The 43,319-nt window shown below is 29.1% G+C and carries 39 protein-coding genes and 1 pseudogene; 30 read left to right on the top strand and 10 right to left on the bottom strand.

Going from position 1 to position 43,319, the window contains the following annotated elements:
• Window positions 1–70: 70 nt before the first annotated feature.
• Window positions 71–262 carry a DUF1450 domain-containing protein gene (locus CHL78_RS13040; RefSeq protein ID WP_094369189.1) on the top strand — a complete coding sequence of 64 codons (192 nt, stop codon included), beginning with the start codon at window positions 71–73 and terminating at the stop codon, window positions 260–262.
• A 77-nt stretch (window positions 263–339) separates the two neighbouring features.
• Here CHL78_RS13040 and CHL78_RS13045 read toward each other — a convergent pair whose 3' ends face one another.
• Window positions 340–1,242 carry a YARHG domain-containing protein gene (locus tag CHL78_RS13045; RefSeq protein WP_094369188.1) on the bottom strand — a complete coding sequence of 301 codons (903 nt, stop codon included), beginning with the start codon at window positions 1,240–1,242 and terminating at the stop codon, window positions 340–342.
• Between the two features lie 158 nt (window positions 1,243–1,400).
• On the opposite strand from CHL78_RS13045, the gene CHL78_RS13050 reads away from it, so the two are divergent.
• The gene (locus CHL78_RS13050; protein ID WP_094369187.1) at window positions 1,401–2,282 is read left to right on the top strand and encodes a DUF2628 domain-containing protein; all 882 of its coding nucleotides are present in this window, start codon (window positions 1,401–1,403) and stop codon (window positions 2,280–2,282) included.
• Between the two features lie 102 nt (window positions 2,283–2,384).
• Here the strand turns inward: CHL78_RS13050 and CHL78_RS13055 are convergent, their stop codons facing one another.
• Window positions 2,385–2,909: a 2'-5' RNA ligase family protein gene (locus CHL78_RS13055; RefSeq protein WP_094369186.1), complete on the bottom strand. Its 525-nt coding sequence runs from the start codon at window positions 2,907–2,909 to the stop codon at window positions 2,385–2,387.
• A 235-nt stretch (window positions 2,910–3,144) separates the two neighbouring features.
• On the opposite strand from CHL78_RS13055, the gene CHL78_RS13060 reads away from it, so the two are divergent.
• The 9 genes from CHL78_RS13060 (at window position 3,145) to CHL78_RS13095 (ending at window position 12,712) form a co-directional block, all read left to right on the top strand.
• Window positions 3,145–3,816, top strand: a complete 672-nt coding sequence (locus CHL78_RS13060; protein ID WP_094369185.1) for a PspA/IM30 family protein — start codon at window positions 3,145–3,147, stop codon at window positions 3,814–3,816.
• Window positions 3,817–3,915: 99 nt separating this feature from the next.
• Complete coding sequence (locus CHL78_RS13065; protein ID WP_094369163.1) at window positions 3,916–4,590, top strand: hypothetical protein; 675 nt, start codon at window positions 3,916–3,918, stop codon at window positions 4,588–4,590.
• Between the two features lies 1 nt (window position 4,591).
• On the top strand, window positions 4,592–5,167 hold the full coding sequence (locus CHL78_RS13070) for a hypothetical protein (RefSeq protein ID WP_094369164.1): 576 nt from the start codon (window positions 4,592–4,594) through the stop codon (window positions 5,165–5,167).
• Window positions 5,168–5,323: 156 nt separating this feature from the next.
• Entirely contained in the window at window positions 5,324–6,145 is an 822-nt protein-coding gene (locus CHL78_RS13075; RefSeq protein WP_116041500.1) for a nitroreductase family protein, read from the top strand.
• A gap of 461 nt (window positions 6,146–6,606) precedes the next feature.
• Complete coding sequence (locus CHL78_RS13080; RefSeq protein ID WP_116041502.1) at window positions 6,607–7,869, top strand: cation:proton antiporter; 1,263 nt, start codon at window positions 6,607–6,609, stop codon at window positions 7,867–7,869.
• Window positions 7,870–8,159: 290 nt separating this feature from the next.
• Window positions 8,160–10,661 carry a heavy metal translocating P-type ATPase gene (locus CHL78_RS13085; RefSeq protein ID WP_094367584.1) on the top strand — a complete coding sequence of 834 codons (2,502 nt, stop codon included), beginning with the start codon at window positions 8,160–8,162 and terminating at the stop codon, window positions 10,659–10,661.
• Between the two features lie 407 nt (window positions 10,662–11,068).
• Window positions 11,069–11,245 carry a CPBP family glutamic-type intramembrane protease gene (locus CHL78_RS21595; RefSeq protein WP_408638620.1) on the top strand — a complete coding sequence of 59 codons (177 nt, stop codon included), beginning with the start codon at window positions 11,069–11,071 and terminating at the stop codon, window positions 11,243–11,245.
• A complete protein-coding gene (locus CHL78_RS20800) occupies window positions 11,235–11,405 on the top strand; it encodes a hypothetical protein (protein WP_158540699.1) in 171 nt (56 codons plus the stop codon). Before CHL78_RS21595 ends, CHL78_RS20800 begins: the two co-directional genes overlap by 11 nt.
• Window positions 11,406–11,680: 275 nt before the next feature.
• Window positions 11,681–12,712 (top strand): BMP family lipoprotein, encoded by a 1,032-nt coding sequence (locus CHL78_RS13095; RefSeq protein ID WP_094367586.1) that lies wholly within the window; start codon window positions 11,681–11,683, stop codon window positions 12,710–12,712.
• Window positions 12,713–12,732: 20 nt separating this feature from the next.
• On the opposite strand, the gene CHL78_RS13100 is transcribed toward CHL78_RS13095, so the two are convergent.
• The gene (locus CHL78_RS13100; RefSeq protein ID WP_094367587.1) at window positions 12,733–15,522 is read right to left on the bottom strand and encodes a calcium-translocating P-type ATPase, PMCA-type; all 2,790 of its coding nucleotides are present in this window, start codon (window positions 15,520–15,522) and stop codon (window positions 12,733–12,735) included.
• Between the two features lie 398 nt (window positions 15,523–15,920).
• Between CHL78_RS13100 and nhaA the strand changes: the two are divergent.
• The 5 genes and pseudogenes from nhaA to CHL78_RS13125 form a co-directional block, all read left to right on the top strand.
• Window positions 15,921–17,045 (top strand): annotated as a pseudogene (gene nhaA, locus CHL78_RS13105) (Na+/H+ antiporter NhaA); the annotation flags it as partial.
• 201 nt (window positions 17,046–17,246) lie between these two features.
• Complete coding sequence (locus tag CHL78_RS13110; protein WP_094367589.1) at window positions 17,247–18,521, top strand: sensor histidine kinase; 1,275 nt, start codon at window positions 17,247–17,249, stop codon at window positions 18,519–18,521.
• On the top strand, window positions 18,502–18,858 hold the full coding sequence (locus CHL78_RS13115) for a response regulator (RefSeq protein ID WP_094367590.1): 357 nt from the start codon (window positions 18,502–18,504) through the stop codon (window positions 18,856–18,858). The genes CHL78_RS13110 and CHL78_RS13115 overlap by 20 nt, the downstream gene beginning before the upstream one ends.
• 378 nt (window positions 18,859–19,236) lie before the next feature.
• Window positions 19,237–19,911, top strand: coding sequence for a response regulator transcription factor (locus tag CHL78_RS13120; RefSeq protein ID WP_094367591.1), 675 nt, complete (start codon window positions 19,237–19,239; stop codon window positions 19,909–19,911).
• Entirely contained in the window at window positions 19,892–21,205 is a 1,314-nt protein-coding gene (locus CHL78_RS13125) for a sensor histidine kinase (protein ID WP_094367592.1), read from the top strand. The genes CHL78_RS13120 and CHL78_RS13125 overlap by 20 nt, the downstream gene beginning before the upstream one ends.
• A gap of 197 nt (window positions 21,206–21,402) precedes the next feature.
• Here the strand turns inward: CHL78_RS13125 and CHL78_RS13130 are convergent, their stop codons facing one another.
• Entirely contained in the window at window positions 21,403–21,936 is a 534-nt protein-coding gene (locus tag CHL78_RS13130; protein WP_094367593.1) for a permease, read from the bottom strand.
• Complete coding sequence (locus CHL78_RS13135; RefSeq protein WP_094367594.1) at window positions 21,936–22,415, bottom strand: permease; 480 nt, start codon at window positions 22,413–22,415, stop codon at window positions 21,936–21,938. The genes CHL78_RS13130 and CHL78_RS13135 overlap by 1 nt, the downstream gene beginning before the upstream one ends.
• Before the next feature lie 126 nt (window positions 22,416–22,541).
• On the opposite strand from CHL78_RS13135, the gene CHL78_RS13140 reads away from it, so the two are divergent.
• On the top strand, window positions 22,542–22,772 hold the full coding sequence (locus tag CHL78_RS13140) for a hypothetical protein (RefSeq protein WP_094367595.1): 231 nt from the start codon (window positions 22,542–22,544) through the stop codon (window positions 22,770–22,772).
• Between the two features lie 419 nt (window positions 22,773–23,191).
• Here the strand turns inward: CHL78_RS13140 and CHL78_RS13145 are convergent, their stop codons facing one another.
• Both CHL78_RS13145 and CHL78_RS21455 read right to left on the bottom strand, forming a co-directional pair.
• A complete protein-coding gene (locus CHL78_RS13145; protein WP_094367596.1) occupies window positions 23,192–23,416 on the bottom strand; it encodes a hypothetical protein in 225 nt (74 codons plus the stop codon).
• A 153-nt stretch (window positions 23,417–23,569) separates the two neighbouring features.
• Window positions 23,570–23,710 (bottom strand): hypothetical protein, encoded by a 141-nt coding sequence (locus CHL78_RS21455; RefSeq protein ID WP_330408633.1) that lies wholly within the window; start codon window positions 23,708–23,710, stop codon window positions 23,570–23,572.
• 335 nt (window positions 23,711–24,045) lie between these two features.
• Here CHL78_RS21455 and CHL78_RS13155 point away from each other — a divergent pair, with 335 nt between their 5' ends.
• Both CHL78_RS13155 and CHL78_RS13160 read left to right on the top strand, forming a co-directional pair.
• Window positions 24,046–24,693, top strand: coding sequence for a hypothetical protein (locus tag CHL78_RS13155; protein WP_094367597.1), 648 nt, complete (start codon window positions 24,046–24,048; stop codon window positions 24,691–24,693).
• Between the two features lie 101 nt (window positions 24,694–24,794).
• The gene (locus tag CHL78_RS13160) at window positions 24,795–25,454 is read left to right on the top strand and encodes an HAD family hydrolase (protein ID WP_094367598.1); all 660 of its coding nucleotides are present in this window, start codon (window positions 24,795–24,797) and stop codon (window positions 25,452–25,454) included.
• A 77-nt stretch (window positions 25,455–25,531) separates the two neighbouring features.
• On the opposite strand, the gene CHL78_RS13165 is transcribed toward CHL78_RS13160, so the two are convergent.
• Entirely contained in the window at window positions 25,532–26,896 is a 1,365-nt protein-coding gene (locus CHL78_RS13165) for an MATE family efflux transporter (RefSeq protein WP_094367599.1), read from the bottom strand.
• A gap of 138 nt (window positions 26,897–27,034) precedes the next feature.
• Here CHL78_RS13165 and CHL78_RS13170 point away from each other — a divergent pair, with 138 nt between their 5' ends.
• From CHL78_RS13170 to CHL78_RS13205, 8 genes are all read left to right on the top strand, one after another.
• On the top strand, window positions 27,035–27,565 hold the full coding sequence (locus CHL78_RS13170) for a GNAT family N-acetyltransferase (RefSeq protein WP_094367600.1): 531 nt from the start codon (window positions 27,035–27,037) through the stop codon (window positions 27,563–27,565).
• 203 nt (window positions 27,566–27,768) lie between these two features.
• Window positions 27,769–31,419 carry an efflux RND transporter permease subunit gene (locus tag CHL78_RS13175; protein WP_094367601.1) on the top strand — a complete coding sequence of 1,217 codons (3,651 nt, stop codon included), beginning with the start codon at window positions 27,769–27,771 and terminating at the stop codon, window positions 31,417–31,419.
• Between the two features lie 4 nt (window positions 31,420–31,423).
• On the top strand, window positions 31,424–32,035 hold the full coding sequence (locus CHL78_RS13180) for a TetR/AcrR family transcriptional regulator (protein ID WP_094367602.1): 612 nt from the start codon (window positions 31,424–31,426) through the stop codon (window positions 32,033–32,035).
• 149 nt (window positions 32,036–32,184) lie between these two features.
• The gene (locus CHL78_RS13185) at window positions 32,185–33,426 is read left to right on the top strand and encodes a peptidase U32 family protein (protein WP_094367603.1); all 1,242 of its coding nucleotides are present in this window, start codon (window positions 32,185–32,187) and stop codon (window positions 33,424–33,426) included.
• Between the two features lie 177 nt (window positions 33,427–33,603).
• Entirely contained in the window at window positions 33,604–34,890 is a 1,287-nt protein-coding gene (locus tag CHL78_RS13190; protein WP_094367604.1) for a Gfo/Idh/MocA family protein, read from the top strand.
• A 145-nt stretch (window positions 34,891–35,035) separates the two neighbouring features.
• Window positions 35,036–36,328, top strand: a complete 1,293-nt coding sequence (locus CHL78_RS13195) for an ABC transporter substrate-binding protein (protein WP_116041503.1) — start codon at window positions 35,036–35,038, stop codon at window positions 36,326–36,328.
• Window positions 36,329–36,399: 71 nt separating this feature from the next.
• Window positions 36,400–37,338 carry a carbohydrate ABC transporter permease gene (locus CHL78_RS13200; RefSeq protein ID WP_199534052.1) on the top strand — a complete coding sequence of 313 codons (939 nt, stop codon included), beginning with the start codon at window positions 36,400–36,402 and terminating at the stop codon, window positions 37,336–37,338.
• Between the two features lie 19 nt (window positions 37,339–37,357).
• On the top strand, window positions 37,358–38,182 hold the full coding sequence (locus CHL78_RS13205) for a carbohydrate ABC transporter permease (protein ID WP_243446442.1): 825 nt from the start codon (window positions 37,358–37,360) through the stop codon (window positions 38,180–38,182).
• 60 nt (window positions 38,183–38,242) lie between these two features.
• Here the strand turns inward: CHL78_RS13205 and CHL78_RS13210 are convergent, their stop codons facing one another.
• Entirely contained in the window at window positions 38,243–39,415 is a 1,173-nt protein-coding gene (locus CHL78_RS13210; RefSeq protein WP_094367689.1) for an AraC family transcriptional regulator, read from the bottom strand.
• A 210-nt stretch (window positions 39,416–39,625) separates the two neighbouring features.
• Entirely contained in the window at window positions 39,626–40,858 is a 1,233-nt protein-coding gene (locus CHL78_RS13215; protein ID WP_094367688.1) for an LL-diaminopimelate aminotransferase, read from the bottom strand.
• 162 nt (window positions 40,859–41,020) lie between these two features.
• Between CHL78_RS13215 and CHL78_RS13220 the strand changes: the two genes are divergently transcribed.
• The 3 genes from CHL78_RS13220 to CHL78_RS13230 form a co-directional block, all read left to right on the top strand.
• Window positions 41,021–41,953, top strand: a complete 933-nt coding sequence (locus CHL78_RS13220) for a hypothetical protein (protein ID WP_094367687.1) — start codon at window positions 41,021–41,023, stop codon at window positions 41,951–41,953.
• Between the two features lie 50 nt (window positions 41,954–42,003).
• Window positions 42,004–43,167, top strand: coding sequence for a galactokinase (locus CHL78_RS13225; RefSeq protein ID WP_094367686.1), 1,164 nt, complete (start codon window positions 42,004–42,006; stop codon window positions 43,165–43,167).
• Between the two features lie 70 nt (window positions 43,168–43,237).
• Window positions 43,238–43,319: NAD-dependent epimerase/dehydratase family protein (locus tag CHL78_RS13230; RefSeq protein WP_116041504.1), on the top strand; the 82-nt coding region annotated here is incomplete at its 3' end.

Raw genomic sequence — 43,319 nt, forward strand, 5'->3', positions numbered from 1 at the left:
AGATGTGTATAAGAGACAGGTACTGGGGTATTAATATGTTAAATAAAAGACTTAAGAGGAGGACAAGATAATGGTTAGAGTATGCCCATATTGTTCAAATGTAGATGTAGAAAAATTAAAAGAAGCAGTTGGAGAAGAAAATGTTAAGACTGGTTGTGTAGGAATGTGTAGAGCTTACAAAACTGAGTCTGTTGGGAAAATAGATGGAGAAGTAGTAATAAAGCAAACAGAAGCTGAATTTATAGAGGCTTGTAAAAAATAATTTAGTAATAAAAAGGCTGAAGATAATATGTAATTTACATATTATCTTCAGCTTTTTTGTATATATATACTTATTTACTATTCAAATTTGAGTATTAAATTAACATTGGCTTTTTCAATTGAGTTAAGAGAGCTTACACTTCCTGAAGCGTATAGATTTGGTATATACCATGGCATACTATTAAAATAACTTTTATAGGGTTCAGTTTTAAAAATATACCCATGACGAGCAAATATTTCATTTCTAATAAAACCAAGTGAATCTTTATCATAACATGATAGTTCTGAACTAGTAAGATGCCTTCTATCGCTATCTGGGATAAAATAGTAGTTAGATGATTCATCTGCATATACAGGAGATCCATTTTTGTAAACATAAATTCTTTCTGTAATATGTGTTTGAGTATTATAGTTATCAGAAGATTTTTTTACTAAATCATTATAGTACTCAAATTGTTCAACATCATATCCATATATAGTTGCGTTATCAAGATATAACCATGTAGTTTCATAGTTATTGTTATTAAAATTTTCTTCTGCTTTTTTTATATATATTATTATATATAATTTATCAAGGTCTTTCTTTAATAGAACTGAATCTAAAGAAGATAAGATAGACTCAGCTTCATCAGTATCAACATCAGCAATACTTTTGTTTATTTTATCTACTAAGTTAGTATCATAGTTTATTTGTAGAGCTTTAGAGTAGTATGAAATTTTAGTAGATATAGTATCTTCGCTATTACCCTTATGAATATAGTAAGATATCATAAGGTCATTTCTAAAAAGCACACCACAAGACAGAATAACTAATATAACAAATACTAAGCAAATAAGTACTGATAATTTAGTCTTGGAATTAATCTTAGGTTTTGTATTTAATTTTGTAGAGGTGTTGTTTTCAACTGTACTTTTTCCGCAGTTATTACAAAATAAATCATTATTTTCAAGTTTATTACCGCAGTTTGAGCAATGCTTCATTAAAGTACCCCCAAGTAATATAGTATAAACGATTAATATATTTATATTAATTTTATAGCTATAAAATTCTACTAACTTGAAGAATCAAAATAACTCATATAGAAGTGAAATTATGAATAGTTTTTTATAGAATGAAAAATTAATTAGGGGGGAGTACTATGAATGAGATAAAAGATTATAAATGTAAAATTTGTAATAAAGATATTATTGGAGGAGAAACAATAATTATATGTGAATGTTGTAAGTCAGTATATCACCAGAAATGTCTTGAAGATAACAAAAAAACGTATGAAGCTGGTGAACTAGACTTTGTTGTAGATATTGACAAAGAAAATGCTGATAGTGTAGGAGATACAAAACCATGTCCAGTAAATAAAGAAAAGGACTATATAGAATCATCTGATTTAACTTATTTATATTGTGCAAGCTGTGGAAATAAAAACTCTATTGATAGTAAATTTTGTACAATGTGTGGAACGAAAACATGCAAAGAAGAGAGATCTATAAAAAATTCAAATAACTTAAGTCATGAACAACATGAATATAATAAAAGTAATCGGTCTAATTTTGATAATAAAGATATTGAGAATTTCATAAATAAAAATACTGAGTACTATATTACTAAATTTAAATCTATTAAAGAAACAGGTCAACAAAGTAGTTGGAATTGGCCTGCTTTTTTAATACCTGGCTACTGGGCCTTGTATAGAAAAATGTATCCCGTTGGAGCAATAATAATAGTAACAAACTTAATACTTTCATATAAATTAATGTTGGGAGCTATAGTAGGTTTAGGAATTTGTATATATTTTGGGATGTATGGCAACTCAGTTTATTTGAAGCATGTTGAAAGGCAATTCAATGACATAAAATTTCTAGATGATAATTCAAGAAAAATGGCAATAGGTCAAAAAGGTGGTGTTAACCTAGGTCTTGCAATAGCAGTACCAATTATAATATTCGTATTAATATTTTTAATCCTAATACCAATAATTATTGGCGGAATAGCAAGTATATTTATGGGATATGGATTTTACTAGGTAAATAAAAAGGATATAAGGCTCATTCATATCCTTTTTAATATTAGAATAAAAGCTCACTTAAACTATAGTAATACAAACTATTATAGTATAAAAATAACACTATAATAGTTTGTATTCTTTATGAAGTACCCATGTATTATTTTGCCATTTGTATATAGAGATGTTATCAAAATTACAGTTAAAATTACATGGTATTTCATTTACATAATCCCGAAGTTCAGAAAAAATTGGTTGAATTTTTTTAGAACTTACAGTAACATGAAAAATTTTATCTTTGCCTTCTTTAGGTTTAAAGTTGATATAATCTAAAGTATTTAATTTATCGATTAACTTATCATGTAAAATCTGTCCTTCTTTACTCATAAAGACCTTCATATAAATTACCCTATTATCAAAAGAATCGTATCCTTTAATATTGTATAAACAAGAGTTATTATTCAATGAAAAGTCCTTAAGTAATAACTCTAAATCGTCGATATTTTCGCTTTCAAATGGAGACTTGATTGTGAAATGTGCGGGAAGCTTTGAAGATTTAGCACCTAATTTTTCATATACTTCTTTTCTTAGATTGTTATTAAAATTACCAGCCTTTCCTTTAACTACACTTACAATTACATATCTCAATTTTATTTCCTCCAATTCTTAACTATATGTACATTATTACATCTCATATTAGCAGAGTAGAAAAATGTCGTTTTTTTAATGAAAATAAACGAGCTATAAAATTATGATTTATCTTTAATTTTAACTTGAGATGCATTATTATATTATTAATATGAACAATAATAACTATTATATTATAAGATATATAACATTGAAAAAATAAAACTTATGTAAAATAAGAAATGGAGAGATAACTATGAGTTTCTTTAAAAGGTTAAAAAATGTAGTAAGCGCAAAGGCTAATAAAGCTTTAGAAAAGCACGAAGATCCAATTGAATTATTAGATTTATCAATAACTAAAAAAGAAAAATTACTTCAAGATGCTAAAAAACAATGTGCGAATTTTATAGCGTCTGTAGATAGTATAAGAAATGAAAGAAAAGAACTACAAGAAAAGGTAAATAAATATGAAGAAGCTACTAAGGCTGCAATATTAAAAGAAGATACAGAAAAAGCTCAAGATTTTGTAAAGCAAAAACTAGAGCTAGAAGAAAAGTTAGGTCAAACTAATATAAGAATAAAAGATCAAGATGATAAAATACAGACAATAAAAAGTAAAATACAAGAACTAGAGATAGAGATCTCTAAGATGAAATCTAAAAAGCAAGAGCTTGCTACAAGACTTGATGTTGCAGAAATTAGTAATGAAATAAATGAAACTTTAGCAGGGCTTAATGATGATAATGGAATAAACCTAGACGAGTTAGAGAAAAAAGTTTCGCAAAAAGAGAATTATGGCAAAGCTTTAGAGGATCTAAAACCAAAAGATGAAGATGCTTTATTAGATGACTATATAAATAATTCTCCAGCTGTAGATTCAAAGGTAAATGATGAACTTGAGAGAATAAAAAAACAAATGGAAAAGTAAAAAGTTAGGGGGAGATAGTGAAGAGCTGTCTACCCCTATTAACATAAGAGGGAAATATTAGCTTAATATGTCCTATATTGTTGTGGAGGAACTGTGTACATGAATGAAAGAATAGAAAAAGAAAAAAGTAAATATAATAAAATTTATACTGATTTGGTATTTGCTTCTGATGATTTAAAACAGATGCTAGATGAGAAAGAGCTTAGTAAAAGAAGTTTTCTTAATAAAGTAGACACTCTAAAAGATTATATGAACTTTTTAGATAATATAGAGAAAGAAGAAAATGATAATAAAGGATTCTTCAAAAAAATATTAAAAAAGCAACAAGACCCAGAAAATAAAATTGATATATATTTAACTAAAAATAGGATACTAGACATAGACAAATTAAATAAATGTAGAAGTTGTAAGTGTAAAAATTGTGTTAGCCATTGTAGTATGAATCATTGCTATAATTGTAGGGATAAAGAATATGTGTCTGAGTGTAATAAAAAGAATACACTTCTTACGAATTCAAGTGATACTGTTACCCTTTATCAAAATGGAGAAGAATATATATTTAATGTAAGAGCATATTTAGTAGAAAGAGATGAAGAGGGGAATTTTTCAAGATATGTTTATTTAATAGATAGTAAAGATTATGATAATCAGCATATATTAAAGTATAGCAAATTTAAGGGTGAAGAAAATTACGAGTCTGTTATTGAAGATGATACTCAAGATGAACTTGTTAGAATTAATGATAAATTTATAGAAATGGGGTTAAGAGTGTAAGATGAAAAAATATAATAAAAAGCTGATATGCTTTTTAACTACATTTATTCTATTGTTTACTTATATAGCCATGTTATACTCAAGTGTAGAAATATACGCTCAAGAAAGCAAGAGCTATGTAGTAGTATCAAACAGTAGCGGTACTAAGCCAAAATCAGGAAGCTTTAAACCAAGTAAAAGTGGTAATTTTTCTACAAAGCCGAAATCAACCATACTAAAACCGGATTCGGGAAGCTTTTCAACGAAACCAAACAATAATTCAGACAGTAATGCAAAAAAGCCTAGTAGTAGCATAAAGCCAGACTCAGGAAAGTTCTCAACTACTAATCCAAATACAAATGATAACTCTAATAATACAAATAAAAATAGTAGTAGCGGAAGCTATAAAGACCACGGGGGAAATAGGTCATCAAGACCAATTTTTAGCTCTAGAGGATTTTATGGATACTCTAATCCGTTTTATGGTATGATGTATGGATTTAGAACTAGTTCATGGATAACTAAGCTAGTTGTTATTATTACGATAATTATAATAGTGTATATAGTTATTGATTTTATAAGAAACAGAAGAAGATAAATTATTATTATGGCTATCTTGAAATATATTTAAGATAGCTTTTTTATATACTAAGGGATTATAAAAGTATTCTCTAGCATGTAGCTCCAAACTATCTGGTTTGTGGAGAAGTTATACTTAAATTATAATAAGGAAGATTTATACAGGAGGAATATTATGGATGATAAAAATTTACTAATTGACAATATTGACATAATCAAAATAAGAAAATCTGTTAGAAATTATAAAGAGGAGCTTTTAACTAAAGATGTAATTGATAAATTAGATAGCTATATGAATATAGTTTCGAATCCATTTAATGAAAAAGTAAGGATTAAATTAATTGAAGGAGAACAAGATCAAAAATTAGGAACTTACGGGGTAATAAAGGGTGCTAAGATGTACTTAGGAGCAGTATGTGAAAATGGAGATTTTGACTTAGAAGCTTTAGGTTATGAATTTGAGAAAGTAGTTCTTTTTGCTACTAAGCTAGGTCTAGGAACTTGCTGGCTAGGTGGAACATTCAATAAAGGTAATTTTACTAAGGTAATGGAAGTTAAATCAAACGAAAAGTTTCCTATTGTTTCACCTATAGGTTATACTTCTGATAGTAAGCGATTAATAGATTCCCTAGTTAAATTTACAGCTAAGTCAGGTCAAAGAAAAAAGTTTAAAGAAGTATTTTTTAAGGATGATTTTAATAATCCATTGAGTGAAGATGACTCTAATAAGTATTTAAATTCACTTGAAATGGTAAGAATAGCACCATCTGCAGTAAACGGTCAACCTTGGAGAATAGTATATAAAGAAAATAGGATAGATTTTTATAAAACTAAGCCATCTAGAGACATGAATAGAATAGATATGGGAATAGCGCTTGCTCATTTTCATATAAGTTGCAATATTGAAGGAATAGAAGGTATGTATAAAAAAGTATCTAGAAATGAAATAATAGATAATGATAGTTATGAATATGTAATATCGTGGATAGAAAAGTAGAGTATCATATTTTATTAAAATTAATACAATATATTAATAAGCAAACTTAGGAGATGGTTTTATATGGGTGGTTTCAATATGATGATATCTGGAATTGTTGAGGTTTTCATAATATTTGGAGCGCTTTATCTGTCTACAGTAATTACAAGTAAAATATTAAATAGTAGAAAATAAAAATAGACCTAAATTTAGGTCTATTTTTATATTGTAATAAGTAAGGGTCTAGAAAAATACTTTAGCTTTGATATCAAAGCATATACTCACATATTTAATATACATAACTTACAATCATTGATTTGTCATAACAAAGATTATCCATAAAAAATATAAATAACAATCATAAAAAAGTAAAATGATTAGGAATCTAAATAAAACTATTGACGTCACTATAAGAAAGGAATATAATCTATTGTTATTGAAAGAGTAAAACATGTATCGCAAAAAAAGGAGATGGATTATACATGGAAAGTACAGTTGAAGCGATAGCAACAAATAATCTACTAATAATTTTTGCAGCTATAGCTATAATAGGTATAGTTTTAGGTAAACTAAGCGAAATTTTAAAAGTACCAGATGTAATACTTTATTTAGTAGCAGGAATTATAATAGGACCATCATTATTAAATCTAATAAGTGTTCAGGCTTTTCCTATAGAGAATAACCTAATACTTACTTTTGGTTCCGCATTTATATTATATGAAGGTGGAAAAGAGATAAATCTAAAAGTATTAAACAAAGTTAAAATCAGTGTTGGAATGCTAGCAACTGTTGGTGTTGTAGTATCAGCGCTAGTAGTAGGTGTTGCATCAGGTAAGGTCTTTGGTCTTCCAATTATGACAGCTTTACTTTTAGGTGCAGTGGTTGCATCTACAGACCCGGCGGCACTTATACCAGTATTTAAACAAGTTACAATAAAAAATAAAATCAAACAAACAGTAGTTAGTGAATCAGCGTTTAATGATGCTGTTGGAGCAATACTTGTTTCTACTTTACTTGGCGTGGTAACAAGTGGTGAATTTTCAGCAATGAAGAGTGTAGGAGAATTATTAATATCAACAGTAGTAGGGGTATTAATAGGATTAGCAGTTGGATATCTTTTAACTGTTTTAGTATCAGATAAAAAGTGGGGGGTATTCCATTCATATGCTCCTATAATGTCTATATTAAAAGTTGCCTTAGCATATGAGTTAGCTACTGTACTACATGGAAGTGGATATATGGCAGTATTTATTGCTGGTCTTATAGCTGGGAATAAAAAGCTATTTGGGCTATGGATACCTGAAGAAGATTTCCACTCAGAGCATATCTTCTCAGAGAGTATAGGATCACTTTCTCGTATGGCTATATTCGTAGTACTTGGAACACAAGTAAACTTAGATGCACTTTCTAAGTACTGGGCTCCATCATTACTGATAGTTCTTGTATTAATGTTTATAGCAAGACCATTAGTAGTGTTAATTTGTACTATGTTTGACAAAGATGCAAAGTGGACTTTTAAAGAAAAACTATTTATGATGTGGGTAAGGGAGACTGGTGTTATACCAGCTGCACTATCTGGAATAATTGTATCGATGAAATTACCAGGATATGAAATAATATCGTCAGTTGTATTTATGACAATACTTGTAACTCTAATAGTACAGGCAAGTACTACTAAATTAGTAGCTAAGAAACTGGATGTATTAGAAGAAGAAAATACTGAAGTAGTCGAAAATATAGCTTAAAGTTCATATTTATATATTAAACAGACTAGGATAAGCCTAGTCTGTTTTTTTAAGCCTTAATAACGGGGATGTTCTTTATGCTGTTTGAGAGATTAGCGAAGTTAATTCTCTATCGTGGGATTTAATAATAGAAAATGAGCAGAATATAAATATTAAAGATATCTAACTGCATACTATAAAATACTTGATTTTAATATAAATGTGTTTTAATATACCTATTAGGGGTATATAAAAAATATGATTCATTATACATAAAAATACATAAAATAAAAAATGAGAGGTGATTTAAAGTGAGCAAAAGCACAGTAAATGAAAATTATAAAATAAGTGGTATGAGTTGTGCAGCATGTGCAAAGGCGGTCGAAAGAGTTGTCAAAAAACTTGACGGAGTAGAAGGCCAAAGTGTAAATATAGCAACTGAAAAACTGAATATAGAATACGATAAGTCTAAAGTTAGCTTTGATGAAATAAAATCAGTTATTGAGAAGGCCGGATACGGAGTAGAGGAAGAAAAGAAAAACAAAGATGTAGACATGAAAATAGAAGGTATGACTTGTGCAGCATGTGCTAAAGCAGTAGAAAGAGTAGTAAAAAAATTAGACGGGGTTGAGAATGTTAGCGTTAATATAGCAACAGATAAGGCTAATATTAGTTATAATCCATCAAAGGTAAAGTTAGTGGAAATAAGATCGGCAATAGAAAAAGCAGGTTATAAACCAGTAGAAGAAAACTTAAATAAAAAAACTGATGGAGTAGATGAAGATAGGATAAAAAAAGAAAAGGAAATGAAAACTTTATTTACTAAATTTATTATTGCAACTATATTTGCAATTCCATTATTTTATATAGCCATGGGGCCAATGGTTCCAAAACCAATAGGACCATGGCCAGTACCTGAAATAATAGACCCAATGAAAAATACATTAAATTTTGCAATTATACAGATAGTTTTAGTATTACCAATAATGGCTGCAGGATATAAATTCTATATAAATGGAACAAAATCACTTTTAAGTGGAAGCCCTAATATGGATACTTTAGTTGCAATAGGAACATCAGCTGCATTTTTATATAGTTTATATACAACTATACAAATAGCAAATGGAACTGTTGAAACTATGCACCATCATCAACTATATTATGAAAGTGCAGGTATAATAATAGCACTTATTTTATTAGGAAAGTATCTAGAAAGTAGATCTAAAGGAAAAACTTCAGAAGCTATTAAAAAGCTTATGGGACTTCAACCTAGAACTGCAATAGTTATATCAAATGGTCAAGAAATTGAAACTCCAATTGAAGAAGTTGTGGTTGGTGACGTTATATTAGTAAAGCCAGGAAGTAAAATACCTGTGGATGGAATAGTAATTGAAGGTCATACTTCGGTAGATGAATCTATGCTTACAGGTGAAAGTATACCAGTAGAAAAAAATACTAGGGACAGAGTAACAGGAGCTAGTATAAATAAAAATGGTATGATTAAATTTAAAGCAGAGAAAGTAGGGAGTGATACTGCCCTTGCTCAAATAATCAAATTAGTAGAAGATGCTCAAGGTACTAAGGCACCTATTGCTAAGCTTGCAGATACAGTATCAGGATATTTTGTACCAGCAGTAATTTTTATAGCTTTAGCGGCTGCATTACTTTGGTATTTTGTGGGTGGAAAAGATTTAGTATTTTCACTTACAATATTTATATCAGTATTAGTAATAGCTTGCCCATGTGCACTAGGACTTGCAACTCCTACAGCTATAATGGTAGGTACAGGAAAAGGCGCAGAAAATGGTATACTTATTAAAGGTGGAGAAGCACTAGAATCTACTCATAAAGTAAATACAATAATATTTGATAAGACAGGTACAATTACAGAAGGTAAGCCAAAGGTAACAGATATTGTATTAAGTGAAGGAGTAGACGAACAATACTTTGTAAAAATAGCTGCAAGTGCAGAAAAAGGATCTGAACATCCGCTTGGAGAAGCCATAGTAAAGTGTGGAGAAGAAAGAAATATTGAATTCTTAGAAGTTAATGATTTTAAAGCTATACCGGGTCATGGTATAGAGGTAAGTATAGATAACAAAAAAGTTTTATTAGGAAATAAAAAACTTATGAATGATAGGAATATAAGTCTTTCTAGCTTAGAACAAAAATCTGATGATTTAGCTAGAGAAGGAAAGACACCAATGTATATTGCTATGGATGGTAATATATCTGGAATAATTGCAGTAGCAGATGTTGTTAAAGAAAGTAGTAAAAAGGCTATAGAAAAGCTTCATAATATGGGTATCAAAGTAGCTATGGTTACAGGTGACAATAAAAAAACTGCTGAAGCTATAGCCAAACAAGTTGGTATTGATATTGTACTTGCAGAAGTATTACCAGAAGATAAATCTAATGAAGTAAAGAAATTACAAGATAAAGGAAACTTTGTTGCAATGGTAGGAGATGGTATTAACGATGCACCAGCACTTGCAAAGGCAGATATAGGTATAGCAATAGGAAGTGGTACAGATGTTGCTATGGAGTCTGCTGACATAGTGCTTATGAGAAGTGACTTAATGGATGTTCCAAATGCTATTAAGCTAAGTCATGATACTATAAAAAACATAAAGCAAAACTTATTCTGGGCATTTGGATATAACACAGTAGGTATACCTGTAGCAGCAGGGCTATTATATATGTTTGGAGGACCACTATTAAATCCAATGATAGCAGCAGCAGCTATGAGTTTAAGCTCTGTATCTGTTGTATCAAATGCACTTAGACTTAAGAACTTTAAAGCCTATAAATAAAATAACTATCAAAAAAAATCTATCTACACTATAAGTATAGATAGATTCTTTTTATAAATTAAATTAACTAAATATAAATATGATTAAAGATTATAAACATTAAATTTGTAAGCTTATTCTTAGACTTATTTTCATGTATATTTGTAATACTAATAGTAGCATTTCGAATAAAGAAATATGAAAAAATAAAGCTAAGCGAAATTAAATTAATATCAGAACATTTAATTCAAAATTATATAAAAGGTTTTGGCATAGGGTTATTACAGATGAATCTAGTTACATTAATATTATTAATGATAGGTGTAGTAGAGATATAATTATTATCAAGTAAATTAGTTGGCTTCGAGGCAATACATTTAGTTGTAATTATAAGCATAGGTTGGATAATCCAAGGTGCATCAGAGGAATTGGTTACGAGAGGTTGGATGATGAATGTACCAGAAAAAAGATACAATACTACATTTGCAGTCATTCTATCTTTATCTTTATTTGCTCTATTACATCTAGAAAATCCGAACATTGATCTAATATCCATAATCAATATTATTTTAGTCGGATTAGTATTTAGCCTTTATGTTATATAAACTAATTGATTTATGGGGAGCATGTGGAATGCACTCACCTTGGAATCTTGTACAAGGAAATGATATTTTGACTGGTGGTTTATTTGGTCCAGAAGCTGGTATAATAACTACATTTGTTATAATTACAAGTATATTAATACTATTTAGTAATAATAAATAAAAAGAGAGGCATACTAGGGTAAAGAATTGTAATTCGAAATCTTATGGTAACTAATGGTATAATAATATTTCTTAAAATATATATTGACAAAAACTTTAAAAGATGTGATAATCGATAAAGAAAATGGCAGATATACTTTAATTTAGTTCAGAGAAACTAAGAAGGTACTTATATAATTTAAGTATTATTACCTAATACTATAATTTTGAGTTACCACCCTCTTGTTTTATAACAGGAGATTTTTTGTATACTGACTAGCATCAGGAGGAATTGACATGAAATTAAAAAAATTATTATCATTAGGAATGACTGCAGTTTTATCGACATCTTTATTAGTAGGATGTTCAACAAAAGATAAAAATGAAGGACAAAGTGGGAAGCAAATTAAAGTTGCTATGATAACTGACGTGGCAGGAGTAAACGACCAAAGTTTTAACCAAAGTGCATGGGAAGGTCTTCAATTAGCAGAAAAAGAATTAGGAATAAAAGCGAGCTACTTAGAATCAAAGCAAGATTCTGATTATGTTTCAAATATTGAAACTTTAGTAGATGAAGAAGTTGACTTGATAGTTGGTGTAGGTATGAAATTAGCTGATGCCATAAAAGAAGGTGCAGAACAATACCCAGAACAAAAATTTGCATTAGTAGATGAAACGTATGAGAATATACCAGAAAACGTTGAAACTATATTATTTAATGCAGAGCAATCAGCTTACTTAGTTGGATTAGTAGCAGGTAAGATGACAAAAACGAATAATGTTGGATTTATAGGTGGAATGGAATTACCAGTTATAGATACTTTTAAATATGGATACATGGCAGGGGTAAAAGCTGCTAACCCAGAGGCAACAATACAAGATCAATATGCAAACTCATTTACAGACCAAGCAAAAGGTAAGGCAATAGCTAACCAAATGTACTCAAAAGGTGCAGATACTATATTTATAGCAGGTGGAGATGTTGGAACAGGTGCTATAGAAGCAGCTAAAGAACTTGGAAAGTACGCAATCGGTGTAGATAGAGATCAAAGTAGCTTAGCTCCAGAAAATGTTATAACTTCAGCTATAAAAAGAGTTGATGTAGGTATATATGAGACAGTTAAAGGATTAGTAGAAGGAAACTTTAAAGGTGGAACTTCAACTACTTATGGACTTGATGAAAATGCAGTAGGTATAGCAGATACTACTAAAAATCTAGTACCACAAGATGTTATAGATTTCGTAAATGAACAAGCTGCTAAATTCCAAAAAGGTGAATTAACAGCTCCTAAAACTAAAGCAGAATATGAAGCAATAGTAAATAAATAATAAATACAAAAGCAAACTCATTAAGAGTTTGCTTTTTTTATATAACGAGAATATACACCTTTTGAATATTTCTTAAGTATTTTAAGTATAAGCTTAACTATTTCATTTAATATGAGTACAGTAGATGAAAGTAATATTATCTTAATCCACATGGACATACTTAAAGAAACTGCATTAAAGAAACCTTGGAATATCTGAGTAAAGAGTACTTGAACTACCCCTGTTATCAAAATAACTAGCAAAGCTAATTTATTTTTGAAAAAGTTTGGGAGAGTACTGTTAAATCCAAACTCTCTACAATTTAAAGCATTAAACAATGCACTAAATGCAAATAGAGAAAATATTACTGTACCTTGTTCGCTTTCTGAAGCCCCGAGAATATTAAATAAATACTGGGAGTATACTATTGAGAAGATTAGCATTGCATTTATAAATATATTTATCATCATAGATTTAGCGATTATCCCAGCTTTTCTGCTTATAGGCTTTCTATTTAAAACATAGTCTCTTACTGGTTCAAGTCCAAGTGCAAGTGCAGGTGGTCCATCCATTATAATATTTACCCACAACAATTGTATAGTTGTAAATGGCATCTCTCTACCCATCAGTTGAGATACTATGGCTATTACAAATGCAACAATATTTACAGTTAATTGAAACTGGATGAATCTTTGGAAGTTTTCATATATACCACGTCCCCATTTTATACCGTTAACTATTGTAGCAAAACTATCATCAGTTAATATAATATCTGCAGCATTTTTAGATACTTCAGTACCTGATATACCCATTGCAATACCAACATCAGCCTTATTAAGAGCTGGAGCATCGTTTATACCGTCTCCTGTTACGGCTACAACCTCTCCATTTTCCTGAAGGCAAGAGACTATCCTCATCTTTGTGTCAGGCTTACTTCTTGCAACTATTGATATATTTTTAATTTCTTCTTTTAAATCTTCATCATCTAAAGTATCAATATAGCTGGCTTCAACAGCTCTCTTACCATTTTTTAGTAATCCAATTTCTTCACCTATTGCAGTAGCAGTATTTATATTATCACCTGTTAGCATCTTTACTTCTACGCCTGCATTATATGCTATATCTATTGATTCTCTTACGCCATCTCTTAATGGATCTATTATACCTACAAATCCACTAAAAACTAAATCATTGGCATTATCAATAATACTTAAGTCACTATCTAAGGCAATTTCATTTTCTGCTGTAAGAGCAACTTCACTTAAAGAAGAATCAAACTTTTTATATGCAAATCCCAGCGTTCTCATTGATTTAATTTGAAGCTTTCTTATTTCACTAAGTAGTCTTTTTTGATATATAGGGTTCATAGGTACAATACTATTACCTTCTTGTATATAAGAGCATTTTTTTATTAATATTTCAGGTGCTCCTTTACATAATAAAATATTGCAACTATCTTTATTTATAAGCGATGACATTCTTTTTTTATCAGAACTAAATGGAACTTGAGAAATCAACTTTGTTTCTTTTCTAATCTTATTATAATTTCTGTCTATATTAAATAATAGTAGTGCACATTCTGTAGCGCTACCAATATATTTATATGTATAACAATCTTTTTCTAGGTCTGCAGTTGAGTTTATTATACAATTATCCTCAAAGTAACTATGACTAGTATAATTAGCCTTGTCCACATACTTTCCATCAATATAAGCTATTTCTACCATCATTCTATTTTGAGTTAGCGTACCGGTTTTATCAGAGCAGATGACTGATACAGATCCAATAGTCTCACAAGCTTCTTTTTTAGTTACCAAAGCATTAATCTTAGCCATCTTTTGCATAGTTATTGCAAGAGTAACATTTATCATAGTAGGAAGTCCCTCTGGTACTGTAGCTACTATCAATGCAATACAGACTAGATATATATCTTTTGCTGGTTCAAGGGATTGTAGAAAAGGTAATATACCGCTTGTATCAATTTTTATACCTCCACTGATTTGCATTTTAAATATCATAAAGAAGCAAAGAAGTGTAGCTATTATTCCTGAGATTAAAGCAATACTTCCTCCTAGTTTTCCAAGTCTTAATTGTAGAGGTGTTTCAGAATCTCCTGGAGCAAGGTTTTGTGCTATTTGTCCCATTTCAGTATGATCTCCAATTGATGTTACAACCATTACACCTCGACCATATGCTACAAGTGTACCTCCAAACACCATATTAATTTGCTTTGCGGGTATAGTATCTTGTTCTATTATCCCAGTTTTAGAATCCAAGATCTCCATATCTATTACTTCATCTGCTTTTTTTACTACATCAGCAGATTCTCCTGTAAGTATATCTTCTCTTACTTTTAAGTTTATAGATTCTAAAAGCCTTCCATCAGCAGGTATCATGTCGCCAGTTTCTATGTAAACAATATCTCCAGGAACAAGATTATTTTTTTTGATTTGAATTATTTTGCCATCTCTTAAAACTTTTACCTCAATATTTTCTGTTAACTTAGATAACGCGTGGGCAGCTTTTTTTGATTTACTTTCTGTAATTATACCGATTGAAATTCCAAGCAAAATAGCGCCGATTATTCCTAAAGAGTCGTGAAATTCTCCAACGAAAGAACTTACTATAGCTGCCCCCCATAATATTAATATCATAGGTTCAGTAAGACTTTTACCAAGCTCGTCCCAAAAAGATCTACCTTCCGGTATTGTAAATTCATTTAGTCCATATTTTTTCTTCCGCTCGTCTATATCACGGGAGTTTAACCCAACATCAGGGTTTACTTTTAAATATTTCAAAGCTTCATTTGTTGATTTATTATAGAACCTCATAATTTTATCCCCCTCGTAAGATTACGAATTTGTAAGAGTATATGATGCTATAAAATAATATATGCGTTTAATTATGTAATCAGATAGAAATTAGTAAAAAAGTTTTAATCTAAAATAATAATATTATGAAGTGAAAAACGTTTCGTTGATTATTTTTTAATACAACATTTTATAAAAATAAAAAAATCTTGATTAAATAAAGAAAACACGAATATTACTTAAATAAATAAAAGAATATTTTCGTATTTTGATTTGCGTTTTTGTAAAATATGAACCATAATTATATCGACACAGTATATAACAAAAGGAGGGAGATTTTAATATGCAAATTAGCAACATATTAAAAACAAAAAGAAATAAAAGATTTGAACCAGAGGTGTTAACCAGGCACGTTACTTGTAATATCAACGATAATCGCAATAATAGTCGCAAATAGTCCTTTAAAAGAACTGTATCATCATGTATTTAGTGGGATAAATATATTGCCAAACTTTAATGTACATATGCTAATAAATGACTTATTAATGGCAATTTTCTTCTTAGTAGCGGGGTGTGAGATAAAACATGAATTACTTCATGGAAATTTATCCACATTTAAAAAAGCATCATTCCCAGTAATTGGGGCTATTGGTGGAGTAACAATACCAGCTGTAATCTTTATTATATTTAATTATCAAACTAAGTTTGTAAATGGAATAGGGGTACCTATATCTACAGATATAGCTTTTGCTGTAGGAATATTTATGATTTTAAAAAATAAGTTAAATCCAGGTCTAAAAGTATTTTTATTATCTCTAGCGGTTGTAGATGATTTAATTTCAATACTAGTTATAGGTATTGCTTATTCATCACATATTAATCTTTTGGGAATAGTAGGGGCACTTGCTATAATGTGTATTTTAGTTTCTATGAACAAAATCCTAAAAATAAATAAAGCATGGCCATATCTATTAGCGGGAATAGTACTTTGGTATTTTGTTTATATAAGTGGAATACACTCAACAATAAGTGGAGTATTACTAGCAATAGCACTACCTTCTAGATCTTTAAAAAATGAAATTAGTTTATTAAATTTAGTCCAAGAAAAATTTTCACCTATTTGTAATTATATTATACTTCCGTTATTTGCATTTTCTAATACCGGAATAAACTTAGGTGTTAGTATAAACTATAGCGAGGTAAATACTCTTATGTCAGGAATAGTTATTGCATTAGTAGTTGGAAAACCACTTGGCATAATGTTATTTACATATGTAGCAACTAAGCTACATATAACTGAAAAACCACAAAATACATCATGGAGTTCTATTTTACAGGTTGGGATGCTTGCAGGTATCGGATTTACAATGTCTATATTTGTAGCAGAGATAGCATTTGGGTATAGCATTCAGATTATAGATGCGGCTAAAATTTCAATATTAATAGCTGCTATGGCGTCAATAGGACTTACTTATACGACAATAATATTAAGTAGCATATTGAGTAAAATTCATATTTTTTCTCGTGTATCTAGTGGGAGATAAATAATAAGTAAAATTAAATTTATTATATATAAAGGTTGCCTTAAAGTAATATATTTTAGGGCAACTTTTTTATTGATGGTAAAATTTAAGGTTATAATAATAGAAGATTTGTATGATTTTATTATAATTAACTGATATAATATATTCATATATTTTGACGAAATAGGTAAAACTAGAAAATAATCAGCAACTGGAGGAACAATGATAGAGAACGTATTTATAGTGTCCACGTATAAAACATGTACTATGCTTGCAATTTTATTGGTGCTAACTAGAGTAAAACTAGCAAAAGATATTTTGCATAGAGAAAAATTTACGAAAAATGACTTAATAATTATATCAGTAGTATTCTCTATATTAGCATGTCTTACAAATTATATACCCATTGAAGCATATGGAACAACTGTTTCAACTATTAGAGTGATAATAATATCTGGTGGGATATTATTTGGGTCGTTTGTTGGAATATCTTCAAGTATTATTGCAGGAATACATCTGTGGTTTTTTGACCAAGGATGTATAGTAGTAATACCAGAGATAGCCAGCATTATTATTGCAGGTATACTGTCAGGAATGGTATACAATGCTTGTAAGACTTGGGAGGTAGACGAAAAATATAAATGGATTTTGGGAATTATAACTGGTATAATAATACAAGGTTTGTCTATTTTTTACTTAACAAAAGAGATACAATTAGTGCTAGATAGTAATTATTTAACAATGAAAGAAATAATAAGTTTAAATAATTCGGCTTTAATGACTCAGTTACCTATTGGTATATTTGTATCGATTATAATTGACATACAAAGTGAGAGAGTGCAACTTATGAATCTGTCAAAGATGGCTGAGATGAAAAGTGAATTGAATAAATCAAAGCTTTTAATTTTACAATCACAAATTAATCCTCATTTTTTATTTAATACTTTAAATACAATTGGTATGTTGACAAGAATAAATCCAAGTGAGGCAAGATATCTAATTGTAAGATTATCTAAGTATATTAGGCATAATTTAGAATTAAAAGGTGAACTTATTAACATAAGTGAAGAAATAGAGCAACTAAACTGTTATATAGATATACAAAAGACAAGATTTAGAGATGAGTTTGAAGTGTTTTATAATATAGATGATGATGTAGATATCAAAATTCCAAGTCTTATAGTACAACCATTAGTAGAAAATGCATTAGAGCATGGAATCTTAAAAAGTGGTAGTAAAGGAAAAATATATATAGATATACACAAGGAATCTGAAGATCGGATTTATATAAGTATTGAAAACACAGGAATACCTATTGATGAAAAAGTAATAGAAAATATTAAAAATGATAATGTAAAGGGAAATAAAGTAGGTCTTTACAATGTAGACGTTAGACTTAAGCTTATGTATGGAGAAGGGCTTAATATAGTTAGGCTTGAGAACGGAACAAAGATGGACTTTTATGTAGGAGGACAATATGAAGGGTATAATAGTTGAAGATGAATACTTAGTTAGACAAGATTTACTATGTCTTATAGAAGAAAATGCTAAAGATTTAAAAATAGTAAAAGATTTTAATAATGGTGGAGGAGTATTAACATTTCTTAAAGAAAATAAAGTAGATGTTGTGTTTATGGATATAAATATTCCTTTAGTAGACGGAGTAAATCTAGGTCAAATAATAAAGAAATTATATAATGACATAAAACTTATTTTTATTACTGCACATGATGATTTCAAAGGTGTAGCTGAAGAAATAGGAGCATTTGATTATATTCTTAAGCCTTATGATGAAGATATGATAAAAGAGCTTATTGAGAGAGTAGAGAAATAATAACAATTATTTAGATAGCAAAGTAAATACTATATAAATAAAAGATGATTTTTATTTTTAAATAGAGAAGTTATGAAGTATAGTTAATAGTAAAAAATGTTACCAATAAATGTATAATATTTTTAAAGAAGGTAATAATAAAAATGTAGAAAATATTCTACTCCCCCAAAATACCATAAAGTATTCTATATTATCCTTGAGGCACTTACTATCGGAAAGTAAGTGCCTTTTTGTTATAAACATATATTATTTTTCTGTATGAATGAAGCAAAATAGTGTAAAATACAAGGATATATAAGATTTTTATACATAGATTCATATTAAATTCATACAGCTGATATAAAATATAATCATAAAAATATAAAGGAGTGAATTATAATGACTGCATCGATACTAGTAGTTGAAGATGATTCTAATATACAAGAATTAATAGTAGAGTTTTTAAGCTCAGAAGGATATGAGGTAGATTCAGCAAATGATGGTCTAGAGGGAATACAAAAGTTTAAACAAGGAAATTATGATTTGATCATTTTGGATATAATGATGCCAAACCTAGATGGTCACTCGGTTTGTAAAATGATTAGAAAAATATCAAATGCACCTATAATATTCTTAACTGCATTAAATGAAGAAAGTGATCAATTGAAAGGTTTTGATTTAGAGTGCGATGATTATATTACGAAACCATTTTCATTTAATTTACTTATAAAAAGAGTAGAAGCAGTACTTAGACGTGGTGTAAATAGTTGTAATAATGAAAGCTTTATGACGTTTGAAAAGCTAAGATTAGATTTAAATACATATAGTGCTCAAATAAATGATGAGGTGATAGAGCTTACACTGAAGGAATTTAATATATTAAAAAACTTAATAGAAAAATACCCACAGGTAATTACTAGAGAAAGTTTACTAGATACCATATGGGGTTATGATTATTATGGCGATACTAGAATAGTAGACGCTCATATAAAAAATATAAGGAAAAAGATTAGCTTACCTTATATAAAAACTGTGAAGGGAATAGGATATACACTTGAAAAGGATATTGGGTAACTTTGAAAAGATGAGTATAAAATATAAGTTATTCTCCATAACAACAAGTCTTTTACTAGCTTTAGCACTAATAATATACTTGTTTTTATACTTTTTACTTCCATCATATTATCATGAATATAAAATAAATACTTTGGAGAATAGTATATCAGACTTAGCTGAGCGTTCATACAAATATGATACAGATTTTCTAAAAACGAGGCTTTACAAAATGGCAGTGGAACAAAATTTATCATTACTACTTACAAAAGATAATGGTGAATATGTTTTTGGCCAAAAAGATATGATTCTTAAACAATATAATAAATATATATCTGAAAGAATAAATGGTCAATACTTGGTTCGAAAAAATGATAAAGAAGAGTATGCAACATCTGCAATTATATATACCAATGATTATCCATCAGCTTATAAATTAAACATACTTATGCCTCTACAACCAATTGAAGATGCAAGCAATATAATTAGAACATTAATTCCATATGTTGTTTTATTATCCATTTTTATAGCACTAATAGGAGCCTATATTTATTCAGTTGTTATAACCAAACCTTTGATTAATATTATTGAAAGTGAAAGAGAGCAAGAAAATAGGAGAAAAGAATTTGTAGCAACTATATCCCATGAGCTTAAGACACCAATAACAATAATAAGTGGGCAACTAGAAGGAATGATATATAATATAGGTAAATATAAAGATAGAGATGTATATTTAAAGAAATCCTATGATGCGACACAAGAGCTAAAAGACTTAGTAAATGAGATGATGGAGGTATCAAAGAGAGAAATTCTAGAACAAGATCTATCATTAAGTAAAATAAATATTAGTGAGCTTTTAAGCAAACTTGTAAAAAGACAGGCATTTTTAATAGAAGATAAACATTTAAATACACAACTTGAAATAAAGAGTAATATAGAAATATATGCGGATGAAGAAAAGATTACTAAAGCAATTAATAATATTATAAATAATGCAATTAAATATTCTCCAGAAGGTGAAGATATAATTATTAGGCTTTATATGAGAAATAACAATAAATCTTATAGAAGAAATAATAAAAATATATTGTATCTAGAAATTGAAAATACAGGTACTAGAATCGAAGAAAGGTATCTAAGTGAGATATTTAATCCATTCTTTAGGATAGAAAAATCTAGATCTAGAAAAACAGGAGGAAGTGGGCTAGGTCTTTATATAGTAAGCCAAATATTAAAGAGCCACGGATTCAAATATAGTATAAAAAATAAAGAGAATTCTGTAGTATTTACTATACAAATGGAAAATTTCAAATAGTGTTCATAAAAAACTCACAGTAAATTCATATAAGTGTAGTATTATATAAGTATAGAAGGACTAGCTTAAAAACATAATACAAATACCCTAATGTATGCAGTGGCAAATCTCCCTCACATCCTCCTATAGACTTGCCACTGCAAGATAAAGCCCATGATTCTCCCAATCATGGGCTTTATTACGTTATATTATGAAATTTAAGATTGTTTTTGGCGAAATTTATACCACTTTTTATTATTTACTATATAGCTTATAAGATATCCCATAATAATTACTCCGGGTAAGTCAATTAAAAGTCGAACAAAAGTAAATTTATACCCAAGTCCACCAATTTCAAATAATAGAGTAGATATTTTTATTACACACCATGAATTTAAAAAAATCATAATGTTGGAAAATTTCACCCCCTTTTTTAAGAGTACTGCAGTAAATGGAAATGCTGCATACATAGGTCCTGCAGCAAACGCAGCTATTAATACTGACAAAGTAACTCCAACAATTCCGGAATCTTCTCCCATGTATTTCATCATTGATTCTCTAGGTATCCAAACATCCATTAGACCAAGAAGTATCATAATTGGAGGTAGAACTTGTAGCATTTGAATTATACTAGATTCTGTATTAGTAATAACTCTTTTACCAAAGGTACTATCAAATATGAAGATAATAAAAACAATAATTATCCAAATAATTACATACTTATATCTGTTTAAAATAAATTTTATGTTCATTACTTAAACACCATCCCTACAAATAATGCAACGACAAAAGAGAATAAAAAGGCTAATATATTTCGTGCTAAAGCAGCTCTACGACCAATATATTTAGCCTCAAGAGTAAAAGTCATAACACCAACCATAGTAAGTGTAGAAACAAGAGCTGCAACTTGTGGATAACCAGCGCCACTTTGTAATAGAGCGCTTGACATTGAAAAAGCAACAAAGGTTGGCATTAATGTAATTGATCCAACTACTGAGGATAAAAATACTCCAACAAATCCTGAATTATCACCTATAATTTTAGAAATAGTATCTGTATCAATAACAGATAAAACAATTCCTATTACAATTACTACAGTAAAAAATTGTGGCATTATATTTTCAAAAGAAGTAAGTGCTTTTTTTAATGCAGTCTTAGTCTTATCTTTATCTTTGAAGAAAGAAAATGCAAGTAAAAATGCACAGAGTCCATAAAGAAAATAGGATGTCATACTAAACCACTCCTTTTAGTAAATTAAGTCTATAATTTATAATATGAAAATGATGTTTAGGAGTTAAATAATTCTATTATTTTTGGGAAAAATAATACAGATAAATAAAGAAAGAGGTGTTTTTAAATGGGAAATCTTAAACATGATATGGAACATATGAAAGATGATATAAAAAAAGGAGCACAAAAAGTAGGAAAAACAGTAAAAAATACTGCTGAAAATTTAAAGGAAGATGCACAAGGATTTGTAGCAAATGTGGAAACTAAAATGGAAGATGCTAAAGAAAAATATGAAGAAAAGAAATTTTCAAAAGAGATAAAGCATCAAATGGAAAAAGAAAATAAATCTATGAAATAGAGTGATAAGTAGATAATAGAAATAAAAGAACCAGAGTAGTCTAATCTGCACTAGTTCTTTTATTTTAGTGTATTTATAGAATTGAAAAATATATCATAAAATATTAAACAATAGCTTATATTAGGTAAAAGAAAGGGATTTGAGTATACTTGTAGAATAGTTATTAGAGATATTGTAGAATGGGGGGATTACTATTTTTAATAAAAATAGATTATTATGTATCGCTATATATATCATATTATTTGTATTAATATTTATAAGAGATATTAGAGATGCTTCAAATCCGGTAAATATAGTATTATTTATTATCTTAATATACTCGTTAACAAAATCAATATCAAAGAGTAATACTAAATATAAAAATAAGTAGTGAACATATTTATCACTACTTATTCTGAAATATATGAGTAAAATAAGTATTATTTTAATGTATCCTTGTGATTGACTACACCTAAATGATTAGAATAATCTTTTTGGGGATATGCATTATTTGAATTAACTACTCTAAATCCTCTTATATCAGTTGTTTCACTATCAGTACTTTCTTCTATATCCAGGTTATCCATTATATCTCGATATTGGTCACTGTATTTATCTAGATATATATTATCTTCTTCATTGGAATTGATTTTTTTCTTAGTCATAATAATCTCCTTTATAATAAAATAAATTTATTATAATAGTATTTGTAAAAAAGAAGTAGTTATGTAGCTTAGTATAAAAATATAAGTTATATTATGATAAGCAAGCAATTATCAAATTATAAGATATACCGATAATAGCTGAATACCTTCTAGCTAATTTGATTCTCCATCATGAGAAACTCTATTTGCAATTAGTACAGAAGCAATAAGTTCTGTTGCATTTCCAAATGTACCATTTAAAAAACTACCAATTTTTAGGACCAGAATAGTATAAAATCTCTTCAGTTCCTTCACCCATAAGTCCAGCCAGTGGTATTATAGATAAACAAGCATATATTTTATCACTTTCATTATACTACCTCCTTGCCAAATAAATCCATGATTAGATTTTCCTAACTTTATGTAAATTATAATAAATTATTGTATCGAGATTAGAATTAAAAAGTGTGTAATTGATATTAAATGAGGTAAATTTAAACAAATTGCTAAAAAAATAAAGGTATCTTTATCATGAATATATAATTTTAAATATATAAGGCTACTATCTTATATCAGAACTAATATTATAATATTTTGATGTAGTATAAGTAATAAAATAAATTTGATTGCATTTATGGGGGGATAATCAAATGAAAAAAATATTAATTATTTCAATATCAGTTTTAGTTGTATTAACTTTAGTAGCTTGGAATAATGAAGACTTAATGAAAGTTAATACAATATCAGTACCAAACAAATCCGTAACTAAATCTTCAGAGCTTCAACTAGACGAAAATCAAGAACAGCTAGAATTAGATCATACAGACATGAGTTTTGAATTTGATTTTAATGTAAATGGTAAGTATAATGGAGTGTCATTATGGGTTGAAAAATATGAATTTGGGGAAAAAGTAGATGATGCCACAAACCATGTTACTGCTGAAATAGAAGGTAATGGAAAGATTGTTTTTACAAGTGTTGAAACTAGTGGTGGCTTACAAGGAGGAACAAAAGAAAGGTTCAGTATATCAATTAATAGTGATAAAAGCGACAGAAAGGTGAATTCTATACAGGGAGTACTACCTAATCATGAAGATAATTACTCAGTATCATGGGGAAGTAATGAAGCTGCAAATAATCCAATTACAGAAAATATGGTACTAGCAAGCATTTGTTATTCTATTGAGGATGGTATAACTTTACCTTCAAGTGAATTTTACAATGACTTAGAAAATAATATAAATGAGATTAAAGATATAGATGAGGTTTACTTACTTAGATGTGAATTTACAGACTAATATGAATAAATTACTTTCTAATATTACTTTATTTTAAGGATAATCTTACTAAAAAATATTAAAATCATTTATTATAAATACAAATCATATTGAAGGAGCATATGAATAAAATAAAAGGGATTATATTTGATATGGATGGAGTACTAGTAGATACAGAGAGAATATCATTTATGTTTTGGAAGCAAGAACTAGAAAAATATAAAAAAGAAATGAGCAGAGAACTATATGGTTCTGTTATAGGAAGAAATAAAAAGGGCGTATTTGAAATTCTTAAATCAGAATTTGGTTCAGAACTACCTTTAGAAGAAATATATAGTGAAAAAGTAAATGCTATGCTGAAATATTTAGATGAAAATGACTTACCAGTAAAGCTTGGAGTGTATGAGATATTTGATTTTTTACAAGCTAGTGGTTATAAAGTTGCATTGGCAACCTCTACATTTAGAAAAATTGCAGTAGAGAGACTTGAGAGAATAGGACTTAGAGAAAGGTTTGATACTATTGTATGTGGTGATGATATAAATAACTCTAAGCCTGATCCAGAAATATTTATTAAAGCTGCGACACAATTAGGATTAGAACCGAAAGGCTGCCTAGTACTTGAAGACTCACCAGCTGGTATAGAAGCAGCTTTTAAGGCAGGTATACGAGTAATAAATATACCAGATCTAAAAGATCCAGATGAAATCATGAGAGAGCGTGCATGTAAAATATGTAATGATTTATTAGAAGTTAAGGAATATTTACTACAAACAAAATAAAGATTTAAACAAATATTATAAAAAATAAGCTATTAATAGACTATAAAGCAATTCTATTAATAGCTTATTTTTATTATTTATTCAACTAAAAGATTTTCTTCTTTTAAGTTGCTATTTACTACAGATTTATTTTTCCAACTACCTTTTATATAATATATAGTGGTTACTAAAGATCCAACAATCCATCCTACTGGAATAGCCATCCAAATACCATTTATTCCAAAAAAACTTGATAATAAATAAGCAAATGGTATTCTAGCAAGCCATAAAGAGATAACTGAACTAATCATAGCAAACATAGAATCTCCAGCACCTTTAATTGCACTAGAAAGCATGAAGGTTGCACATACAAATACAAAGAAAGGTCCGACAATTAATAAATAAGAGCTTCCAATATTAACGACTTCCGTATCAGTATTAAACAATGATACGAGATCTCTACTAAATAATAAGAATATAATAGTTACAAAAATTGATATTATGATAGCAATTTTGATAGAGGCACTAACACCTTTTTTTACTCTTTTAGTTTCTCCTGCACCCATATTTTGAGCTACAAAGGTAGAGACAGCTGCACCTAGATTAATAATTGGTAAAGATATAAATGTTTCTATTTTTGAACTAGCTCCAAATGCAGCCATAGCAGAAGTTCCATAGCTATTAACCAAAGACTGCAATGCGATATTCCCGACAGAGAATAACATTTGTTGTATGCCACTTGGAATTCCGAGTTTCATACCAAGTGAAAATATTTCTTTATCGTATTTAAGATTTTTTATACTAATTTTTAAAATATCATGTTTTTTATTTAAGTAAACTATACTACAAATAAAAGCAACACCTTGAGCTATTATAGTAGCAAGAGCAACACCTTCTACACCCATTTTGAGGTTAATAATAAATACAACATCTAAAATAATATTTAATATAGTTGAAAGTATAAGGAAATATAATGGAGTAGTAGAATCACCAAGCCCTCTAAGTATAGCAGTGACAGAATTATACCCAACAGAAAATAATGTTCCAACAAAGATTACTATTAGATAAGTTTTCGCCTGAGTGAATATATCACTAGGCGTATTAATTAGTCTTAATATAGGTCCACTAAAGAAAACACCAATAAATGTTATAATTATTGAAGAAATAAACACAAAAATATAAGTAGTATCTATTGTAGATTTTACTTTTTTTAAATCTCCAGCCCCGTAAAATTGAGAAATTAAGATAGAAAACCCAAGTCCAACACCCATAAGTAAAGATACTAATAAAAGCATAATAGGATTAGCGCCAGATACTGCTGCCATAGCTTCTTTACCTATAAATCTTCCTACTATAATACTGTCAGCTGTATTATAAAGTTGTTGAAATAAGCTTCCAATAAGCATGGGCATTGCAAATAAAAATATTGATTTACCTTCATTGCCCTTGGTTAAGTCAGTCATTTTTTACCTCCTAAGAATAGGTTATACATAAATTATACCATAATATACCATATAGTGTTTAGAATATAGATTTTGAAGGAAATAGAGAATAAAATGTAGAATATAGTAATATAGAACAAAATAATAGAGGAGGAGAATATGGATATAAAGACAGATAGACTTAATTTAGTACCTATTTGTAAAAATCATGCAAAAGAATTACTAACATTATGGTCTAATGAAGATGTAATAAGATATACTAATACAAACTTAAAAACTAGTATTGTAGATTGTGAAGAATATATAGATAAGATTTTAAAAATATCAGAAAAGGAAAATTCTGCAGGAGTGTATACCGTATATGACAATGAAGGTATAATAGGCGTAGTTGGTGCACCGACAATAAATTATTATGAGAAAAGTTATGGTTTGTTCTATCAAATTAAGAAAGAACATTGGGGTAGGGGTTATGGACTTGAGTCAGCAAAAGCACTTGTGGGACACATGTTTGAAACTAGAAAGGTAAATCATATATATGCAGATTCAATCTGCAAAAACAATAAAAGTATTAACATATTAAAAAAGCTTGGCATGAATAGAGTTGCTGTTGAAGAAAATAGATTCGAGGAAAATAATGAGTTTTTTGATATTTATAACTACAGCATATGTAGAAATGAATGGGAAGGCTAGAATATAAATGATTGGAAAATAGGAGTGGTCTAAAACCACTCCTATTTTGTATAAAAAGATTAAAAATTAATAGAAAATAAATATATATAAAGAAATAAGTAAAGTGTATATAAAGGGAAATTATGATTTTTGTCTAATAATATATTATAATAATAAATGACTGGCTGGTCAGTCGGTAAAAACTAATAAAGGCGGGTAAAATATTGATTTCAAAATTTAGTGTAAAAAAACCACTTACAGTAGTGGTAGCAGTTGTTATGGTTTTTATTTTAGGGATAGTATCTTTTACTAACATGACAACAGACTTATTGCCAAGTATAGATCTACCGTATGTTATGGTTATGACAAATTATCCAGGAGCAAGTCCTGAAAAAGTAGAAACTACAGTTACAAAGCCAATAGAACAAGCTCTTGCAACTACTAGTGGGGTTGAAAATATTACTTCTGTATCTAGAGCAAATTCTAGTATGGTCATGCTAGAATTTAACCAGAAAATAAATATGGATTCAGCAATGATTGATATGAGCGGGCAAATAGATTTAATAAAAGGTCAATTTGAAGAGGGTGTAGGTTCACCTATGCTTATGAAGATGAATCCTGATATGATGCCAGTAATGACAGTGAGTGTTGATGTAAATAACATGGATATAAAAGAAATATCTACATATGTAAATAATGAAATAATACCTGAATTTGAGAGAATTGATGGAGTAGCATCAGTTACAGCTACAGGTTTAATTGAAGAAAAACTTAAAATAACATTAGATAAAAATAAAATAGAAGATATAAACGAGAAAGTTTTTACAAATGTTGATTCAGAACTACATAAGAAGCAACAAGATTTAAACAAAGCTAAGTCTGAATTGCAAAGTTCTAAATCTTCCCTTGAGACAGAAAGTAAGACTCAAACTCAAAACTTAGCAAATGCAAGTGTTGAGTTACAATCAGGGAAACAAAAACTAGAAAGCGCTGTTGCAGCTATTGGAATGTCACGAGAAGAGATAATTGCAAACCTTGATAATAGTAATGCAGCTCTTAAGGAAATACAAACACAAATTAAAACCATTGAAGAGTTAATAAATAAAGCATCACAAGACCCTAATTATGATGCAAAAGATTTAGAGATAAAACTAAATGTTTTAAAAGAAAGTGAAAATAAATTAACTGAAGGTATTAAGATAGCTGAACAAGGTGTAACAGCAATAGATTCACTTGCTCAGCTAAAAGAAAAAGAAAAAGAACTTGAATCAGGTAAACTAACTTTAAATCAAGAGTTGTCAAAAGCATCAGCTCAAATATCTAATGGAGAAAATGAATTAAAAAAAGCTCAAACTCAACTAGATGAAGCTCGTGAATCAGCACATAAAAGTGCAGATATTAGTGGAAAAATAACACCAGATATGATGAGTAAAATACTTACAGCAGAGAATTTTTCTATGCCTGCTGGATATTTAAATGAAGGAGAACAGCAATATTTGGTTAAGGTTGGAGATGAGTTTTCAAGTATTGATGAACTTGAAAATTTATTATTATTTAACATAGATGTAGAGGGCATAGGTAATATTTATCTTAAGGATGTTGCTAGTGTAAAAATAGCAGACAATTCAGATGAAACCTACGCAAATATAAATGGAAATGATGGTGTAATATTATCTTTTCAAAAGTCAAGTGTAGTATCTACATCAAATGTTACAAAATCAATAAATAAGACTATAGAATCTCTATCTAAAACTGATAAAGATACACATATTACAACACTAATGGATCAAGGTGTATACATAGATATGATTGTAAGTAGTGTCCTTGATAATTTAATTTATGGAGGGGTTCTAGCAATAATAATTCTGTTAATATTCTTAAAGAGTATAAAACCTACAATTATTATAGCTTTTAGCATTCCTATAAGTTTGTTGTTCTCAATAGTGCTAATGTACTTTAGTGGAATTACATTAAACATTATTTCTTTATCAGGATTAGCACTTGGAGTAGGTATGCTAGTTGATAATAGTATAGTTGTTATAGAAAATATATATAGACTTAGAAATCAAGGTATGAGTATTACAAAATCTGCTGTGTATGGTGCAAAACAAGTATCGGGTGCAATATTTGCTTCAACACTTACAACAATATGTGTATTCTTGCCAATAGTATTTACTGAAGGTATGACTCGTCAATTATTTACGGATATGGGATTAACTATAGCATATTCTCTAGTTGCTAGTTTGATTGTAGCATTGACACTTGTACCAGCTATGGCATCAAAAATATTAACTAATGTAGATACTAAATCTCATAGTTTCTTTGATAAAGTAATTAGTGTTTATGAAAAATTACTTAGATGGACTTTAAAGTATAAGGCGCTAGTTCTCTTATTTTCAGTGGCACTACTAGTATTTTGTGGATATAAGACAATGACTATGGGGACAAGTTTTATGCCAACTATGGACTCTACTCAGATGACAGCAACTATGAATATGCCTGAAGACTCCAAGAGAGAAGATAAACTTAACCTAAGTGATGAATTTATTGAAAAGGTACGAAAAATTGATGATGTAGAGACTGTTGGTGCTATAGAAAATAGTGATTCAGGCGCTATGCTTGGAAGTAGTAGTTCAGATATGTCTTTTTATATTATTTTAAAGGAAGACAAATCTTTATCAAATAAACAAGTAGAAAAGCTAATATATGAAAAAACTAAAGATATGAATTGTGAAATAAAAATAAGTGCATCAGCAATGGATATGGGTTCTCTTGGTGGTTCTGGAATTGAGATAGTAATAAAAGGTAAAGAGCTAGACAAGTTACAAGAGATATCTAAAGATATATCAAAACTTCTTAAAGGGATTGATGGGATACAAGATATATCAGATGGAATGGATGATTCATCTAGCGAAACACGTGTTATAGTGAATAAAAATAAAGCTATGGAGTATGGATTAACTGTAGCTCAAGTATATCAAGAGATAATGTCAGCTATTAAGAGTGAGACCTCGTCAACAAACCTTAACTTAGGTAGCGAGGAATATCCTATTATTATAGTAAATGATAACAATGTATCAAAAGATAGTTTAAGTAAGTACAAAATCAAAGGTACTAAAAATAATGAAGAGATCGAAATTAAATTAGATGAAATTGCAAAAATAGATGAGGCACAAAGTCCTTCGTCTATCAATCATGATAACCAAGTACGATATATGTCAGTAACTGCTAGCATTGATTCTGATCATAACATCGGTTTAGTTAGTAGAGATGTTGAAGATGAACTTAAAGATTATGAGGTTCCAAATGGGTACAATATTGAGCTTCAAGGTGAAAATGAAAATATTAACAAGTCATTAAGAGATTTAGTGCTTATGATTATGTTAGCAATCGTATTTATTTACTTGATTATGGTTGCACAGTTCCAATCATTATTATCACCATTTATAGTTATGTTTACTATACCTCTTGCATTTACAGGTGGACTTCTAGCACTTATTATTACAAATAATGATCTAAGTATTATTTCTATGTTAGGATTTTTAGTATTATCTGGAGTAGTAGTAAATAATGGTATAGTATTTGTAGACTATGTGAATCAGCTAAGATTAGAAGGGATGAATAAAAAAGATGCAATTATAATAGCAGGAAAGACACGTATTCGCCCAATTCTAATGACAGCTTTAACAACTATATTAGCTATGTCAACCATGGCAGTTGGAGTAGGAATGGGTGCTGAAATGACACAAGGTCTAGCTATAGTAACTATTGGTGGTTTAGCTTACGCTACACTACTTACACTTCTTGTAGTACCTGCTTTATATGATTTACTTCATAGACGACCATTAAAGCCAATAGTTATAGAGGAGGATTAAGACTATGAAGAATAAAGTTTACTCAAATAAAGAGATATTAATATTTGAAGGGTTTATAAAATTAATAGATAGTGGAGCCAATATTAATAATATTAGAGTATCAGATATAGCAGTATCAGCTGGGATTGGAAAAGGTACAGTATATGAATATTTTAAAAGTAAAGAAGAGATTATAGCAAAATCACTGCTTTATAATATGCAAATTGAAATTGATAGTATAGTAGATGATATAAAAAACTACAATACATTTGAAGAAAAGTGCTTTACTATTTTTCAAAATTTAATGGATGGCATGAATAAAAAATTTCCATTTTTTCAAGTATTACTAACCAGTAAAGAGTTTCAACAAATTTTTAATTGCCTTAATGATGGTGTTCAAGAAATCATTGACTGTAGAATGTATATATTAAGTACTATGAGGGAAGTACTTGATTTAGGAGTAAAAGAGAAAATTATTAATGTACAAGATGACAAGGAGTATGAAGAAGCTGTGATTTTAAGCGTTACTATGGGGCTTTCAAATACTAATAATGGAGCCTGTAAAGTAATGAGTATTGAAGAAATGGATAGAAAAAAAGATTTTGCATATAGGATGTTAGTTAAATCATTAAATTAGAGTAATAAAATTTCAAATTATAAGGGACAGGCTATATAGAATATACTTTCTATTTTTAGCTTGTCCCTTTTATGGTATAATCTAGTTTGACAATGATATATTTGGGTAAAATACAGATAATATAAATATAGATGAACGAAGGAGACAAAATGAGAAAAGTAGAATTATTGGCACCAGCGGGTGATTTAGAAAGATTAAAAATAGCTTTTACTTATGGAGCAGATGCTGTATATCTTGGAGGAGAAATATTTGGAATGAGATCTGCAGCAAAAAACTTCTCTAAAGAAGATATGATAGAAGGCGTAAAATTTGCTCACGAAAGAGGAAAGCAAGTTTTTGTTACAATAAATATAATACCTAGAAGTAATGAGTTTGAGCAATTAAAAGATTATTTATTAGAGCTTAATGAAATCGGAGTAGATGCTGTAATAGTAAGTGATCCAGGTGTATTTGCTACAGTTAAAGAAATAATACCTAATATGGAAATACACATCAGTACACAAGCAAGTACTACTAACTCAGGAGGAGCAAATTTTTGGTATAATCATGGAGCAAAAAGAGTGGTTATGGCTAGAGAATTATCTTTTAAAGAAATAAAAGAATTAAGAGATAACACTCCAGAAGATATGGATATTGAAGCATTTATACACGGTGCTATGTGTATGTCATACTCTGGAAAATGTGTAATTAGTAACTATACAACTGGAAGAGATGCTAATAGAGGTTCATGTGCTCAATCATGTAGATGGAAATATACATTAATGGAAGAAAATTCTCCAGGAGAGTATGAATCAGTAATAGAAGGTATAGACTCATCATTCTTCTTTAACTCAAAAGATTTATGTATGATAGAATATATCCCAGAAATATTTGAAAGTGGAATAACAAGTCTTAAAATAGAAGGTAGAATGAAAACTGCTTACTATGTAGCTACAACTGTTAGAGCATATAGAATGGCAATAGATACGTACTATGCTGATCCTGAAAACTGGAAGTTTAATCCGATGTGGTTAGATGAACTTAAAAAAGGAAGCCATAGAGATTATAGTACAGGATTCTTCTTTGATAGACCTGATGCAAACTCACACAATTACAAATCTGCATCTTATATTAGAAACTATGATTTCATAGGAATAGTTAGAGCAAATAAAGATGAAAGTGGTCTTGTTACAGTAGAGCAAAGAAATAAGATGAACGTAGGGGATAAGATAGAGGTGATAGGACCTTTTAAAGAAACTATGTTTACATCCATTGAAGAAATGTACAATGAAGATGGAGATCCTATTGAATCTGCGCCTCATGCGAGACAAATTGTAAAACTTAAGTTAGGAATAGATGTTGAAAAAGATTATATATTAAGAAAGCCAATAATTAATATAAATACTATATAATAAATAAAATAAAGAAGCCTTTATATTTAGCTACTACATAGACGAATATAAAGGCTTCTTTTTAATTTTACAAAATATTAATATAATAGTACAAATACAGAATCAAAATATAATAGTAATATATATAGTGTAAGAAATAATTATTACATATTCATAAAAATATCAGGGGGAAATAGTATGAAAAAAATAAGTGTTTCGGTTATTGGTGCTGGTGCAAGAGGGATGTTTTCGTATGCACCTTACTTATTAGAAAATCCAGAGGCTGGTAGTGTTGTAGCAGTTGCAGAGCCAAATGAAATAAAGAGAGGTCTATTTAAAGAGCAATATAGCGTTGATGAGGAGAATTTATTTGAGACATGGGAAGATTTGCTTGCGAAAGAAAGATTATCTGATGCTATAATAATAGCTAATAATGATGAATCTCACTATGAGCCAACTAAATTAGCATTAGAAAAAGGATATCATGTATTACTAGAGAAACCAATGTCAAATAAATTAGAGGATATAGTTAAATTAGGTGAATTATCAAAGGAATATCCAAATCAAATATTTATGATATGCCATGTATTAAGATATACACCTTTCTTTGCAGAACTTAAAAGGATTGTAGATAGTAAAGAACTTGGTGATTTATTAAGTATACAACACAATGAAAACATAGGATATTGGCATTTTGCACACAGCTTTACAAGAGGAAATTGGAGAAATAGTGATGAAACTAGCCCATTAATATTAGCTAAGAGCTGTCATGATATGGATATATTATTGTGGTTAGCAGGAAAAAGTTGTAGAAGTATATCTGCTTTTGGTCACTTATCTCATATGAGAGAGGAAAGTTTTAGAGAAGGAATGGCAGATAGATGCTTAGACTGCAGTGTAGAAGAAGAGTGTCAATACTCTGCAAAAAAAGCTTATCTATCAGAAAAGCCAATATTCCCTAAGGTTGTTCATCCGATCCCAACTAAAGAAAATCTAGAAGAAGCATTAAGAACAGGCCCGTATGGAAGATGTGTCTATAAGTGTGATAACAATGTTGTAGACCATATGGTTACAATACTAGATTTTGAAGATGATATAACTGCAACATTTAACTTATCTGCATTTACAGAAGATTGTAATAGAACAATAAAACTGATGTTTTCAGGTGGAGAAGTAAGTGGGAACCATGTTAAAAATGAGATAACAATTAAAAAGTTTAAACAGTATGGAAAGAATGAGTTTACTACTATCACTCCTGATGAAGTTCAAGGAGGCCATGGTGGAGGCGACTACGGCATAATGCAAGACTTTGTTAATCTAGTAAGTGGAAATGGTGGTGAAGCTAGAACTAGTGCAACTAAATCAGTAGAGAGTCATATTATGGCATTTGCGGCTGAATATTCAAGATTAAATAAAAAAGTAGTTGATATAAGTGAATTTTGGACTGATGCTATAAGTAAAACTTGTGAGATTGAAACTATATAAAAACTAAAATATAAGCAAAAGTATAAAAATGTTATAGGAAAATGCAAATACAAATAAAATAATATAAGGTATACTTTATTTATACAAGAGAGGAAAACGATACTACAAAAGAAGAAATATTTGTATTTTAAAAGGGGGATTATGAATGTCATTTAAAAAGAGAATGATAGCGGGGATACTAGCAGTAACTATAGGATTAGTAGTTGGTTGTAGCTCATCAGATAATTCAGGAAAGGTAGAATTAAGATATGCAATCTGGGATCAGACACATAAAGAAGCTGTTGAAACATTGATTAGTGAATACGAAGAAGCAAATCCAGATGTAGATGTTAAGTTAGAGCAATACTCTTTTCAGGATTACTGGACAAAGATGGAGACTGCAGCAACAGGTGGGTCTGCACCAGATATATATTGGATGAATGCAGTAAATCTTAGTTTATATGCAGACAGTGGAGCTCTAGTGAATATGGATGATTACATAAAAGAAAATAACATTGATATGAGTCAATACTTAGAAAATATAACTAGCTTATATAATTATGAAGGATCACAATACGCAATGCCAAGTTTCTGGGACGCAAACGTACTTTTAGTTAATAAGGAGATGTTAAAAGAGTACAATATACCAGAACCTACTCCAAATTGGAATTGGGATGAGATGATGGAATGGTTAAAAGATGCTAAAACTAAATTGCCAGAGGGTACATATCCTATAACTTCATATGGAACAGAAAGTACTCAATTAGGAGTATTTAATCAGGTAGCAGCAGCTGGAGGTTCTATAATAAGTGATGATAAGACCAAAGCAATGATAGACACACCAGAATCAAAAGAAGGTTTTGAAAAGTATTTTGGGTTATTAAAAAGTGATGTTCACAGTCCATCAGATGTAACTACTGAGATAGGTGCTGGTACATTATTTAAATCAAATAAGGCATTAGCTATACAGTCTAGTACTTATCATATATTTGCTTATTCTGATAAAGAACAATCTCAAGTTGCTGGTAAGTTTGGAATATATGAATTACCTACAATAAAAGAAGGTGTTGAAAGTAATAGTGTAATACATGGACTTGGAAATGCAATATCTTCTAACTGTAAGAATCCTGATGAAGCATTTGATTTTATAAAATATATATCTAGTGAAGAATCTATGGAGAAATATACGGAATTAGCTTTGGTGCCACAAGCCCATAAAAATGTTCAAAAGCTATACAGTGATACAATAAAAAATAAATTAGGTATTGATGGAGCTATACTTGATGAAGTATCTAAAAATGCAATGCCATTACCTAGTACATTTGAAACTCAAAAATGGGGTCAGGTAATAACTGACAATACAAATGCATTTATGCAAGGTAAAATGCCTTTAGATGAAGTTGTAAAAAAATCTCAAGAAGGTGTACAAAAAATATTAGATAGTGAACCCAAAAAATAATTTACAAGCTAAATAGTACAGGTTAAGAAGACCTGTACTATTTTAAAACATAGATATAAGGAGGGATTTAATTGCAAGAAGCACAGGTTTATAAAGAAAAGCCAAAGAAGAACTCGGCTGCATCAAGAAGAAAAAGAAAAGCAAACATCACTGGATACAGTTTTATAATGCCACTATTAGTGGGAGTGCTAGTATTTAACTTTATACCATTTGTATTGAACTTATTCTATAGTTTAACTGATCTTGGTTCATTTGGAAGATGGAACTTTATAGGTGTTGAAAATTTTACAAAATTATTCTCAGATCCACTATTTTATAAAGCGGTTGGTAATACTTTCTTCTATGTTATAATTACGGTTCCTATAACGGTTACGGTATCTGTTTGTATAGCTAATTTATTAAATAAAAAAATTAAAGGAAAGACTTTATATCGTACTATATACTTCTTACCAGTAGTAACTATGGCATCAGCATCTACATTAGTATTTAAATGGATGTTTAATTCAAGTTATGGTTTGGTTAATCAATTATTAGAGCTAGTTGGTGTAGAAGGGCAATTATGGTTTACTGACCCACAATTAGCAAAAATAGTAATAGTAGTATTTATAATATGGAGTGGACTAGGATATAAGATAATGATATTATTAGGCGGATTGCAGTCTATACCAGAAACTTATTATGAGGCGGCTTCAATAGATGGAGCAACATCATTTAAGCAATTTACACATATAACAATACCACTACTAACTCCAAGTATATTCTTTGTTGTAATATGGTCTCTTATAGGATCATTCCAATTATTTGATGTAGTATTTATGCTTATAAAGCAAGAAAGTCCTGCATATAGTGCAACAATAACAATGACAAGATACTTCTACGATTTAGGATTTACTCTAGGGGACAAGGGCTATGCATCTGCAGTAGCTGTAATCTTATTCTTAATTATAATGACTATAACGTTAATTCAATTTAAATTACAAAAAAGATGGGTTCATTATTCTGACGAATAAGGTTAAGGGGGATAATTATATGGAGATGAAAAAAAGTTCTAAACTACTAACACATGTTACTCTTATAGTGCTAGCTATATTTATAGCATTACCATTTATATGGATGTTACTGACATCAGTAAAAACATTGGCTGAATCTGAAGCTGTACCGCCTAAGATTTTCCCTGAAATATTAAGATTTGAAAACTATACAGCAATCTTTAAAGAATTCCCATTTGCAAAATACTATATGAACACAATAGTTATTACTTTATTAACTGTTGTATTTCAATTAATAATAGTAACACCAGCTGCATATGCATTTGCAAGACTTGATTTTAAATTCAAAGAGACAATATTCATGCTTTTAATGGCAGCGATGATGGTACCAGGGCAAATGTACATAATACCTCAATATCAAATTATACAAGGTATGGGACTGTTAAATACTCTTACAGCTATAATATTACCTGGAATATTTAGTATATACTATACATTTTTATTAAGACAAAACTTTAAATCTATACCAAGAGATATGGAAGAAGCTGCAATAATTGATGGAGCATCACAATTTACGATATTCTTTAAATTGATGTTACCTATAGTAAGACCTACCCTAGCTACAGTTGCAATACTTGGAGGTCTTGGTGCATGGAATAGCTTCTTATGGCCACTTATAGTTAACTCAACACCAGATAAACTACCATTAGCAGCAGGACTTAGAGTATTTATAGGTCAATTTGGGACACATTATCCAAAGCTTATGGCAGGTTCGGTTTTATCTATTATTCCGATGATAATAGTATTTGCCATATTCCAAAAGAAATTTATTTCAAGTATAGCGGTATCCGCTGGAAAAGAATAATATAAATAAAAAAGTGGTTAATGTAAATTAAAACAGTTAACCACTTTTTTATATTAATTATTATTGAGTATTTTTATTAACAGATCTTAAGTACTCGCTAGGAGAAAATCCATAATTTTTCTTGAATTTTTTTGAGAAATAGTGAACAGAAGTAAATCCAAGAATTTCAGAAATCTGGCTAATTGTATGATTAGACTCTTTAAGTAGATCTTTGCTTTTATTCAATTTTATATTACTTATGTACGCAGTAGCTGTAGTATTTAGATTAGATTTGAATAGCAAATGAAGCTTTGAACTACTTATACTGAACTTATCACATAGAGTTTGTACATCTATATTTAAAGATATATTGCTATGTATAAATTCTAAAATAGTATCTAAAAGTTCATTATCAAAATGTTGTTGAACTGTATTTAATGGTTTTATAACAATATTGTCAAAATCTAAAGTAAGCACCTTAATAATAATTTGTTTTAGGTAACAAAGTGCTAGTTCATAAGAATATATATTATTAGAATTCAGCTCTTTGATTAAATTGTCAACAATAGTATATATATCTTTACTACAAGAAAAAACTTTATTAGATAGAAGTTCAAAATTAGTAAAGTTCATATCAAAGCTCATTGTTAGATAAGAACAAGATTTCTTATCATCGGTATACTGAGAATGATATTGATTAGGTGCATAAAAAATAATATCATTTTGCTTAAGTTTATACTCTATACCATCTAGTTTAGTATACAAAACCCCTCTATCAACAAATGTAAGCTCCCAAAATGAATGTTTTTCACCTTTGAATAAATAGTTTGTTGGTTTATCTTGATAAAATCGTGTATAAATTTTATCAATGTTTATTGTTGGTATGATTTCATTATAAGTATATGAATAATCTAATTGTAAGGACTCATTAGATATACTATTAGAATATATATTTAACATACAATCATCAGATATAGGAATAAAGTTATAGTATATTCCTTTATTCAATTTAACTCGGCCATTTAAAATATAGGACTCAATATTTTCAAATAGGCCATCTTTTGAAACTAAGATTAAAATTACCCCTTTTTTTAGTTTTATAAATATCTCATCCTGAGTATAGAAAAGTTTATCTATAGATCTTTCTGTTAAGACAATAGATTTTTTGTGTTCTAAACATACATCGTAGTTAGATAGATAAGATAGAACATCCCCATATTCTTCAAAGCTTATGCAGGTAGTCTGCTTAAACATATTATATTCCCCCAAAATACAAATTTACTAAATAATAAAATCTTATAAGAATATTTTATACAAATGTATATAATTTGTAAATGTTTGAAGAAATATAAATAACAGAAAATTAAAATAATACATTAAAATGAAAATTATTTATAGACGCTGTCATTTAATAACTAATAACGGATTATAACAGCATCTATAAATAGATTTGTTTTGTATATCTTAAAATTCTAGATTTAAACTAGTTAATCTATCCTTAAGTTCATTAATAATATACAACTCATCTTCTATAGTATTTGCCTCAAATGTAGTAGAAAATCTTAAGAAGGATCCACAGTCATCCCAAGGCACTGTTGAAATTAGAGCATTGGATAGAATATATAAGCTAGCTTCCTCAGCATCATTAAACCTAACTCCATTTTTTACACCTATAGGTATAGGTACATAAACATAAAATCCAGATTTAGGTTTTTTTGCATTAAATCCAACTTCTCGTAATGCTTCAACCAACATATTAAATCTTCTAGAATATCTTTCGCAATTTTCATTAATAAGCTGAGGATTTTCAAGTGCATAAGCGCCAGCTTTTTGAATCGCTCTAAATTGACCAGAATCAGTATGCCCTTTTACAGTTGAAAAAAGTTTAATCATTTTCTTTGAACCAACAATAAAAGCTAGTCTCCATCCAGTCATATTAAATGCTTTAGATAGGGAATGAAGTTCAACACAAACATCCATACTACCATCAATACTCATTATGCTAAGAGGTTTATAACCATCATAAACTAATGGTCCATAAGCCAAGTCTGAAACTATAAAGATATTATTTTTTTTAGCAAAATTAATTACATATTCATAAAAGGCTTTACTAGCAACCTGACCTGTAGGGTTATTAGGGTAGTTTAGATATAATAATTTTGCTCTTTTTAAGATATCTTCTGGGATACTATCAAGATTAGGGAAAAAATCATTTTCTGGACAAAGAGGTAAGTTATAAACCTCACCACCACAGAATTTACTATAGGTACCTAAGATAGGGTATCCAGGTACAGTCATAAGGCATACATCACCAGGATTTATAAAAGCAAGAGGTAACATTGCAAGTATTGATTTAGAACCTATACCATGCATTACATTATCTACAGTTATACCAGTTAGGTTGTACATTTTCTTTAAATATTTACAAGCAGCTTCCTGAAATTCTAAAATACCATTATCAGCATAAAATCTGTTTTCTGGTCTTCTTGATTCAATATTTAATATGTCACATAAAACTTTATCAGCACCTTTGTCAGGTTCTCCTACACCCATATCTATGAGAGTTATATCAGGTCTTCTTATTCTAGTTTCATTAGTAACTTTCTTTATTTTCTCAAACTTGTATAATCTACTACTTGTGCTAAAAAAAGACAAATCGCCAAAACGCTTTGCGACTAAGTTGTCAATAAAATCCATTACTTTCCCTCCAAATAATTCAATATATTATATAATATTTAAAATTTTTTAAAATGCAACCTTGAGATAAAATTTATTTACTAATATACTTAGGAAACTCTTTACATCAAGATAGTAATCGTTTACTATATAGGTATAATAATAAATAAAGGGGGATATTAGATGGGTAGAATTGAAACTAATCAAATTGAATATGAAAATTTTGGAAGATGTGTGCGAATTACAAATAATATTGTAGAGTTACTTGTACCTTTACAAGTAGGTCCAAGAATAATAAAGTATGCTTTTTTAGGAGAGGATAACGTTTTATTTGAGGATATAAATAGATTAGTAAGTGAAGATTTGTCAACTTACGATGAATACAGTGATGATAAATGGTTTTTATATGGTGGTCATAGGCTTTGGATGAGTCCAGAATATATGCCATCAAGTTATTATCCTGATAATGGTGATGTGACATATGAAGAAATAGAAAATGGAATTGTAGTATATGGTCCAAGAGAAGAAAGTAATAACGTACAAAAAATATTAACAATAATTCTTAAAGAAGATTCAAGTGAGGTAAGTATAACTAATGAAATCTTAAACTTAGGAGAAGAAGAGAAAACTATAGCTCCATGGGCTATAACAACACTTGCAAAAAACGGAGTAAGTATTACTCCAATATGTAATGAAAAAACAGCTTTTACACCTAATAAAGTGTTTGCATATTGGCCATATACTAAGTTAAATGATAAAAGAATGGAATTTATAGAAAAGAAATACTTAAAGATTACTCAAGATACATGTAACTATGACGCTTTTAAAATAGGTATTAATAATGACTGTGGATGGTCAGCATACCAAATAGATGACACTATATTCTTTAAAACTTTTGATGATAAGTACTCGCAACCGAAGGACTACTCAGATTATGGTGTGAACTTCGAAGTGTATACAAAGGAGTTGTTTTTAGAGTTAGAAAGTTTAGGAAAATTAAAAACTATATCTAAAGGTGAAAAAGTAATTCTAAATGAAAAGTGGTTTCTTAGAAAAGACGATAATAAAGATATAGTAGATCAAATAGAAAATGCTTTAAAAAATATAGAAATATAAATATATAAAGATTAGATAAAATAAAATTTAATATTAGGGGAGATAGGAAGATGGTAAACAAACTAAAACATGATTTTATAGAAATATTTAATAGAGAAAGTGAAGATATATTTTTCTCACCAGGAAGAGTAAACTTAATTGGTGAACATACAGATTATAATGGTGGGCATGTATTTCCTTGTGCACTATCATTTGGAACATATGGTGTAGCAGCGAGAAGAGAAGATAGAAAAGTTAGAATGTACTCTATAAACTTTGAGCAATTAGGTGTAATAGAATTTGATTTAGACAATATTGTTTATGATGAAAAAGATGATTGGGCAAATTATCCTAAAGGAGTTATAAAAGTTTTACAAGAGCGCAATTATGAAATTGAAGGTGGTCTAGATATATTAGTATTTGGGAATATACCAAATGGTGCTGGACTTTCTTCATCAGCATCTATAGAAGTATTAACTGGAGTAATATTTAATCACTATAATAACTTAAATATAGATATGATAGATATTGTAAAGATATCTCAGGAAGCTGAAAATAAATTTATAGGTGTAAGTTGTGGAATAATGGATCAATTCTCAATAGGTATGGGTCAAAAGGATTGTGCTATATTACTAGATTGCAATACACTAAACTATAGATATAGCCATATAAATTTAGATGGATATAAAATAGTAATAGCAAACTCAAATAAAAGAAGAGGATTGGCTGACTCTAAATATAATGAAAGATGCGAAGAGTGTGCAAATGCTAAAACTGCTCTTAAAAAAGAACTAAACTTCAATGAATTAGGAGAACTTAGCGAAGAGGTCTTCGATAAGAATGCTTATTTAATTGAGAATGAAGTAGAAAGAAAGAGAGCAAGGCATGCAGTATATGAAAATCAAAGAACTTTAAAAGCAGTTAAAGCTTTAGAAGAAAATGATATAGAATTATTTGGAAAATTAATGATAGCTTCGGATACTTCACTTAGAGAAGATTATGAAGTAACAGGGCTAGAACTAGATACGTTAGTAGCTGTATCTCTTGAACAAGACGGGGTAATAGGATCTAGAATGACTGGAGCTGGATTTGGTGGATGTACAGTAAGTATAGTGAAAGAAGATGCTGTAGAAAACTTCATAGAAAATGTAACTAAGTCTTATGAAGATAAAATAGGATATAAGCCTGATTTTTATGTAGCTGATATATCAGATGGAGCTAGGAAAATAGGATAAAAAGTTTTATTAATTAGTAAGCGGCTAGTATTAACTACTAGCTATAAATTAAAATTTTGGAGGAATTATAATGTCAATATTAGTTTGTGGTGGAGCTGGATATATAGGGAGTCATGCTGTACATCAACTTATACAAAAGGGTGAGGATGTAG

It is taken from the genome of Romboutsia weinsteinii, assembly GCF_002250835.2.
GTDB lineage: Bacteria > Bacillota > Clostridia > Peptostreptococcales > Peptostreptococcaceae > Romboutsia_A > Romboutsia_A weinsteinii.

Bases quoted from the DNA above. Each gene is read 5' to 3' on its own strand.
- CHL78_RS13040 (WP_094369189.1), top strand. From the start codon at position 71: ATGGTTAGAGTATGCCCATATTGTTCAAATGTAGATGTAGAAAAATTA.
- CHL78_RS13045 (WP_094369188.1), bottom strand. From the start codon at position 1,242: ATGAAGCATTGCTCAAACTGCGGTAATAAACTTGAAAATAATGATTTA.
- CHL78_RS13050 (WP_094369187.1), top strand. From the start codon at position 1,401: ATGAATGAGATAAAAGATTATAAATGTAAAATTTGTAATAAAGATATT.
- CHL78_RS13060 (WP_094369185.1), top strand. From the start codon at position 3,145: ATGAGTTTCTTTAAAAGGTTAAAAAATGTAGTAAGCGCAAAGGCTAAT.
- CHL78_RS13065 (WP_094369163.1), top strand. From the start codon at position 3,916: ATGAATGAAAGAATAGAAAAAGAAAAAAGTAAATATAATAAAATTTAT.
- CHL78_RS13070 (WP_094369164.1), top strand. From the start codon at position 4,592: ATGAAAAAATATAATAAAAAGCTGATATGCTTTTTAACTACATTTATT.
- CHL78_RS13075 (WP_116041500.1), top strand. From the start codon at position 5,324: ATGGATGATAAAAATTTACTAATTGACAATATTGACATAATCAAAATA.
- CHL78_RS13080 (WP_116041502.1), top strand. From the start codon at position 6,607: ATGGAAAGTACAGTTGAAGCGATAGCAACAAATAATCTACTAATAATT.
- CHL78_RS20800 (WP_158540699.1), top strand. From the start codon at position 11,235: ATGTTATATAAACTAATTGATTTATGGGGAGCATGTGGAATGCACTCA.
- CHL78_RS13095 (WP_094367586.1), top strand. From the start codon at position 11,681: ATGAAATTAAAAAAATTATTATCATTAGGAATGACTGCAGTTTTATCG.
- CHL78_RS13100 (WP_094367587.1), bottom strand. From the start codon at position 15,522: ATGAGGTTCTATAATAAATCAACAAATGAAGCTTTGAAATATTTAAAA.
- CHL78_RS13110 (WP_094367589.1), top strand. From the start codon at position 17,247: ATGATAGAGAACGTATTTATAGTGTCCACGTATAAAACATGTACTATG.
- CHL78_RS13115 (WP_094367590.1), top strand. From the start codon at position 18,502: ATGAAGGGTATAATAGTTGAAGATGAATACTTAGTTAGACAAGATTTA.
- CHL78_RS13120 (WP_094367591.1), top strand. From the start codon at position 19,237: ATGACTGCATCGATACTAGTAGTTGAAGATGATTCTAATATACAAGAA.
- CHL78_RS13130 (WP_094367593.1), bottom strand. From the start codon at position 21,936: ATGAACATAAAATTTATTTTAAACAGATATAAGTATGTAATTATTTGG.
- CHL78_RS13135 (WP_094367594.1), bottom strand. From the start codon at position 22,415: ATGACATCCTATTTTCTTTATGGACTCTGTGCATTTTTACTTGCATTT.
- CHL78_RS13140 (WP_094367595.1), top strand. From the start codon at position 22,542: ATGGGAAATCTTAAACATGATATGGAACATATGAAAGATGATATAAAA.
- CHL78_RS13145 (WP_094367596.1), bottom strand. From the start codon at position 23,416: ATGACTAAGAAAAAAATCAATTCCAATGAAGAAGATAATATATATCTA.
- CHL78_RS13155 (WP_094367597.1), top strand. From the start codon at position 24,046: ATGAAAAAAATATTAATTATTTCAATATCAGTTTTAGTTGTATTAACT.
- CHL78_RS13160 (WP_094367598.1), top strand. From the start codon at position 24,795: ATGAATAAAATAAAAGGGATTATATTTGATATGGATGGAGTACTAGTA.
- CHL78_RS13165 (WP_094367599.1), bottom strand. From the start codon at position 26,896: ATGACTGACTTAACCAAGGGCAATGAAGGTAAATCAATATTTTTATTT.
- CHL78_RS13170 (WP_094367600.1), top strand. From the start codon at position 27,035: ATGGATATAAAGACAGATAGACTTAATTTAGTACCTATTTGTAAAAAT.
- CHL78_RS13180 (WP_094367602.1), top strand. From the start codon at position 31,424: ATGAAGAATAAAGTTTACTCAAATAAAGAGATATTAATATTTGAAGGG.
- CHL78_RS13185 (WP_094367603.1), top strand. From the start codon at position 32,185: ATGAGAAAAGTAGAATTATTGGCACCAGCGGGTGATTTAGAAAGATTA.
- CHL78_RS13190 (WP_094367604.1), top strand. From the start codon at position 33,604: ATGAAAAAAATAAGTGTTTCGGTTATTGGTGCTGGTGCAAGAGGGATG.
- CHL78_RS13195 (WP_116041503.1), top strand. From the start codon at position 35,036: ATGTCATTTAAAAAGAGAATGATAGCGGGGATACTAGCAGTAACTATA.
- CHL78_RS13205 (WP_243446442.1), top strand. From the start codon at position 37,358: ATGGAGATGAAAAAAAGTTCTAAACTACTAACACATGTTACTCTTATA.
- CHL78_RS13210 (WP_094367689.1), bottom strand. From the start codon at position 39,415: ATGTTTAAGCAGACTACCTGCATAAGCTTTGAAGAATATGGGGATGTT.
- CHL78_RS13215 (WP_094367688.1), bottom strand. From the start codon at position 40,858: ATGGATTTTATTGACAACTTAGTCGCAAAGCGTTTTGGCGATTTGTCT.
- CHL78_RS13220 (WP_094367687.1), top strand. From the start codon at position 41,021: ATGGGTAGAATTGAAACTAATCAAATTGAATATGAAAATTTTGGAAGA.
- CHL78_RS13225 (WP_094367686.1), top strand. From the start codon at position 42,004: ATGGTAAACAAACTAAAACATGATTTTATAGAAATATTTAATAGAGAA.